Raw genomic sequence first — 53,989 nt, forward strand, 5'->3', positions numbered from 1 at the left:
TGACGGCACACCGCGCGAACGCTCACCCCGGCGCTGCCCTGGGTGCCCAGCAGGTCGAGCCCCGCCTCGACGAGCTGTTCCCGCCGCGCGGCCTTGCGGTCGTCCAGGGTCGTGCCTGCCCAGCTGCGGCCGGCCATGATCGGCTCCTCTTGTTGACTACGGCTGTTGTCAACTTTAACCTGACAACAGTTGTGGTCAATTTAACCAGCTCATTGAGGAGACCGGGGATGACACAGCCGCGGCCGCTGGGACCGGATTCGCTGACCTGGAAGTACTTCGGCGATTGGCGAGGGCTGCTCATCGCCCTCTGGGCCGGATCCATGCAGAACATGCACCCCGAGCTGGGCGCGGGCGTCGAGGAGCACTCGCGCTTCTTCGAGGAGCGCTGGCAGCGGCTGTTCCGTTCGCTGTACCCGATCGGGGGAGTCATCTACGACGGCCCGCGCGCGCAGGCGACCGCGCTGGAGGTGCGCGGCTACCACGATCGGATCAAGGGCGTCGACAAACACGGGCGGCGCTATCACGCGCTCAACCCGGACACCTTCTACTGGGCGCACTCGACGTTCTTCATGAGCGCCATCCTCATCGCCGACAACTTCGTCGGCGGCATCGGCGAGGCCGAGAAGCGGAAGCTGTTCGACGAGCACGTGCAGTGGTACGAGATGTACGGCATGAGCATGCGCCCGGTGCCGGAGTCGTGGGAGGACTTCCAGCTGTACTGGAAGCGCATGTGCGAGGACGTCCTGGAGGACAACAAGGCCACGCGCGACGTCCTGGAGATCAAGGACATCGCGAAGCCGCATTTCCTGCCGTGGCTGCCGGACTTCGCGTGGAACCTCGTGCGCGGGCAGGTGGCGCGGAACTTCGTCTGGCTGACCGTCGGGTTGTACGACCCGCCGATCCGCGAACGGCTCGGCTACACCTGGACCGAACGCGACGAACGACGGCACCGGCGGGCCGGAAAGCTGATCAACGCGGCTTTCAAGCTGGTCCCGCGAGACCGTCGTTATCACCCCCGCGCCAGGGCGGGCTGGCGTCGCGAGCGTGGCGAACTGGCCCCGGACGCGCCGTTGGTCGAGACTCCCGCGAGGAACCTTCCGCCGCTTTCGGAGCGGGGCAAACCGGAGCACTACTCACCGAACGTCTGATCAGGAGTGTCGATGAAGCTTGGTTACCACCTCGGTTACTGGTCCTCCGCCCCGCCCGAAGGCGCGCTGGACGCGGTGCTGCGCGCCGAAGAACTCGGCTTCGACTCCGTGTGGACCGCCGAGGGCTACGGTTCGGACGCGTTCACCCCGCTCGCCTGGTGGGGCGCGTCGACGAGCCGGATCAAGCTCGGCACCAACATCGTCCAGATGTCGGCGCGCACCCCGACCGCGACGGGTATGCACGCGCTGACCCTGGACCACCTGTCCGGTGGCCGGTTCGTGCTCGGGCTCGGCGCGTCCGGGCCGCAGGTGGTCGAGGGCTGGTACGGGCAGCCGTATCCGAAACCGCTGGCGCGCACCCGCGAGTACGTCGACATCGTGCGTCAGGTCGTCGCGCGTGAGGCGCCGGTGACCCACGACGGGCAGCACTTCCAGCTGCCGCTGCGGGGCGGGACGGGGCTGGGCAAGGCGCTGAAGTCCACAGTGCACCCGTTCCGCAAGGAGATCCCGATCTTCCTCGCCGCCGAGGGGCCGAAGAACGTGGCGCTGTCGGCGGAGATCTGCGACGGCTGGCTCCCGCTGTTCTTCTCGCCCAAGAGCGACGCGTTCTACCGGACGGCGTTGCAGGAGGGCTTCTCGCGTCCCGGTGCCCGGCACGGTTTCGGCGACTTCGAGGTCGCCGCGTCGGTCCCGGTGCTCGTCCACGACGACGTCGAAGAGGCCGCGAGCTGGATCAAGCCGTCGCTGGCGCTCTACATCGGCGGTATGGGCGCGAAATCGGTGAACTTCCACCACGACGTCTTCGCTCGCATGGGCTACGAGGACGTCGCCGACAAGGTCCAGGAGCTCTACCTGGCCGGCCGCAAGGACGAGGCGACCGCCGCGATCCCGACGTCGCTGGTCGAGGACACCTCGCTGATCGGACCTCCGGAAAAGATCCGTGACGAGCTGGGCAAGTGGGAGGAGACCGTGGTGACGACGCTGCTTCTGCGAGGCGACGCGGCGACGCTCACGAAGGTCGCCGAGACCCTCTCGTAGAAACTCCGCATTTAGTCCTCTGAATGCGTTCGTAGGTTGCGAGGGTGAGGCCCATCACGTAGCGTCCCGGCCACGAACATGAAGTCGGTTCATGTTCGTGGCCGGGAGGTGCGACTCATGACGGTGAGCCGGAGGCGGGTTCTCGCGGGTGCGGCGGCCTTGCCCGTCGCGGCGGGTGTGCTCGGCGCCCAGCAAGCGCAAGCGGCGCCCGTGAAGGGTTTCCGCGTCGGCGCCGGCCTCTCCGACGTCACCGGCCCGGCCGCCGAGAACGGCATGATGGGCTACTCGATGCCGCAGCAGCAGACCGCCGGCATCCACCTCCGCACCCGGGCGCGGGCCTTCGTGGTCGACGACGGCGCCAAGCGGATCGCCTTCGTCACCGCCGACCTCGGCGCGCTGTTCCAGTCCGTCCACCAGGGCGTCATGCGCAAGCTCCAAGCCGCGTACGGCGATCTCTACACCGAGCAGAACGTGCTCCTCAACGCCACGCACACCCACTCCGCGTGCGGCGGCGACTCCCACTACGCCGCCTACGACCTGGCGATCCTCGGCTTCCAGCAGGAGGTCTACGACGCCGTCGTCGACGGGATCTTCGAAGCCATCAGCCGGGCGCACGCGAACCTCGCGCCCGGGTCGATCCGGCTCGGCCGCGCGGAACTCACCAAAGCGAGCGTCAACCGCTCCCGCAAGGCCTTCGAGCTGAACCCGCAGGCCGACAAGGACCACTTCCCGCAGGCGATCGACCCGGCCGTCACGGTGCTGCGGTTCAGCCAGAACGGTGTCGACGTCGGCGCGATCAGCTGGTTCGCCACGCACGGCACGTCCATGAGCAACGGCAACCACCTGATCAGCGGCGACAACAAGGGGTACGCCGCCTACGAGTGGGAACACGACCACGCCGGTGTGCGCTACCTCGACGGGAACCCGCGGTTCGTCGCCGCGTTCCCGCAGACCAACACCGGCGACATGAGCCCGAACCTGAACCTTTCGCCGGGGACACCGGAGACGGAGTTCGAGAACACCCGCACCATCGGCGATCTCCAGTTCCGCGCGGCGAAGAGCGCCTTCGACGCCGCGGCCGAAGCCGTGACAGGCGGCGTCGACCACCGCATGTGCTACGTGGACATGTCCGATGTGGCCGTCGACGCGAAGTACACCCCGAACGGGCGGCCGCAGCGCACCTGCACGGCCGCGATCGGGGTGTCGATGCTGGCGGGCAGCCGCGAGGACGGACCCGGCCTGCCGCTCCCGGAAGGCGTGAAGAACCCGTTCATCGACTGGCTCGGCGGCATCGACGCGCCGATCCCGCAGGCACTCGCCGACGCGCACGCGCCGAAGGTGATCGCGGTGCCGTTCGGCGCGATGAAGCCGTACCCGTGGACGCCGGAGGTCTTGCCCCTGCAGATCGTCCGGATCGGACAGCTGCACCTGGTGGCCGTGCCCGCCGAGCTGACCATCGTCTCCGGGCTGCGGCTGCGCCGGACCGTCGCGGGCGAACTCGGTGTCCCGCTGGAGAACGTGCTCGTCCAGGGCTACTCCAACGCCTACAGCCAGTACGTCACCACGCCCGAGGAGTACGACTCGCAGCAGTACGAAGGCGCGTCGACCCTTTACGGCCGCTACACGCTTCCGGCGTATCAGCAGGAGTTCGCGAAGCTCGCGGCCGCGATGAAGGCCGGGAAGACCGTCCCGCACGGGCCCACGCCGCGGGATCTGCGCGGCAAGCTGATCAACTTCCAGCCCGGGGTGGTCTTCGACAGCGCGCCCGCGTTCAAGAACTTCGGTGACGTCACGGTCGACGCGAAGAGCACCTACGCGCGCGGCGAGCAGGTCGCGGTCGAGTTCGTCACCGGGCATCCGAAGAACGACCTCCGGCGCGGCGGCACGTTCCTGGAGATCCAGCGGCTGGTGGACGGCAAGTGGGTCCGGCACGCCGACGACGGAGACTGGGACACCAAGTACCACTGGGCGCGGACCTTCGTCGCCGAATCGAAAGCCGTCGTCCACTGGAAGATCCCCGCGAACGCCCCGATCGGCAAATATCGCGTGGTCCACTTCGGCAACTGGAAGAACGGCTGGAACGGGGCGATCTCCGCGTTCAGCGGAACCTCGCGGACGTTCGTCGTCTCCTGACACCGGAAAGGTCTTTCGTGCGGAAGCTCGCCGTGGTCGCCATCGCCGCCGCCCTGTTCGCCGGAACCGCCGTCCCCGCCCAAGCGGCGGTCTCGGTGAAGGTCATGGCGTTCAACATCTGGCAGCTGCCTTGGATCGCCAGCCCGAACACCTCGGACAAGCAGGCCAGGGCCCGCGCCGCCGAGGACGTCATCCGCGCGAACGACGCGGACGTCGTCGTCCTCGACGAGGCGTTCAGCGCCCAGGCCGAGGAGATGCGGAACCGGCTGAAGGACGTCTGGCCGTACCAGACTCCGCTCGTCGGCCAGTACTGCAAGACGTCGCCGGGCTGGACGACGGTGAACGGGAACTGCTCGAATTCGCCCGTCGTGGTCAACGGCGGTGTCACCGTGCTGAGCAAGGCACCGGTGACCGAACAGCACCAGCTGGTCTTCCGCAATTCCTACTCGGGCACCGCGGACTACCTGTCCAACAAGGGTGCCGCGCTCGCCCGGCTGGTCGTGAACGGCAAGCCGCTCTGGATCGCGGGCACCCACATGCAGGCCGACGAGGGACCGGAGACGCTGCCGAAGGCGCACGACGTCCGGATGGCGCAACTCGGCGAGATCCGGGACCTGGTCACGAAATACGCGCCCGCGGCCGAGCCGGTCGTCATCGCCGGCGACCTGAACATCGAGTACTGGGCGGGGCAGGGGCGCAAGGATTCCCTCGGCCGGACCCAGGTCCAGCAGGGTGAAGCCTTCCTCGGCGGCGTCCTCCGCACGACCGGCGAGGGCGCCTACACCTTCGACGCGGCGACGAACCCGAATGCCGCGAAGTCCGTTCCGGCGACCTATCGCGACTCGCTGGACTACGTCGGCGCGGTGCGCGCGGGCGGCCGTCCACTCGCCGCTGTCGGCCCGGTACAGCTCGTGCATCACGACGGTGGCACGATTCCCTCCGACCACTACCCGGTGGTGGCCAAGATCCAATACTGAGGCCTTCATCGGGAGAATCGCCTCGAGGAGGATCATGGCAGCCCTGCCAGCACGGACGAGGTACCGCTACTCGCTCGGCTCGTTCGTCACCGGCCCCTTCGGCACGGTTCCCGGCCTGCTCCTCCTGAAGTACCTCACCGACACGATGGGCGTCGCGGCGGGCGTCGCCGGGGTGATCGTGTTCGTGCCCAAGGCCTGGGACGTGCTGTTCAACCCGATCGCGGGCAGGCTGTCGGACGCGGACATGGTCCGCACCGGCAGCCGCCGCCGGTTCCTGCTCTTCGGCGGCATCGGTGTCTCGATCCTCTTCGCGGCCCTGTTCGCGCACCCGGGCTTCGGCGGCCCGGTTCCCGACGCGATCTACGTCGTCGTCGTGTTCCTGTTGTGCGCCACCGCGTACGCGTTCTTCCAGGTGCCGTTCAACGCGCTGCCCGCCGAACTGACCGACTCGGCGGACGAACGCACGAAACTGACCAGTATCCGGATCGGCTTCCTCGCGGTCGCCATCCTGATCTGCGGCGGCGGCGCGCCCGCGATCACCGAGGCCGTCGGCGGCATCGCGGGCTACCGCGTCATGGGCGTGTTCATCGCCGTGATCATCCTGCTGGCCACCCTCGGCGTGTACTTCGGACTGAAGGACGCCCCGGTCGGCGCGCTGCGGCCGAACACGGTGAGCCCGCGCGAACTGCTGCGGACGCTCGCGCAGTGGCGGCCGTTCCGCTGGCTGCTCGGGGTCTACTTCGTCCAGGCGCTCGGCATCGGCACGGTACTGGCCGCGATCCCGTACTTCGCCGAGCGGATCCTCGGCAGCTCCGGCTACTCGACGCTGCTGTTCGTCGGCTTCGTCGGCCCGGCGCTGCTGACCATGCCGCTATGGCCGAAACTCGGTGCCAGTGTGGGGAAGCTGGTCGGGTTCCGGCTCGCCACCGCCGCGTTCGGCATCGGTCTTCTCGGCCTGCTGGGCGCCAAACTGTTCGGGCTCCCCGTCACGATGGTGTTCGTCGCCTTCTGCGGTGTCGGCTACGCGGGGATCTCGGTGTTCCCGCTGGCGATCCTGCCGGACCTGATCAGTGACGAGGAGGAGCGGACCGGCGAGACCAGGGCCGGTGTGGCGGCCGGGGTCTGGACGGCGTCGGAGACCCTGGGGCTCGCGCTCGGCCCGGGTATCTGGGGCCTGGTCCTGCAGTTCGGCGACTACCAGTCGAGCCTCGCCCCGGGCGCGGCGCAACCGGACAGCGCCCTGACGGCGATCCTGCTCGGCGCGTCGATCCTCCCGGCGGTGCTGATCCTGTTCGGCATTCCGCTGCTGCGGAAGTCCGTGCTGGAGCGCCGGTCGTGACCGCCGAGGACGTCCTGGCGGAGTTGCGGGACCTGCGCGCGGGCGACCTGCCGACGCACGGTGGCCGGACGCTCGCGTACGTCTACGACAGCGGTCTGTCCGAAGTGGACGAACTCGGGGCGGCGGCGCACGCGCTGGCGTCGTCGGCCAACGGTCTCGACCCGACGGCGTTCCCCAGCCTGCTGCGGATGGAGAACGACCTCGTCGGCACCGCCGCGCGCCTGCTGGGCGGTACGGCGGAGACGGTCGGTTCGGTGACCTCGGGCGGCACGGAATCGTGCATGCTCGCGGTCCTCGCCGCCCGCGACGCGCGTCCCGACGTGTCTTCGCCGAACATCGTGCTGCCCACGACAGCGCACGCCGCTTTCCACAAGGCAGCGCATTTCTTCGGTGTCCGCGCGGTGCCGGTGCCGGTCGATCCGGTCACCTTCCGCGCCGTGCCCGAGGCGATGGCCTCGGCGGTCGACGACAGCACGGTCCTCGTCGTGGCCAGCGCGCCGTCGTACGCCCACGGCGTCCTCGACCCGATCGCGGAGATCGCGGCGCTGCTGGACGGCGTCCGGTTCCACGTCGACGCCTGCATCGGCGGCTGGGTGCTGCCGTACCTGGAGCCCGGCCCGTTCGGCTTCGATGTCCCCGGTGTCACCAGCGTCTCGGTGGACCTGCACAAATACGCGTACTGCCCGAAAGGCGTGTCGGTTCTCCTGCACGCCGACGCCGCGCTGCGCCGGCCACAGTACTTCGCCAGCGCGGACTGGCCCGGCTACACGATGCTGAACACCACGCTCCAGAGCACCCGATCCGGTGGTCCGCTCGCCGCGGCGTGGGCGGTCGTGCGTCATGTCGGCGACGAGGGCTACGCGAAGCTGGCCGCGGCCGCGCGCGAGGCGGCGGTGGAGATCCGCGCCGGGATCGAAGCGCTGGACGGCCTCCGCGTCCTCGGTGATCCGGTGTCGACCCTGCTCGCGTTCACCGTGGACCACGGTGCCGGCTTCGACCTGTTCACGGTGGCGGACGAGATGCGGGAACGGGGCTGGTACGTGCAGCCGCAGTTCGCGCACGAGACGTCGCCCGCCAACCTGCACCTGACCGTGACGGCCGCGAACCGGGGAAGTGAGCAGGAGTTCCTGGTCGATCTCGCCGCGTCGGTCGAGGCCGCACGGAAATCCGGACCTGTCGTCGTCGACCCGCAGGTGGCCGAATTCGTCGCCGCGCTGGACCCAGCGACGTTGACGCCGGAGCAGTTCGCCGGATTGCTGGCGGCTGCGGGCCTCGGCGGTGACGCGGGCCTGCCCACCCGGATGGCGGAGATCAACGCCCTGCTGGCCACGGCTCCCGGTCCGTTGCGGGAGCGGCTGTTGCTGGAATTCCTCGGCGCGCTGTACACGGCTTCCTGAACCGGCCTTGACGCAATCAGTCGGTTGCTATACAAAGTTATGGCAACCGATTGATTGCTACTTGAGGAGGCTGTCATGGGATTCCCCGACCGGATCGAACGCACCGTCGAGATCGCCCACCCGCCCGCCAAGGTGTGGGCCGCGCTGACCACGGCCGAGGGCCTGGGCACCTGGTTCGGGAACCAGGCGAGCATCGACCTGCGGCCCGGCGGCGACGCCGAGATGAAATGGGACGAGGGGCACCAGGCGAACATGCGCGTCGAACGCGTAGAGGAGCCGGAGATCTTCGGCTTCACCTGGAACATCTACGGCTTGCCCGACGAGGACCCCCGTCGCACCTACGTCGAGTTCACCCTCGAACCGGCAGGCGCGGGCACCCGGCTCACCGTCGTCGAGACCGGCTTCTCCCAGCTTCCGGACGACCTCCACCGCGTCGCGTTCGAAGGGAACACGAAGGGGTGGGCGGCCGAGCTGGGCGAACTGATCGAATACCTCGATGCCGTCTGACATCGAAGCGATCGCCGAACAGGTCTTCGTCGCACTGGCCGACCCGAGCAGGCGGAGCATCCTCGCCACCCTCGCCTCGGGCGGCCCGGCCACGGCGACCGACCTGGCCGACCGGCTGCCCATCACGCGGCAGGCCATCGCCAAACATCTCACGTTGCTCACCGACGCCGGACTGGTCACCCCGGAGCAGGGGGAGCGGCGTCGCGTCCGTTACCGGCTGCAATCGGCCCCGATGCAGGTCGCCCAGCAGTTCCTCGCCGCGCTCGCCCGCGATTGGGACGGGCCGCTCGCGGCTCTGAAAGACCATCTGGAGGGATGATGAACGTCAAGACGGTCTCCCCGGCCGAATGGGAAGAAGCCCGGCTTCGCTTGCTTGTCAAGGAAAAAGAGCTGACCCGCGCCCGTGACGCGCTCGCCGCCGAGCGACGGCGGATGCCGTGGGTCGCGGTCGAGAAGCCGTACGGGTTCGAAGGCCCGTCCGGAACGGTGAACCTGCTCGACCTGTTCGAGGGCCGCCGTCAGCTGATCGTCTACCGGGCCTTCTTCGATCCCGGCGTCGAGGGATTCCCCGACCACGCCTGCAAAGGCTGCTCACTGGTGGCCGACCAGGTCGCCCACGTCTCGCACCTGAACGCCCGTAACACCACCCTGGCCTTCGCCTCGCGGGGCACGCAACCGGACATCGCGCGCATGAAGGCGCGGATGGGCTGGACGATGCCGTGGTACACGATCACCAGTGATTTCGACGTCGACTTCGGAGTCGGCGAATGGCACGGCACCAACGCCTTCATCCGCGAAGGCGACCAGGTGTTCCGGACGTACTTCGTCAACGATCGCGGTGACGAGACGATGGGGAGCACGTGGAGCTACCTCGACATCACCGCGCTGGGGCGGCAGGAGGAGTGGGAGGACTCGCCCGAGGGCTATCCGCAGAGCGCGCCGTACGAGTGGTGGAACTGGCACGACGCCTACGACGGCACCGAGAAGCCTGGCGGCTCTTGCTGCTCGGGCTGAAGCGTGCCTCCCGAGGAGGTCAGGAAAGGGTCGTTCAGGACAAGAAACGTCCTGAACGACCCTTTCCTGACATTTCAGTGGACGTGTACCGAGGAACCCGGACAGCACCGTGACCGGCGTCGTCACTCCCCACCTTGGTGGAAGTGCTTCATCAGCTTGCGCGGCACGAGTTTCGTCTCGCCGTTCACCTTGATCGGCACCAGATCCGGCACGGCCGCCTTCCACTGCGACCGCCGGGACCGGGTGTTGCTGCGCGACATCTTCCGCTTCGGGACGGCCATTACTTCGAGCCTCCCCGGCGGCCGTAGCGGCGGTGGAACTTCTCGACCTGGCCGGCGCTGTCCATGATCCGCTGGTTACCGGTCCAGAACGGATGCGACCACGAGCTGATCTCGACGTTCACCAGCGGATAGGTGTGGCCGTCGCTCCATTCGATGGTCTGCTCCGACGTCGCGGTGGACCGCGTCAGGAAGGCGTCCCCGGTGGAGAGGTCCTTGAACACCACAGGGTGGTAGTCAGGGTGGATTCCCGGTTTCACTGGCTTTCGTCCTTTCGGTTCGACACGTTCGCGTCGTGCTTGTCGGGGTCGGTTTCCGTGTCCTCACACGGCTCTTCGTGCCACTCGCCGAACGGATCCGGGTAGCGGACCCATTCCTGTTCACCGGCGGCGAGTTCGTCCTCGGTCAGCAGCGCCCCGTTCAGGGCGGCTTCGATCTCTTCGGGCGTGGCCTGATCGGTGACGACGACCAGTTCCTGCGCGCGATCGCCGAACGTCGGGTCCCAGCGCAGGGACGCGAGCGTGCGGCGCTCGGGGGAGACGGCTGCCCAGTCCGGCCCGTCGGGGGCGGCGAGCCACGCCCCGGCGTGCCCGACGCCGAGACCGCCGCCCGCGGACTCGATCCACAGCGCCATGTCCGGCTGGCTCGCCACCCACAGCCGTCCCCGGGTGCGGACGACACCGTCGAGCAGGACGTCGATCGCGTCGTGGAGCCGCTCCGGGTGGAACGGGCGCTGCGAGGTGAAGGTGAGCAGCCCGATCCCGCAGTCGGTGTGCAGCGGCGGTTCCCCGCGGAGCAGCGGTCCGTGCATGTCGGTGACCTCGCCGCGTCGCGCGTCGGCCGGGACGGCGTCGAGCACGGTCTTCCCGTCTACCTTGGACAGTTCGACGCGGGGGATCGAGGGCGCGACCCGGTCGAGCACGGCCGACGCCTTCGCCGCGGACCAGGCGTCGGTCGCGGCACCGGCGAGGACGAGCAAGTCGGCGAACTCGACCTGCGACAGCGCGACCTGGGCGACCGTGCGCTCGTCCTCGGGGCTGGCGCGCAGGTTCCGTTCGGCCAGGGTGTCGTCGCCGGTGCTGTCGGCCAGCCAGCCGGCGCAGTCGACGACGGCCAGCACGGCCCGGAGATCGACGTCCTCGATCACCGGCCGCTCGCCGACGAGGACGTGGTGCAGCGCCCAGCTGACCGGCTCGGGCTCCATGGCCTCGTCGAGCCGCACCACGATCCGCCGCACCTGCGGCATTCGCGAAAGCTTGCGCAGCAACGGCAAGAGGTCTTCGCGCAGCGTGCACGAAACGCAGCCGTGCGCGAGTTCGAGCACCGTCAACTGGTCGCGGTCGCCGAGCCGGATCCGCCGCCTGACCACACCGGAGTGGATCTGCCTCAGGTCGTGGTGCACGACGGCGGTGCCGGGTTCGGCCACGCGCAGCCGCTCGGCGAGGTCGGCGTTCGGTCCCGGTGCGAGGCCACTGATCAGGACGAGGGGCACGCGGGGGTTGTCGGTCACTGAAGCTCCGGGGCGTCGAGGGCGTTCTGGTTCGGCTGTGTAGAGTAAATGAAAACGACAACCGATATCAACTCGGGAGGGTGTATGTCCGCCGTGTGCCAGGTCACCGGCCGCAAACCGGGCTACGGGAAGCAGGTGTCGCATTCGCATCGGCGCACGTCCCGGCGCTGGGAGCCGAACCTGCAGGCCAAGCGGTACTTCGTGCCGAGCGAAGGACGTTGGGTCCGGCTGCGGGTCTCGGTGAAGGGCATGAAGACCATCGACAAGCGGGGGATCGAGGCCGTCGTGGCCGAACTCCGCGCGAAAGGGGTGAAGCTCTGATGGCCAAGAGCACCGACATCAGGCCGATCATCAAGCTCCGCTCGACGGCGGGCACCGGCTACACCTACGTCACGAAGAAGAACCGCCGGAACGACCCGGACCGCATGGTGCTGCGCAAGTACGACCCGGTCGCGCGCAAGCACGTCGAGTTCAAGGAGGAGCGCTGATGGCCAAGAAGTCCAAGATCGCCAAGAACGACAAGCGCAAGGTGATCGCCGCCCGCTATGTCGAACGGCGCCGCGAGCTGAAGGCCGTCATCGCCTCGCCGTCCGCGTCGCCCGAGGAGAAGGCGGCCGCGGTGTCGGCGCTGCAGGCGATGCCGCGCGACGCGAGCGCGACCCGGATCCGCAACCGCGACACCGCCGACGGCCGCCCGCGCGGCTACCTGCGGAAATTCGGGCTCTCGCGGGTCCGGATGCGGCAGATGGCGCACAACGGCGAGCTGCCCGGCGTCACGAAGTCGAGCTGGTGAGCGCGATGGCCAAACCGAACCGGGACCGCCCCGCCAAGCGCAAGACGAACCTGTTGCACGCCAACAAGATCACCGAGGTCGACTGGAAGGACGCGGATCTGCTGCGGAAGTTCATCTCCGATCGCGGCAAGATCCGCGCCCGCCGGGTCACCGGGCTGACGCCCCAGCAGCAGAAGCAGGTCGCCACCGCGATCAAGAACGCCCGCGAGATGGCGTTGCTGCCCTACCCCAACGCGGGCCGCTGACACCGCCGGTCCGGGCGGTGCGACACGCCGCCCGGACCCCGGTTCCTGTGGAAGAATCGGCCGCATGACGGAGAACCCCGGACAGGCCGAGGAAATCGATCCCGAACTGCTGGAGCTGTGGGCGAAGGTGTTCGCCTTCGCCCGCTCGGGTGCGACGGCGGAGATCATCGCCTACGTCGACGCGGGCATTTCGGCGAACCTGACCAACGACCGGGGCGACACGCTGGTCATGCTCGCGGCCTACCACGGGCACGCGGACACGGTCGCGGCGCTGCTCGAACGTGGCGCCGACGCGAACCGCGAGAACGACCGGGGCCAGAGCCCGCTCGCCGGGGCGGTCTTCAAGAACGAGCCCGAGGTCGTGAAGGCGCTCCTCAAGGGCGGCGCGGACGCGACGGCGGGGGAGCCGTCGGCGATCGACGCGGCCAAGATGTTCGGCAACACCGAACTGCTGGCTGTGCTCGAAGGCTGAGGCGGTTCTCACTCGGATCGCGGTCCGGGCCTCTGAATCCTTACACTGCCCCGCATGGATGACCCGCATTACCTCTCCGGCCTCGACCTGGCAGGCCGTCGTGTCGTGATGATCGGCGGCGGGACGGTCGCCCAGCGCCGCCTGCCCCGGCTGATCGGCGCGGGCGCGCGGGTAGAACTGGTCTCGCCGCACACGACGCCGTCGGTGAGCGCCATGGCCGACGCCGGGGAGATCGTCTGGCACGAGCGCCACTACACCGAGGGCGACCTCACCGACGCCTGGTACGCGCTGGCCTGCACGAACGATCCCGAGGTCAACGCCGCCGTCTGCGCCGAGGCCGAACGCGCGCGGGTCTTCTGCGTCCGCGCCGACGACGGGGACCTCGGCAGCGCGGTCACCCCGGCTTCGGGCAGGCACGGCGGACTGCTGGTCGGCGTCCTCTCCGGCGGCGAGCCTCTGCGGTCGGCGTCGGTCCGGGACAGCATCCTCGACGGCCTCCGCGCCGGCACCGTCGCCGACGGCCGCGGGCCGGACGCGCGCGACGACCTTCCCGGCGTCGCGCTGGTGGGCGGTGGCCCCGGCGACCCGGAACTGATCACCGTCCGCGGCCGCCGTCTCCTCGCCAGGGCCGACGTCGTCGTCGCCGACAGGCTGGCTCCGCGCGAACTGCTCGACGAACTCTCGCCCGACGTCGAGATCGTCGACGCGGCGAAGATCCCCTACGGCCGCGCCGCCAGCCAGGACGTGATCAACTCCACGCTGATCGACCGGGCCAAGGCGGGCAAGTTCGTCGTGCGGCTCAAGGGCGGCGACCCGTACCTCTTCGGCCGCGGTTTCGAGGAAGTCCTCGCCTGCGCCGAAGCGGGCATCCCGGTGACGATGGTCCCCGGCATCACGAGCGCGTTCTCCGTGCCCGCCGCCGCGGACGTCCCGGTCACCCATCGCGGGGTCGCCCACGAGGTCGTGGTGGTGTCCGGCCACGTCGCGCCGGACGACGAGAAGTCGCTGGTGGACTGGGAACTACTGGCGAAGATGCGCGGCACGATCGTGCTGATGATGGGCGTCGAGCGGCTGCCGCTGTTCACCAAGGCGCTGCTGGAGGGGCGGCCCGGGGACACGCCGGTGGCGATCGTCGAGGACGGCACGATGCGCACCCAGCGGGTTCTCCGCTCCACTTTGGACAGCGTGGTCGAGGACGCCGCGGCGGCGGGTGTGCGGCCGCCCGCGGTGATCGTCTTCGGTCCGGTGGCGGGGCTGGCTCAGCCCTCGTGGTCGTTGCCGGAGACGTAGAGCCAGTCGATCCCGTCCTCGCCGGAGGTGTCGAGGTGCGGGGCGCGGACCAGGCCCGCCCGCAGCGCCACCCGCTGCGAGGCGACGTTGTCCGGCCGGACCCGGGCGATCACGAGGTCGTCCGGCCGGTGTGCGCGCGCCCAGCCCACCGCCGCGGTGGCGGCCTCGCCGGCGTACCCGGAACCCCAGGAAGACGGGAAGAACCGGTAGAACAGGTTCAGGACCGGACTGCGCCGGAAGCCGACGATCTTCACCCCGCAGACGCCCAGTGTCTCCGCCGAGTCGTGTCGCCGGACCGTCCAGTACCCGAATCCGTACCGGTTCCACTGGTGCGACCAGCGGAGCAGCAGGAGTTCGGCGTCCTTGCGCGTTTCCAGCAGGTCCGAGGGGTTGTGCGCGCAGGCTTCCGCGTCGGTGTGGAGGGCGAAGATCGCGTCGAGGTCTTCGGGCCCGGGACGGCGCAGGACCAGGCGTCCGGTCCGCAGCTCCTCGGCGCCCGCGTCCCGGGTCGGTGCCGGATCAGCGGTCATGGCACCGCGCCGAGAAATCGGTGATGGCGTCGGTCAGGCGAGTCGGGTCGAAGCGCAGCTCGACCGGGCTGCGGGCCTGGACGAATTCGGCCGTCGGCATGTCCGCGGCCAGCGTGTCCGCGTCACCGAAGGGGTGGATCGGATCGCGCTCGTGCCCGATGACCAGTGCCGGGGTTTCGATGGTCCGCCGGACCGACTTGGGCGGCGCGATCCGACCGAACAGCACGCCGTGCAGGAGCGCGGCCATCGGCGCGGGCTGCTGGGACAGCGTGTCGGTCACGACGTCGACCCACTGGTTGCCGTGGGGGACGAGCTTCGCCGCGAGCGCCACCCCCTGCACGGTCACCGGAAGGAACCGGGCTGCCATGAGCAGCGGCGCGAAGGTGATCAGCCCGGCGACGATCGCGTTGTCCAGCACCGGCATCTCGACGACCAGGCCGAGCGCGCGTTCCGGTGCGCTGACCCCCACTTCGAGTGCGACGTTGGCGCCGAGTGACGTCCCGCCGATGACGGCGGCGTCGATGTCCAGATGGTCGAGCAGCGCGACGGTCTGCTCCGCGAACGCGGGCATGGAGTACAGCCACGAGTCGGTGGGCCGGTCCGAATCGCCGTGCCCGAGCAGGTCGAGGGTCACGGTCCGGAAGCCGGCCCGCGCCAGCCTGCGGGCGAGCGGCGCGTGCATCCGCCTGGTCAGCATGATGCCGTGGGTGAGCACGACGACCCGGTCGCCGGAGCCGAACTCGGTGTAGGCGAGCCGGTGACCCTCATGGGTGAAGGATCCCGACAGCTCGATCGGCCGGGAGGATCGTTCCCGTCGTCGCCCCGGGATGAGTGCGGGCAGGTCGGCGACCGCGGTGGCGCTGCTGGCCGGGCTCATATCCCACCGTCCTTCGTCGATCGTCGGTACTCACCGGTACTACTCGCTGGTACCAGGAAAGCATCTCGTGACCACCGTGGCACAGTGGCCGTTGGCAGCCTGTCAATCACATGAGTCAAGATGACCCCATGACCGCTACAGCTGACAGTCTTCCCGATCTCGTTTCGCTCAAGGTGGAGATCGACGGGCACGTCGCCGAAGTGACGCTGCTCGGTCCGTCCAAGGGCAACGCGATGGGCCCCGATTTCTGGCGGGAGCTGCCGATCGTCTTCCGTGCGCTCGACGCGGACCCGCAGGTCAGGGCGGTCGTGCTGACCGGGAGCGGCAAGCACTTCTCCTACGGGCTCGACCTGCCCGCGATGATGCCCAGCTGGGGCGAGATGCTCGGCGGCGACGCGCTCGCGGGCCCGCGGACGAAGTTCCTCGACGAGGTCAAGACCCTTCAGGCGAGCGTGTCCTCGATCGCGGAATGCCGCAAACCGGTCATCGCGGCCATTTCCGGCTGGTGCATCGGTGGTGGCGTCGACGTGATCGCGGCCGCGGACATCCGGCTGGCGAGCGCGGACGCGAAGTTCAGCGTGCGCGAGGTCAAGGTCGCGATCGTGGCCGACCTCGGCAGCCTGCAGCGGCTCGCGCCGATCATCGGCGAAGGGCACCTGCGGGAGCTCGCGTACACCGGCAAGGACATCGACGCCGCCCGCGCGGAGAAGATCGGCCTGGTCAACGACGTGTACGCCGACCAGGACACCGTGCTAGCCGAGGCGCGCAAGATGGCGGCGGAGATCGCCACCAACCCGCCGCTGGTCGTCCACGGCACCAAGAACGTCCTTTCGGCCAACACCGAACGCCAGGTCGCGGAAGGCCTGCGCTACGTCTCGGCCTGGAACGCGGCGTTCCTGCCCAGCAAGGACCTCGGCGAAGCCGTGCAGGCGTTCCTCGAGCGGCGCGCGCCCGAGTTCAAGGGAGAGTAGAAAGAACCGGCGGCCACCCAGGGACCAGGAGGACGATCGTGAGCGCTTCGGAGGCATACCGCACGTTCCGCGAGGCACGGGACTATCTGCAGGCCCACCGCGAGGACTACGACACCGCCTACCGTGACTTCACCTGGCCCCGGCCCGCCGAGTTCAACTGGGCGCTGGACTGGTTCGACGTCATCGCCGCCGATCCGGCCAACCAGGACCGGTACGCGCTCTGGATCGTCGAAGAGGACGGCATCGAAAACCGCTGGACCTATCCGGAAATGGCGCGCCGGTCCAACCAGGTCGCGAACTGGCTTCGCTCGCTCGGAGTCTCCCGGGGCGACCGGCTGATCCTGATGCTGGGCAACCAGGGCGAGCTGTGGCAGACCATCCTCGCCGCGATCAAACTGGGCGCCGTCATCATCCCGGCCTCGACCCTGCTCGGCCCGGCGGACCTCACCGACCGGGTCGAGCGGGGCGCCGCGAAACACGTGGTGATCCGCTCGGCCGACGCGCACAAGTTCGAGAACGTCGAGGGTGACTACACGCGGATCGTCGTCGGCGAACCGGTCGAGGGCTGGCGGTCCTTCGTGGACGCTTACGAAGAAGCGGACACCTTCACGCCCGACGGCCCGACAGCGGCGGAAGACCCGCTCCTGCTGTACTTCACCTCGGGGACGACCGCGAAGCCGAAACTGGTGCAGCACACGCAGGTCTCGTATCCCGTCGGACATCTGTCCACCATGTACTGGATCGGCCTCGAACCGGGCGACGTCCACCTCAACATCTCCTCGCCGGGCTGGGCGAAACACGCGTGGAGCAACGTTTTCGCGCCGTGGAACGCCGAGGCGACGGTGTTCCTCTACAACTACGCGCGTTTCGACGCGGTCGCCCTGATGGCGCAGATGCAGCGGTGCGGCATCACCAGTTTCTGCGCCCCGCCGACGGTGTGGCGGATGCTCATCCAAGCGGACCTGACCGTGCTGAAGACCCCGCCGGTCAAGGTGGTGGGCGCGGGCGAACCGCTCAATCCCGAAGTGATCGACCAGGTCGAAAAGGCTTGGGGCGTCACGATTCGCGACGGTTTCGGGCAGACCGAGAGCAGCGTCCAGATCGCCAACACCCCCGGACAGGACGTCGTCCCGGGCTCGATGGGCCGCCCGCTGCCCGGCTTCACCGTCGCGCTCGTCGACCCCGTCACCGGAGAGCGCGCGCAGGAGGGCGAGATCTGCCTCGACCTCGACAAGCGGCCGGTCGGCTTGATGACCGGCTACGCGGACGACGACGAGCGGTCCGCCGCCGCCTTCGCGAACGGGTTTTACCACACCGGGGACGTCGGCTCGATCGACGAACGCGGCTACATCACCTACGTGGGCCGCACGGACGACGTCTTCAAGGCGTCGGACTACCGGATCTCGCCGTTCGAACTGGAAAGTGTCCTGCTGGAACACGACGCCGTCGCCGAAGCGGCCGTGGTCCCCGCGCCCGACCCGATCCGGCTCGCGGTGCCCAAGGCCTACGTCGTCCTCGCGAACGGGCACGAGCCCACGGCCGACACCGCGGTGTCCATCCTGGCCTTCGCCCGCGAGCATTTGGCTCCGTACAAGCGGATCCGGCGGCTGGAGTTCACAGAGCTGCCGAAGACGATTTCCGGCAAGATCCGGCGCGTCGAACTGCGCGGACGCGAGAACGACGCCGACGGCCGGCCAGCGGGGGAGTTCCGCGAAGAGGACTTCCCGCAACTTAAGGGCTGACGGCAGGCTCCCGAACTCCGAACTCGCGTGATCGGAGCCGGAACTCGCGTGATTGAGGGCGGAACTCGCATGATCCGGCGCGTTCCGCCTCCGATCACGCGAGTCGCGGCTCCAATCACGCGAGTTCCGGGTTCGGGCGTGTGGGTCGAACGACCCACAGCATGGTGCCAGGAACCGCGTTAGCATCCCGGGCAGTGAATCGTTGACAACCCGTGGGGGTCACGGGTCTCACCTTCCCTGCCTTGAAAGGTGTTCCTGTCATGCGCATTCGTTTCCTCCTGCCGATGCTCGCCCTCGTGGCCGGCCTCGGTACCGCGGTGGCCACCCCGGCCGCCGCCGATCCCGGCCCGCTGACGGCGGGCGACGTGTCCGCCGCCGACGCCTGCTACAGCTGGGGACGCACGTTGTCCGAGGGCGCGTCCGGTGAGGACGTCCGGCAGTTGCAGATCCGGGTCGCCGGATATCCCGGTTACGGTGGCGTGCTCGCCATCGACGGCCAGTTCGGCGCGGGCACCAAGGCCGCGGTCACCCGCTTCCAGCAGGCGTACGGGCTGGGGGCGGACGGCATCGCCGGATCGGCCACGTTCTCGAAGATCTACGCCTTGCAGGACAACGACTGCTCGCCGGTCAACTTCACCTTCGCCGAACTGAACCGGTGCAACTCCGACTGGTCGGGCGGCAACGTCTCGGCCGCGACGGCGAAGGCAAACGCGCTGGTGTCGATGTGGAAGCTGCAGGCGATGCGGCACGCCATGGGTGACCGGCCGATCACCGTGAACGGCGGCTTCCGCAGCGTCTCCTGCAACAACGCCGTCGGCGGAGCGACCAACAGCAGGCATCTCTACGGCGACGCGGTCGACCTCGGGGCGGGCTCGCAGGGCTTCTGCGGGCTGGCCAAGCAGGCCCGCAACCACGGGTTCAGTGAGATCCTCGGACCGGGCTACCCGGGCCACAGCGATCACACGCACGTCGCCCACCGGTCCAGCCGGTTCTGGTCGGCTTCGGCCTGCGGGATCTGAGCGGGGTCACTCCCAGCGCCACAAGGACGGCGGCCGTCCTCCCTTGGGGAGGGCGGCCGCGTGTTCTGTCGTACGCCGCAATCCGGGGACCCGCTCCATGGTCCGGCCCAGATTCGCCGGATAGGGGCGGTCCCCGGTCAGCGCCTCGGTCGCGTCCAGCGCCTGCGCCGTGGTGAAGATCGGGCCCAGCAGCCCGGCGGTGAAGGCGACGTCCCGCCACAGCTTGTCGGCGAGCAGCGGACGGCAGTCCGCCACGATCCGGTCGTGGTCGAACGCCAGCGGCGGCACCTCGGCCAGCGGCGTCCACGTCACGTTCCCCGGGTCGTCGAGCGCCGGGGAAGTGGTGGCCCACAAGGCGACCGACAGGGTCGGGCCCCGGGGATCACGGTTCGGCTCGTCGAAGGTGGCGAGCTGTCCCGTGGCCGAGAGTGCGTCCGGTGGCAGCCCGAGTTTGGTGACGGCGGCCCGGCCCGCCGCCTCCCGCAGCCGTTCCCCGAGCCCGAGCAGCACCCCGGGCAGGGCGAGTTCCCCCGCGAACGGCTCGGCGGCTCGCGGCGCTGTTCCCAGCAGCACGGTCCGGGTGCCGGGGTCGAACCGCACCACGAGCACGTCCACGGACACCGGCGTCGACTCGATCACGCGTTGATTGTCGACCTCGCCTCCGAGACCCGGTAACCCGCCCTGTCCGGGCCGTACCCGGCGACCGCCACCGGCAGCCGCGTGCCGAACCACGCCAGCGGATCCGGCAGGTCGACGGCGGGGGAGCCGTCACCGGGCACGACCCGCAGACCGGTCGCGTCGAGATGGGTCACCGCGAGCGCGTCCACGCCGTCGCAGGCCGCGATCGCGTAGTCCAGCAGCGCCTCGTCGAGATGGCCCGCCCGCCACGCGCCCTGGAACTCCCCGGTTTCGTTGTGTGCTTCGGGAAACCGTGCCAGCACGGCGGCGGACTCGGTGGGCAGCGGACCTGCGCCGTGCCGGGTGAGATAGGTCCGCATGACCCCCAGAACGGCATGCGGACGCCTACCCAGCAGGGCGCGGGCGTTGTGCGGGGTGGTGGTCGACCAGGTCGTATGCGGATGGAACCCGTGATGCTGGTCGAGGAGAACCCCCTGCGCTCCCTCGAAAACCAGCCGTCCGGCGTCCGCGAGCCGTCCTGTCTCGTCCCCGTCGGTGATCCGCACCGCGCCCGCGAAATCGCGGTACAGCGCCACCAGGTCGTCCACGCTGTGCGACGGCGTGGCGAGCGGCGCGTAGAACCGCGCGAGCGCGTCCAGCTTGCGCCGCAGCACCGACGGCCGCGCGCAGTCGGCGACCGTGGGCGCTTCCCCCGGCGTCCCGACCACCTCCTGGTTCTCCACCACCTCGCCCGGCTCGGCCCCGGGCAGCAGCGAGTACCAGACGGTCTCGCCGATGCCCTTCCCGCACGAGCCATGCCGCTTCTCGCCGCGGGCCTCCTCCCTCGCCCGGTTGGCGTGGATGTGGAACGGCGTCGTGAGCAGAGCCCGGCCGTCCACGCTCAGCAGCGAAAGCGGGTTCCGGACGCCGACGCTTTCGAGCTGCCGGGCCTCCGCCGCCAACGCGAACGGTTCGACCAGCACGAACCGGGACAGGTGGGTGGGCACGCCGGCGAACGTGCCCGCCCCGAACTGGCTGAAGGTGTGGTGCCGCCCGTCCACGACGACGTTGTGCGCCGCCTGCGCGCCCCCGTTGAAGCGGACGACGGCGGTGGTGGGCCGGGCGGCGCAGAGCGCGTCGACCACGGCCCCCTTGCCCTCGTCGCCGAACCCGAGCCCGACCACCACCACGTGCCCGTCCAGGAGGCTCACCGCAGCACCACGTCGCTCGGGCCGCCGGCCTCGGGTACCGCCGAGGTGACGACCGACTTGGTGCCCAGCTTCGCCAGCGCCTTGCCGACAGCCTTGCTCTCGGCGACCGAGCCGATGTCCGCGAGGTCGGCGAGCGCCCGGTCGACGTCGACGACCCGTTCCTCCAGCCCGATCGTGGCCGCGATCAGTTCGCACACCGCCCCGGGGTCGTCGAGCTTGAGGAAGTTCTGGCCGAGCAGGCCGCTCCAGTGCTCGCCGATCTGCGGGTCGTTGTAGTACGACGACTGGTTCGGCAGGACGAAGTAGACGTGCCACTTGCGGGCCAGCTCCCGGTACACCGACGCGGGGTCGATGTCCTCCCGCACGTCGTCGCCGATCACCCGGCGGATGTGGCGGGCCTCCAGCGCCGGCTTGTTCAGCTCGTCGCCGATGAGGAACAGGTAGCCCTTGCGGCCGCGGTTCTGCCACGCGTCGGTGACCACGTGGCGGGCCATGAAGTAGGCGGCCAGTTCGTAGGACTCGCTCTTCTGCCCGCCGCCACCGCCTTCGAGGAAGATCGTGCGCAGCTGCTCGTCCATCCGGTTGTCCGATTCGAACTGCCCGATCTGCAACGGGACCCGGTCGCTGTCGGCGTCGCCGATCGCGCCGAACAGCACCTGCGGGTCGGCCAGGTAACCCCGGCGCTTCAGCAGGCCGTGCAGTTTGCCGAGCTTGCCCTGCATGATCCGCGGTACCCGGCGCATCGAGCCGGTGACGTCGAACAGCACCGCGATCGGCGTCGAGTCGCTGTGGTCGGCCGAATCCCGGCATTCCCGGACGGCGTTCTTCGGGTCGAGCGCGGCCGCGGCCTTCCAGTCTTTCGCGGGTTTGGCGCGGAGATCGGCGCTGTAGCCGAAGTCGTCCTCGCCCTTGGCCGCGCGGAAGGTCTTCGCGGCGGCGTAGGCGTTGTCGTCCCAGTGTCCGTGTCCCATGGTCAGGCTCCTGTCTCGGGGATGGTGAAAGGGCGGAAGGTGCGGGGGCCGTACAGCTCGCCGAGCAGGTCGTCGTACTCGTCGAGCAGATCGACGGTGTCGGGTCGCTGTGCCGGGTCTTCCTGCGTGCACCACGTGGCGAACTCGCGTTGGCGGGTTTCCGTAGGCGCCAGCAGGGAAAGCATCAGGCGATGGAGCATGTGGACGTCGGTGGCCGCGGTCATCGGAAGTCCTTTGTGGACCTCCGGTGGATACTCGGCGGAGTTGTCCACCGCCAGCGGGAGAGTGCCGGTCTCGACGGCGAACGACCAGCCGGCCAGGACGATCCCGTGCTGTCCGGGATGGACGAGCACGTTGTCCGCGGTGAGATGCCCGTGGACGAGACCCGCGCGGTGCGCGCCCGCCACGGCGCGCAGCAGGCGCCGGTGCATCCAGGCGTAATCGCGGCCGTCGAGCCCGTCCGGGAACGCCTTGCCGATGTCGGCGAGCGTGACGAACCCGTCGACGAGCGGATCGAGGACGCTGAACGCCCGGTCGCCCCGCGCCACCGGGCCGGAGGTGTCGAGCAGCCTCGGGTAGTAGGGCCGCAGCCACCGGTGCCGTTCGGTGAAGCCGTCGAGCGTGCGCAACGCCGCCCACTCGGCGTGGATCAGCGGGTTGAGCGCCGGGTCCCGGACGAGTTTGACCAGATGCAGCCCGGTGGTCCGGTAGGTCGTCGCGACACTGCCCACCGCGTGCGGAGCGGTGAGGGTGTAGCTCGACGTCGCCGTGGTGACGGTCTGGCGCCGGGCGCGTTTCCAGTCGTCGTAGCGGCGATTGAGGGTCGCGGCCGCCTGATGTGCCCGGGCGTCGCCGGGGTTGCGGTCGGGGTGGAGCGCGGCCGCGAGTTCGCGGTACCGCCGGTGTGCGAGTTCGGGATCGGAGTCGAACAGAACCGCCGCGTCCTCGATCGTCTTCACGGCGTCGTCCCTGGTGAGCATAGTTTGAGTCTATATGACTCTTACCTCGGATCGCAAGGGCGAGGTGGGCGCCGGTACAAATCCCGTGCCGTTCCACGGCTTCGGAAAATAGCCTGAAAAGACCGAACGGAGAGGAGATTCGTGCCGGGAAAACCGCGGATTCCCAGGGTGCTATTGGTGGTGCCCGCCGGGATCTCGTTCGTCGTCCTGTTGGTGGCCCTCGGGGGATTCCTCGGTGACCGCGTGGACAAGCTGAACACCGGCGAAGAGGTCACGGTCGTCGAAATCTCGGAATGCTTCGATGAGAGGCCTCCGGTGACCGGTAGGGGTACCTACTGCGAGGGTGGCTGGCGATTCGACGACGGGCGCACCGCACAAGGGCGGATCGAGGGCGAGAAGGCCGCGGTGGGTGACAGGGTCTTCGCCGGCGATGGATTCGCCTATCGGTCGAAGACCATGGTGATCCTGAGCCTGTCGGTGACCGTGGCGATCGGCCTGGCCCTGCTGGGCATGCCGATCGGGCTCGGCCTCCAGTACCGGAAGTACCGGAAGTACGAGGCCCGACGGCGCCGCGAGGAGTGACGCTGCCGGGCGTGCTCAGCTCCGGGTGGCTTCGATCTGCCGCTCGTCCTCGGTCGAGCAGCTGGTCACCGGATCGTTCGGCCCGCTCCCGCACGTCCAGGCGCCGATCACCACCGGTCCGGGCCCCTGCGGCGACGCGGCTTCGGCGGGTGTCAGCTTCGCGAAGTAGTCCGTGAGCACCTGGGTCGCTTCGGCGCAGTCTGTCTTCCCGCGCGCGACGACCTTGTTCTTGGCTCCCTGGAGCCCGGCGACCTCCCCACAGGGTGTCCCGGCGGGGACCTGCGCGGCGGCGGGGGAGGACGGCTGCGGAGCGGCCGCGGGGGCGGGATCGGCGCCGCAACCGCTCAACAGGACGACGGCGAGCGCGGCGGGAAGCGCGGAGAGGCTCTTCATGGGCCCTTCTTCTCGGGGGTGGTTCATTCGACGGGGACGACTGCGGCGAACACGTTCTGCTCGCCCTTGCTGCAACTGGTGCCGCCTTGCGCGGCGGGGGCGCCGGAAACGCACAACCAGCCGTCGACGGTCTCGCTGACCGGCTCGTCCGAGCCCGCGGACTGGCGTCCGGCGATCCTCTGGTGGAACGCGCCGACGATCCCGGTCGCGTCCGCGCAGGAGACCCCGGGCCCGTTGATCACCTGCAGGGTCAGCCCGCTCGCCGCGGTGAGGGTGCCGCATGAGCCCTGTACCGGTTCAGCGGGCTTCGGCTTGGGAGCGGGTTTCGGTGCGGTGGACGGATTCGGCGCGGTCTGCGACGGGATCGGGGGCAGCGACGCGCTGGTCGTGGCAGAGGGAGGCGCGGGTGTCAAGACCGAAGTCGAGGTGACTGGCGGTGGCGGATCTTCGCCCGAACAGGCGGCGAGCGTTCCGGCGAACGCGCAGACCGCGAACAGGCGCCGGCGCGTTCCCGTGGTCTTCGAGACGGGCAAGGCGATCCTTTCGTCGGCCGGTCGTGGCCGGCCCATTCTGACCCGGCCGGGCCCGTTGCCGTGGCATTGAGCCACGTTCGGTTCGCGGGAGGCTATCGCGACGGCCGCGCGGTGATACGCGAGGACCGCCCAATCACTGTCCATTGTGGACAATTAACATGCCGTTCACGGCGCGACAACACCCCGTTGTCGTGGCGAACCGATCGGACGAATCCGGCGCCGAACCGTTAACACGCGGCCCGGTTCTGCCGAAAACAAAGGTAGCGCTCCGGCGTGTCCCAGTCCCCGTCACCGAAACCGTGAGAGCGATGAAGACCGACGAACAGACCGACCCCGCGTCACCCCAGGCCACCGCACCGGCGAACACGGAGCTGCCACCGACGGCACCGTGCACCGTCGTCTGGTGTGGCGGCCGCCCGTACGTCCTCGAGAGCTCCGCCGGCCACACGCGCTGGATGGGCACCGACCACCGAGGCAGGCCCGTGGCGCTGACCAGCGCGGACCTGCAACGCCGCGGCTGGACCCACACCCGGGCGAGCTGACGCGGGAGGACCTGCCGCTGCTGGATAGGCTGAGCGGGTGAGTACGCCCCCCGAACCGAGCGTGACCAGCGAAGAGCCTTCTCTGCTGCGGCAGGCCCTGAACGTTCCCAACATGCTTTCGATCCTCCGGCTCGCCGGGGTGCCGGTCTTCCTGTGGCTGCTGCTCGGCCCGAAGGAAGACGGCTGGGCGCTCGCGCTGCTCGTGTTCAGCGCCCTCACCGACTGGCTCGACGGCAAGCTCGCCCGCTGGCTCAACCAGATGTCGCGGCTCGGCCAGCTGCTCGACCCGGCCGCCGACCGGCTCTACATCCTCGCGACGCTCATCGCCTTCCTGATCCGCGACATCATCCCGTGGTGGCTGGTGGTCCCGCTGGTCGTGCGCGAGGCCGTGCTGGGCGTCTGCGTGCTGTTGCTCCGGCGCGGCGGGTTCGCCCCGCCGGAGGTCACCTACATCGGCAAGGGCGCCACCTTCGTGCTGATGTACGCCTTCCCGTTCTTGCTGCTCACCCAGGGCGGCTCCGACATCGCCGCCGTCGCCCGGCCGATCGGGTACGCCTTCACGGCGTGGGGCGCGGTCCTGTACGTCTATTCGGGCGTGCTGTACGTCATCCAGACCGTCCAGGCACTGCGGACGGCCGATCCGGCGGGCTTGCGGGAGGCGCCGGGCGCGTGACCCGGCGGGATGCGAAACTGCGCGCGTCGGTTTCATGCGAGGGCATCAGAAAGGGGAGCGGCGTTGTCCACTCCAGAAGAACTGCGGTACACCGAGGAACACGAGTGGGTCTCCGTGCGCGACGGAGGGCTCGTGCGCGTGGGCATCACTGAGTACGCCCAGGACCAGCTCGGTGACGTGGTGTTCGTCGAACTGCCCGAGGTCGGCAAGCAGGTCGGCTCCGGCGACGCGTTCGGCGAGGTCGAGTCGACCAAGAGCGTTTCGGAGCTGTTCGCCCCGCTGGACGGCGAGGTGGTCGCGGTCAACGACGCGGTGACCGAGTCGCCCGAGCTGATCAACAGCGACCCCTACGGCGAGGGCTGGCTGATCGAACTCCGTCTCGACGACGCGAGCTCGGTCGAATCACTGCTCGAAGCCGAGGCCTACCAGGCCCTGATCAAGGAATAGCCGCAGGCCGTGGCCCTTCGGGAAGAGTAGGGGGAGCCGCGGGCCGGAGTTTCGATCAGGCACGGTACGTTTGTCCTCCACACGTTCTTGAGTAGTGGCAACACACATGCGTTAGGAGAGCTCAGGTGAGCACGAACGACGGGCCCGGCGTTCCCCCGGAGCAGTCTCCGGAGCGGACTTCTGTCTTCCGGGCCGACTTCCTGGCCGACGTCGAAGGCACTGAGGCTCCTCCGGCTGCCGAGGCCCCCGTCCAGGGTGTGGACGCGCTGCCCGCGGGTTCCGCGCTGCTGGTCGTCAAGCGGGGTCCGAACGCCGGATCGCGCTTCCTGCTGGACCGCGACACCACCAGCGCGGGACGGCACCCGGACAGCGACATCTTCCTCGACGACGTCACGGTTTCCCGGCGGCACGCCGAGTTCCGCCGTGAGGGCGGCGAGTTCGTCGTCATCGACGTCGGCAGCCTCAACGGCACCTACGTCAACCGCGAGCCGGTCGACCAGGCCGTCCTCGCCGGTGGCGACGAGGTGCAGATCGGCAAGTTCCGCCTGGTCTTCCTGACCGGCCCGGGTCACGGGGGCCAGGGGGCGCGGTGACGGCGGCCGGGCGGCCTGATCGGGATGCGTCGCAGCGCGATGGGTTGAGCATCGGGGCCGTGCTGGCACAGCTGCGCGGCGATTTCCCCGATGTCACCATCTCCAAGATCCGGTTCCTCGAGGCGGAGGGTCTGGTCCAGCCGGGCCGGACCCCGTCGGGGTACCGGCAGTTCGCCCCGGCGGACGTGGAGCGGTTGCGGTTCGTCCTGTCCGCCCAGCGGGATCACTACCTTCCGCTGAAGGTCATCAAGGAACAGCTGGACGCGGCGGATCAGGGTGCCGCGCCCGCCGCGGTGCTGCCCAAGCCGCCGCGGAAACTCGTTTCGCTCGACGCCCCCGGGGAAAACGGCGGATTGCCGTCCCCCGGGGATTTCGAGACCGATCGCGAGATCAGGCTGACCGAGGAAGATCTGCTCCGCCAGGCCGGCATCGACGCCGCCACCCTGGCTGAGCTGCGGCAATACGGTCTGGTCCGGCCCGGGGCGGCCGGGTTCTTCGACCCCGACGCGGTCCTCGTGGCGAAGACCGTGAAAGCGATGACCGAATTCGGTATAGAGCCGAGACATCTGCGTGCCTTCCGGGCCGCCGCCGATCGTGAGGTCGGCCTGGTGGAGCAGATCGTGACCCCGGTGTATCGGCATCGTGACGAGGACGCCCGGGCGAGGGGCGACGAGGTCGTCCGAGAGCTCGCGGCACTGACCGTGGCGTTACATACGCTCTTGGTGAAGGCCGGAATACGGGCTGTCACGGGCGGTTGAACGGCTCCAGGAGCCGCGAACCCCTGTGAGGCCACTTGTCAATGACTGAATGTTCGGCATCCGATGCCGTACCGTGGAGTTGGGTTTGCCACGGGCGAACCGGGAATGTCGGAGACAGCGAGCACAGCGCGCGGAAGACGGGTAGCGTCGGGACTGCCGTCGCTTGGTCGTCGAGACAAGCGTTGCAGCCCGTGCGCACGAGAGGGAGGCGAAGCCCGATGAGCGAGATGCGCGTCGTCGGCGTGCGGGTGGAGCTGCCCGCGAATCAGCCGATCTTGTTGCTACGGGAGACCGAAGGCGAGCGGTACCTGCCGATCTGGATCGGCTCGGTGGAGGCCACCGCCATCGCCTTGGAGCAGCAGGGAGTCCGCCCGGCCCGTCCGCTCACCCATGACCTGCTCAAAGAGGTCATCGGGGCTTTGGGTCGCGAGCTGGAACAGGTCGTCATCACGGATCTGAAGGAAGGCACGTTCTTCGCGGAACTGGTCTTCGACGGGGACATCAGGGTTTCCGCGCGGCCGAGCGATTCGGTGGCGCTGGCACTGCGGGTGGGGGTGCCGATCCACGCCGTCGACGCGGTGCTGGAGGAAGCGGGCCTCATCATCCCCGACGAACAGGAGGACGAGGTCGAGAAGTTCCGCGAGTTCCTCGACTCGGTCTCGCCGGAGGACTTCCGCGGCGCGGACACCTGATCACATACTGGGATCTTGAACGAAGGGGCGGTGCCGGATGGCGCCGCCCCTTCTTCCTGTGCGCGTTCAGTCCTCTGAATGCGGTTCGCGAGCCTCAGGCCGCGGTCGCCTTGACGAACAGGTCCGCGAGTTCGCGCCCGTAGCGCTCCAGGTCCAGCTTCGGGTCCGCGGCGAACTTCGCGGCCACGCCGTCGATGGCCTGCGCGATCGACAGCGCCATCACGTCCGCCGCGAAGTCGCCGAAAGCGCCTTCCGCCTGTCCCTGCTTCAGCTGGCGTTCGAGCCGCCCGGTCCGGAACTCCTCGACCAGCGGCACCGACATGAACCAGCCCTCGGCGTCCGAACCGCTCGACGCCATCTCGACCATGACCCGCACCAGCTCCGGGTACGAACCGAGGAACGCGATCTCCGACTCGATGTAACCGCGCAGGAGCCCGGCCCGGTCGGTCGTGCCCTGGATGCGCTCCTCCAGGAACTTGTCCTTCATCCCGGTCGCGGTGGTGACCACGGCCTGCATCAGGCCGGCCTTGTTGGTGAAGTGGTAGGAGATGATCCGGGTGCTGGACAGCCCGGCCCGCTCCTTGATCTTCGCGAACGACGTCTTGTGGTAACCGAGGTCGGAGATCGTCGCGATCGTGGCCCCGACGATCTGGGCCCGTCGCGCGGCTTCGGTGACCGACAGCCCCAGCTCCGCCTGGACCTCTTGCATGGCACTCTGGGTAGAGGGATTTACTTGCATGAGTAAAAATTAACACGACTGAGTAAAAACGGCAAGCGTGCGGCCGAATGGGGGAGTGCCCTCGGCAAGCCTCAAGAAGAGCTTGAGGTCGACCGCGCGTCGCGTTGACCGCTTTGCCGGACGCGCTTACCGTCAATGAAGGTGAATCGCCAAGGTGTGATTCGGATGTCTGGGGCATTCGTCTTGACGGTTCACTCCGGTGCGGACTCACGTGGGTCCGCGCGGCTTTGTTCGCCGGCCGCCAGGTCGGGCGAGGGGAGGCATGGCGTGGTCGAGGCTGGTAGCCCTCAAGAGCCGCTCGTTCCGGTCGCTGATGGCGAGCAGGGCGAGCTGTTCCCCGACTCTTCCCTCCCGGACGAACTCGTCGGCTACCGCGGTCCCGCCGCCTGTCAGATCGCCGGGATCACATACCGGCAGCTCGACTACTGGGCCCGTACGAAGCTGGTCGCGCCGAGCATCCGCACGGCGCACGGTTCCGGTTCGCAGCGGCTCTACTCGTTCAAGGACATCCTCGTCCTGAAGGTCGTCAAGCGTCTGCTGGACACCGGCGTCTCCCTGCAGAACATCCGCGTCGCCGTCGACCACCTGCGCCTGCGCGGCGTCCGCGACCTCGCCAAGGTCACCCTGTTCTCCGACGGCACCACCGTCTACGAGTGCACCTCGCCCGAAGAGATCGTCGATTTACTCCAGGGCGGGCAGGGCGTTTTCGGCATCGCCGTCAGCGGGGCGATGCAGGAGATCAGCGGCACCATCCACGAGTTCCCCGCCGAGCGGGCCGACGGCGGCGTGATCGAAACCGTCACGCCGGACGAGCTCACGCAGCGCCGTAACGCACGTCGCACCGGCTGATCATGAAGCCGCGCGAGCGGCAGGGTAGGCTCACTCACGCGGTCGACGAATCCGCGCGGGAGAGACCGAGCCGATAACGGCTCGGCGCCGAAGGAGCAAGTCCTCCCCGGAACCTCTCAGGCACCCTGGACCGCGCGGACTAGACGCCTCTGGAAAGTGAATCGTCAGGTCACCACCTGGCGGCTCCGCCGACGGTGCAAGCCCGACTCAACCCACGGGCGAAACTCTCAGGCGCCCCTCCGGGGGTACGGACAGAGTGGGGAGGGCCAGGACAATCGTCCCGGCCCCACCCCCGCGTCTTGGGAGGTCCCCGATGGAGCCCGTTTCACTGGCCGCTCTCGAATCCGGAACCCCCTTCGCAGACCGGCACATCGGCCCCGGTGCCGGAGAACTCGCGCGCATCCTCGACGTCGTCGGCGTCGCCTCCCTCGACGAGCTCGTCGAGCGGGCCGTTCCCGCGTCGCTGCGGGAGTCCGTGACACCGCCGGAGCTGCCGTCGCCCGCCACTGAGACCGTCGCGCTCGCCGAACTCCGTGCCCTGGCCGCGCGCAACCGGCCGATGGTCCAGATGATCGGCCTCGGCTACCACGACACCGTGACCCCGCCGGTGATCCGCCGCAACGTGCTGGAGAGCCCGGCCTGGTACACCGCGTACACGCCGTACCAGCCGGAGATCTCGCAGGGCCGTCTCGAAGCGCTGCTCAACTTCCAGACCATGGTCGCCGATCTGACCGGCCTGCCGGTCGCCAACGCGTCGATGCTGGACGAGGCGACCGCGGCGGCGGAGGCGATGACGCTGGTCCGCCGCGCGGGCAAGGCGAAGTCGAACCGGTTCGTGGTCGACGAGGACACCCTGCCCCAGACGATCGAGGTGCTGCGCACCCGCGCCGAACCGCTCGGCATCGAACTGGTGACCGCGGACCTGTCCCAAGGCATCACCGGACTCGGTCTCGGCGGCGACTTCTTCGGGGTACTGCTGTCGTATCCGGGCGCCTCGGGCGTCGTCCGCGAATGGGACCACACCATCGCCGAGGCCAAGGCGCTGGGCGCGGCCGTGGTGATGGCCGCGGATCCGCTGGCGCTGACCCTGCTGCGGTCGCCGGGTGAGCTCGGTGCCGACGTCGCTCTCGGGTCGACGCAGCGGTTCGGCGTCCCGATGGGTTTCGGCGGCCCGCACGCGGCGTACCTCGCCGTCCGGCAGGGCCTCGAACGCCAGCTGCCGGGCCGCCTGGTCGGGGTGTCGAAGGACGCCGGCGGCGCGCCCGCGTACCGGCTCGCGCTGCAGACCCGCGAACAGCACATCCGCCGGGAGAAGGCGACGAGCAACATCTGCACCGCCCAGGTGCTCTTGGCGGTGATCGCGTCGATGTACGCGGTCTATCACGGTCCCGAAGGCCTGCGCGCCATCGCTAACCGTGCTCACCGGATGGCCACGGTGCTGGCGGCGGGACTCGCCGAAAGCGGCGTCGACGTCGTGCACTGCGAGTTCTTCGACACCGTCATGGTTTCCGTCCCCGGCCGCGCGGCGAGGATCGTCGGCACGGCCCGGGAACTCGGGGTCAACCTGCGGCTCGCGGACGCGGACCACGTCGCCGTCGCCTGCGACGAGACGACGACCCGCGAGCATCTTTCGTTGGTGTGGAAGGCGTTCGGCGTCGCGGTGTCCGATGTGGACTCACTCGACGCGGACACCGCCGACGGCTTCCCGCCGGATCTGCGCCGCACGAGCGACTACCTGACCCATCCCGTCTTCCACGCGCACCGCTCGGAGACGGCGCTGTTGCGGTACCTGAGGGCGTTGTCCGACAAGGACGTCGCGCTCGACCGGAGCATGATCCCGCTCGGCTCCTGCACGATGAAGCTCAACGCCACGGCGGAGATGGAGCCGATCACCTGGCCCGAGTTCGCCGGTCTGCACCCGTTCGCGCCCGCCGAGGACGCGGCCGGGCTGCTGACCGTCGTGAAGGACCTGGAGCGGTGGCTCGCCGGCATCACCGGCTACGACGCGGTTTCCCTGCAGCCCAACGCCGGGAGCCAAGGCGAGTTCGCCGGGCTGCTGGCGATCCGCGCCTATCACCGGGAGCGCGGGAACGCGGCACGCGACGTCTGCCTGATCCCGTCGAGCGCGCACGGGACGAACGCGGCCAGCGCGGTCATGGCGGGGATGCGGGTGGTCGTCGTGAAATGCGACGACGAGGGCAACATCGACCTCGGTCATCTGAAGTCCACTGTGGACGAGCACGCCGAGGACCTCGCCGCGATCATGATCACCTACCCGTCGACGCACGGCGTCTACGAGGACACCGTCCGCGAGGTCTGCGCGCTCGTGCACGACGCGGGCGGCCAGGTGTACGTCGACGGGGCGAACCTCAATGCCTTGATCGGGGTGGCGCAGTACGGGAAGTTCGGCGCCGACGTCTCCCATCTCAACCTGCACAAGACCTTCTGCATCCCGCACGGCGGGGGCGGACCCGGCGTCGGGCCGATCGGCGTCCGCGCGCATCTGGCGCCCTACCTGCCGAACCACCCGCTGCAGCCGGACGCCGGACCGGCCACCGGCGTCGGCCCGATCAGCGCCGCGCCGTGGGGGAGCGCGTCGATCCTGCCGATCTCGTGGGCCTACGTCCGGATGATGGGCGCGGAAGGTCTTAAGCGCGCGACGCTGACCGCGGTCGCGAACGCCAACTATGTCGCCAAACGCCTCGCGGAGCACTTTCCGGTGCTGTACTCCGGGCACGACGGCCTGGTCGCGCACGAATGCATCCTCGACCTCCGCGCGCTCACCAAGCGGACCGGCGTCACCGTCGACGACGTCGCCAAGCGGCTGGCCGACTACGGCCTCCACGCGCCGACGATGTCCTTCCCGGTCGCCGGAACGCTGATGGTCGAGCCCACCGAGAGCGAGGACCTCGGCGAACTCGACCGGTTCTGCGACGCGATGATCGCGATCCGCGGCGAGATCGAGCAGGTCGCCGCGGGGGAGTGGCCGCTGGCGGAAAGCCCGCTGCGGAACGCCCCGCATACCGCGCGCTGCCTCGTGGGCGAGTGGGATCGCCCGTACAGCAGGGAGATCGCGGTGTTCCCGGCCGGCAACGGGACGGCGAAGATCTGGCCTCCGGTGCGGCGGATCGACGGGGCCGCGGGTGACCGCAACCTCGTCTGCTCCTGCCCGCCGCCGGAGGCCTTCGCCTGACCTGCGCTGATGGTCAGCCGGGCATCTTGTCGAGAAAGCCCAGCACCTGCTTGATCCGCCCGTCCTCGACGGTGATGACGTCGAAGCCGATCGCCAGCGGCTCCGCCGCGCCCTCCGGGCCGAGGTACCACTGGAACCGCGCGATGTCATGGTGCGCGTCGGGGACGGCGGGCAGGCTGAACCTCAGGCCCGCGAACTGGGCCTGCGCTCCGGCGATGAAGCCGTCGACACCGTCGTGGCCGGTGACGGCGCCGAGCGGGTCGGTGTAGACGGCGTCCTCAGTGAACACTTCGGCCACGAGCGCGCGGCGCTTGTCCGCGTCGGTCTCGTTCCACACGGCGATGTACTGCTCGGCGACGCGCTGGATGTCCGACATGGTGTCCTCTTTCGTTGGTGGGTAACCGATGCCGCAACTCTGTCGGCCGGAGATGGGTCTCGTCGATTACGCGGGAGGTAATGGCGGCCCGGCACCGGTGCCCGTAGGTTCGTGATCGTGACGACCACAATGACCGCGAGCCGCGCGGGCCGGCCCGTCGGTGAACTCCTGCGGGAATGGCGCGATCGCCGGCGGATCAGCCAGCTCGACCTCGCGATCTCCGCCGAGATCTCCACCCGGCACCTGAGCTTCGTGGAGACCGGCCGGTCCAAGCCCAGCCGCGACATGGTGCTGCGGCTCGGCGAACACCTGGAGGTGCCCTTGCGGGAACGCAATCAGCTGCTCCTGGCGGCGGGCTACGCGCCCGCGTACCCCGAAAGCGGCCTCGGCACCCCCGAGCTGGCGGCGGTCCGCCAGGCGGTCCGGCAGCTGATGACGAGCCACGAGCCCTACCCGGCCGCCGTCGTCGATCGCGGATGGAACCTGGTCGACGCCAACGCGAGCGTCTCGATCATGACCGATCTGGTCTCGCCCACGTTGATGACCCCGCCCGCCAACGTCCTGCGGCTGACGCTGCATCCCGAGGGAATGGCGCCGCACGTGCTCAATCTGGGGGAGTGGCGCGCCCATCTGCTCGGCAGGCTGCGGCGGCAGGTGACCCAGACGGCCGATCCCGGGCTGACCGAGCTCCTGGAGGAGCTGGTCACCTATCCGTGCGCGGACCCCGTCCCCGAGGTGGAGGTCCCCGGGCCGGGCGACATCTTCGTCCCGTTGCGGCTACGGCACGAAGGCGTCGATCTCACGTTCTTCAGCACGGTCTCCACGTTCGGGACACCGTTGGACATCACGGTCGCCGAGCTGGTGATCGAGTCGTTCTTCCCGGCCGACACGGCCACGGCCGAGTACTTGCGCGCGTACGCGGGGCGCGGGGTGGAATGATGCGGGGCAAGAAGCCCTGCCACAGAGCCCAGTGAGGATTCTTCATCCATGGCCGTGCCTTCCGTCGCCCTGAACAACGAGGTAGCCATCCCCCAACTCGGTTTCGGTGTCTGGCAGGTGCCCGCGGGCGATACGGCCAAGGTCGTCCGGACCGCCATCGAGGCCGGGTACCGCAGCATCGACACCGCCGCGTCGTACCGGAACGAAGCCGGTGTCGGCGAAGCGATTCGCTCGGCGGGCGTGCCTCGCGACGAACTGTTCATCACCACGAAGCTGCCGAACCCGGCCCACGGCTACGACGAGGCGCTCGTGGCGTTCGACGCGAGTCTCGCCGAACTCGGCCTCGACCGCGTCGATCTGTACCTGATCCACTGGCCGATGCCGACGCGCGGAAAGTACGTCGAAACCTGGCGAGCGCTGGAAAAGCTCTACGCGGACGGCCGGACGCGAGCCGTCGGGGTGTCGAACTTCCACGTCCCGCAGCTGCGGCGGCTGTTCGACGAAACCGGGATCGTGCCCGCGGTCAACCAGGTCGAACTGCATCCCCGGCTCCAGCAGAAGGCGCTGCGGGAGTTCCACGCCGAGCATGGCATCGTCACCGAGGCGTGGAGCCCGCTGGCGCAGGGATCGCTGCTCTCCGACCCGACGCTGACCGCGCTCGCTGCGAAATACGGCAAGAGCCCGGCACAGCTGGTGCTGCGCTGGCATCTGCAGCTCGGCACGGTGGCCATCCCGAAATCCGTGACCCCGTCCCGGATCCGCGAGAACCTCGACGTCTTCGACTTCGAACTGGCCGAAGACGATCTCGCGGCCCTCGCCGAGTTCGACGACGGGACCCGCACCGGCCCGGACCCGGAGACCTTCGACCTGATCTGAGCCTTCGGGCTCTGAAGTGTCATGAAAGGGCCGTTCCTGACGAAAAACGTCAGGAACGGCCCTTTCATGACACTTCCGGAACGAAAAAGGGTCCCTTCCCCACCATGGGAAGGGACCCTTTCCGGCGAAAGCTCAGGTGGCCTTGATGCCCGCGGCGGCGAAGTCGGCCTGCTGGGCCGGCTGCTGCAGGTACTGGCGGAACGTCTGCGAGGCGCGCATCTGGACCTCGTCGATGGTCTTGCCGGCGAGCCCGACGAGCGGGTAGTCGGCCGAGCGCGCCGTCGCGACCGACTGGGCGGGCGAACCGACCAGTTCGGGCTTCGCGGTGTTCAGCTCGGTCACCCAGTAGGACGACTCGGGGATCCAGGCGGCGGGGAGGCCGCCGATGGCGTCCAGGTTCGTCCGCCCGACGAGACCGTCGAGCACGGCCGCGGAGGGCAGGGCGTCGACCTGGATGATCACGCAATGGTCGCGGACCACGGTCGCGGCGTTGTTCCACCGCTCGGCCGCCGCCCGGACCGGCTTCTCGATGCTGGGGGTGACGACGACCCGCATCGGGGTGTCGCCGGCGCTGCAGGCCTTGGCCTGGGCCTCGGCGCGGGTGCTCAGCTCCCCGTCCGCCCAGTTCCAGCCGAACACGCCGATCGCGATCAGCGCCACCAGGACCACGGCGGCGATGGGCCACTTGGCGACCTTGCGCCGCGGTGCCTTCTTCCCGACGATCCGGTGCGAACCGGTCGCCTCACCGCGACCCTGAGGCCGCTTCGGCGGGTCGAGGGGATGCGGCACCGGCTCCTCGGCCACGCTGTGTCGCCCCATCGTTGTCCTTTCGAAACGTGCGCGCTCGCGCTGCGTATGCAATCAAACCGTTATCACTCTAACAGGGGAGGGTGTTACGGGGAATGCGACGACTCACAGTTGTTTTCCGCGTGTCGCGGGTGCCTTCTTTAACTCGGTCAGCAGCCGTTGGCAATGCGCTATCAGGTGCTCACGCAGCGGCGCGGCCCGGCGGGCGAACCCGGCCTGCGCGCGGGCGTACTCAGCCCTGCCTTCCGGGGTCTCGATCCGGACGGGAGAGTAGCCGAAGGCCGCGAGGTCGTAGGGACTGGCCCGCATGTCCAGCTCCCGGACGTCCGCCGCCAGCTCGAAGCAGTCCCCGACCAGCTCGGCGGGCACGAACGGGTCGAGTTTGTAGGCCCACTTGAAGAGGTCCATGTTGGCGTGCAGGCAGCCCGGCTGCTCGAAGTCGATCTGGTCCTCCCGCTCCGGCCGCAGCGTGTTGAGCGGCCGGGCGGGCTCGGTGAAGAACCGAAAAGCGTCGAAATGCCCGCACCGGATCTCCAGCGACTCGACGACGCCGTCCGTTCCGGCCGAACCCAGCCGGAGCGGAAGCTGTGAGTGACGCACCTCATTCGCCGATTCCCGGTAAACCATTGCCCATTCATGAAGCCCGAAACAACTGAGCCTCGGCGCGCGGGACGCGGTCGCGGAAAGCAACGCGACGACGAATTCCGCGGTCCTGGCCCGGCCCTCGGTGAAGCCCGCCGGATCCAGCATGACGCCGTCCGGCGTCTCGACGTAGCCCTTCCGCTCCAGGAACCGGCGCGCGGACGTGCCTTCGAGCACGACGCCGGGACCAGGCTGCCAGCGTTCGAGGTGCCCGGGGCGGTGCGAGTAGTAGGTGAAGAGGAAGTCGAGCACCGGATGCTTCTCGCCATGCGAGCGGCGGCGCTGGTGCGGTGTCGTCCAGCGCCGCATCCGCGTCACGTGGTCGTCCTCGTAAGCCCGCCAGACAGACTCGGGAAGGACGATCGGGCCGGTCATGACATGACGTGAGTGCCGTCGCGGACGGTTCCCACGTATTCCTCGACGAGGTCCTCCAGCGCGACGACGCCGACGGCGGCCCCCGCCGGGCTCAGCGCCCGCGCCAGGTGACTGCCTTCCTTGCGCATCGCCGAAAGCGCCTCGTCCAGCCGGGCGTCGGCGTGCAGTTCGGTCAGCGCGCGGGTCTTGTCCGAGGGCACCACGGTCGTCGGGTCCTCGCCCACGAGGTCGAGGATGTCCTTGACGTGGATGTAGCCGGTCAGCGTCCCGTCGTCGGTACACACCGGGAAGCGGGAGAAGCCGGTCGAGGACACCGCGCGCTCGACGTCGCCCAGCGTGGGGGAGCAGGGCAGCGTGGTCAGCTGCGCCGTCGGGACCAGCACGTCGGCCACCGTCTTCTCCACCGACGACAGCGTCTTGCTGAGCCGCTGGTGCTCGGAGTGCTCCAGCAGCCCCTCGCGCCGCGACTCGCTGAGCAGTTCGGCGAGTTCGTCGGAGGTATAGGCGGTTTCGAGCTCGTCCTTCGGCTCGACCTTGAACAGCCGCAGCAGCGAGTTCGCCACGAAGTTCAGCAGCCAGATGAACGGGTTGGCCACCTTCACCCAGGCCACGTGCACCGGGACCAGCCACAGCGCCAGCCGCTCCGGCTCGGCGATCGCGAGGTTCTTCGGCACCATCTCGCCGATGAGGACGTGCAAGATGGTGATGAACGCCAGCGCGATCGCGAACGAGATCGGGTGCAGCAGGAACTCGGGGATCCCGAACAGCTCGAAGAACCCGGCCAGCCGGTGCGCGACGGCGGGCTCACCCAGCCGGCCGAGCAGCAGCGAGCAGATGGTGATGCCGAGCTGTGCGCCCGCGAGCATCAGCGAGACGTTCCTGCTCGCGTTGATCACGATCTTGGCGCGGGTCTTTCCCTGCTCCAGCAAGGCTTCCAGCCGGTCGCGCCGCGACGAGATCAGCGCGAACTCGGCGCCGACGAAGAACGCGTTGGCCAGCAGCAGGACCACGACGAGGAAGATGTTGAACCAGTCGCTCATCGGGCGGGCTCCTGCTCGGCGGGCGCGGGGCTTTCACTGACCCGGCGTACTTCGACCTCGGAGATGCGCAGCCGGTCCATTTTGGTCACCGTGAGCCGCCAGCCGTCGAGATCGGTGGCGTCCCCGGGGGACGGGATCCGGCCGAGCCGTTCGAGGATCAGCCCGGCGATGGTCTCGTAGTCACCGTCGGGCATCCGGAACCCGGTCTCGTCGGTGACCTCGTCGGCGCGAAGCTGGCCGGACACGAGCCAGTTGTCGGCGCCGACCTGCTGAGAGGACGGCTCTTCCCGCTCGTCATGTTCGTCGCGGACGTCGCCGATGATCTCCTCGACGACGTCTTCCAGCGTCACCAGCCCCGCGGTGCCGCCGTACTCGTCGACGACGATCGCGAGCTGGAATCGGGAATCACGCAGGCGGTTGAGCAGCGAGTCGCCCGGCAGGGATTCGGGCACGGTCGGGATCGGCCGCATGACCGAGCCGATCCGCACCGTGGCGCGCTGCGCGGCCGGGACGGTGAACGCCTGCTTGATGTGCACCGCGCCCTGTACGTCGTCGAGATCCTCGGTGTAGACCGGGAAACGCGAGAAGCCGGTGCGGCGCGAGATCTCGATGAGGTCGTAGATCGTGTCGTCCACGGTCAGGGATTCGAGCTGGACGCGCGGCGTCATCAGCTCCTCGGCCGTCCGCTCGCCGAAGCGCAGCGACTTGTCCAGCAACTCGGCCGTCGAGGTGTCGAGCGTGCCGCTTTCGGCGCTGGAGCGGACGATCGAGCCGAGCTCCTGCGGTGAACGGGCCGACCGCAGTTCCTCCTGCGGTTCGACGCCGAACTTGCGGACCAGGAAGTTGGCGCTGTTGTTCATCAGGGTGATGAGCCAGCGGAAGAGCGAAGAGAACCGTGAGTGGTACCCCGCGACGGCACGCGCGGTCTGCAGCGGCCGGGCGATCGCGAGGTTCTTCGGCATCATCTCGCCGAGGATCATCGAAAGCGACGTCGCCAGGATCAGCGCGACCGCCAGCGACACGCCGTTCGCGACGCCTTCGGAGAACCCGACGGCGGTGAACAGCGGGTGCAGCAGGTCGCCGATCACCGGCTCCGCGAGATAACCGGTGATCAGGGTGGTGATGGTGATCGCCACCTGCGCGCCGGAGAGCTGGAACGAGAGGGTGCGGTGCGCCTTCTGCACGGTGTGCGCGCGCCGGTCGCCGACCTGGCGGACGTTCGCGTCGACCGTGCTGCGCTCAAGCGCGGTGAGGGAGAACTCAGCGGCGACGGCGAGGCCGGTGCCGATGGTCAGCAGAAGGAACAGAAGGATGCCGAGGACGGCGAACAGGATTTCCATCACTTCCTGCCGGCGGGGACGGGGTCGGCAAGAAGGTCCGCGGAACAGCCGGGTGTGCCACCCGGCTCGATACTGTCACCAGGTGACTGCGCGTCGCGCACGAAAAGAGTCACTCCTTGATCGGGATGAACGGACACCACCGCTGTACTGCGGCGATAGGACAATCTTAACGCGTTCCCCCGGCCGCGTGGGCGCGGTGCCGCCGCACGCTCTCCTCGACCAGGTCGAGGACGGGACCGAGATCGTCACCGGGCTGGCCCATCGCGAGGTGCGAGACGAGCCCTTCGAGGACGAGTTCGAGGTACGCGGTCAGCACGTCGACGTCGACGTCGTCGCGCAGGATCCCGGCGTCGCGCTGGCGCAGCAGACGGCGGCGGGTCGCGGCGGTCAGCTGATGGGACCGCTCGGCCCAGCGGGCGCGGAACTCGGGGTCGGTGCGCAGCCTCCTGGAGACCTCCAGCCGCGTACCGAGCCAGTCGGCGGGATGCTCGCTGCGATTCGACAGCAGTTCGCGCATCACCTGCACGAGGCCCTGTTCGGCGACGATGTCCGCCATGCGAACCGCGTCGTCCTCGGCCAGGGCCAGGAAGAGGGACTCCTTGTCCCGGAAATGGTGGAAGATCGCGCCGCGGGACAGGCCGGTCGCTTCCTCCAGACGCCTGACGGTGGCACCCTCGTAGCCGTAGCGTGCGAAGCACACGCGGGAGCCGTCGAGGATCTGGCGCCGGCGTGCGTCGAGGTGATCCTGGCTGACCCGTGGCATCCTGGAATCCTGTCACCGGGAACCCGGTTATTGCAATCCGTACGTACGTACTGTGACCAGTTCGCGGGATGATTGGTCCGTCCGGGAACCGGGCGGCCGCGAAACACGTCCGATCACTCGGCCGGATCGGCTGACACGCCGTCGGCCGCTTGGCTACTCTTTGTCCATCACGGTGAGTGAGTGCTGAGGGGAAGGTGCGGGCGTGGACATCATCGGCGACGCCGCGAGCGCGATCAAGGCCGTCTGGGGCGACCTGACCACGCCGAAGGAACCGACCGTTTACGGCGGTGGCGGCGGCGGGGGCGGCGGGTTCGAGATGAGCCCGGAGGAGCTGAAGACCGTCATTGGGCTCTGGGAAGACGAGCTGAAGAAGGTCGTAGACGACGGCGACAAGATCGACATGATCGTCGGTGACCTGATGCCGCCGGGTCAGGACGAGGCCAGCTCAAGTTACGTCGACTCGGGTATCGAATCCCTGCTCGGCTTGCAGAAGCAGAACGAGTCGATGAGGGCCTACATCGAGGGCTACATCGCGAAGCTCGAAGTCGCCCGTTCGAAGACCATGGCCACCGATCAGGCCAACACCATGCGCACTACCTGAGGATGCCGAACGTGTTGAGGAATCGCGCCGCGGTGGCGGCGCTAGTGCTCGTTTCCGTCGCGGTCGCCGGCTGCACGGGGGAGACCCCGGGCACGCCGACGCCGACCCCGGGAACGGCTGCGTCGTCGGGTTCGTCCGCAGCGCCGGAGGATCCGAACGTCCCCAAGGTGAAGGTTCCGCTGGACGCCTCTGCGTACGTCGGTGACGTGTGCAAGCTGCTTCCCGCCGACGCGGCCGCGGAACTGGGGTTCACCGCGCCCGGCGAGGCGAAGAGCGAGGGCAGCAATCCAGGTTGCAGCTGGCAGATTCGCGGCAAGGCCGACAGTCTGCTGATCATCCTCGGCAGCGGGAACCGCGAAAAGGGCATGGGTGGTCTGGCAGGTCTGCACAAGGCCAAGGAGGCCGGGCAACTGAGGTTCCTGGAGCCCGGCCCCGAGGTCGACGGCTATCCGACTGTCTACTACGGAATCCAGGACAGGCGAGCGAGTGGCAACTGCGACCTCGCGGTGGGCGTCGCCGACGATCTGGCGATCAACACCCTCGCCAAGGGCTACGACAACGAACAGGATTCGTGCGGGAAGGCGCAGAAACTCGCGTCGGCCGTGATCAAGACACTCAGGGGGGCATGAGGGTGGACGGCAAACAGATCTACGAGAACTTCAAGCAGGGCGACACCCGCAACCTGCGCAGCGCGGCCGACCGTGTCGCGGAACTCTCGGACGCCTATGTCGAGCGCGGTATGGCCATCAAGGGGCTGCAGTCGCGGATGGCGTCGTCCTGGACGGGGTCCGCGGCCGACGCGGCGAACGCCGGTGCGGGCCCGCTCGAGCAGGCCTTCAAGGAGACCGCGGATCCGCTGTTCACCACGAAGGCCTCGGTCATGGCGCAGGCCGACAGCTTCGACGACTCCGGATCGTCCGTCGTCCCGGTGCCGCCGAAGCCGGACAAGCCCAACCCCTGGACCACCGGCCTCAAGGGCGCGATCCCGATCGCCGGGCCGTTCATGGTCAACAACGACATCAAGAACTACCAAGAGGGCGTCGCCAAGCACGAGGCGGCGAACCAGAACAACGTCCGCGTGATGGACCAGTACGACTCGGTCACCAGCAGCACGCGCTCCAGCCTGCCGACCGACTACGGCGTTCTGAAGAGCGACGGCGCGAACGTCAGTGTCAAGGTCGGCGGGGATCTGCCCCCGATCGTGCCGCCGCCGATCGTCCCGCCGGTCAAGCGGGTCCGCAACGGTGGCGGGGACGACAACGACGGCACCGACACCAGCGGCACGGACAGCAACGGGACCAACCAGAACAAGCCGGGCGGCGACCACAACCAGACCAAGCCCGGCTCGACCGACGATCGCCCGGTGCCCCCGAAGGACCGGCCTGATCCGGGCATCACCAACCCCACGAGGAAGCCGGGGCCGGGGGACACGACGCTCCCATCCGGCGGTGGCCGCGGCAGGCCTGGTGGCGGGACCACGGAGATCCCGGGCCGGAACACCGGACGCGGTAACGGCAACGGTGACCTGGAAGACGTCGTCGGCCTCACCAATGGGCTCAACCAGAACTACGGTCCTGGTGGCGGCGGGCCCAACCAGCCCGGTGGCACCAGCGGCCGCAACGTGCCCGGACCCAACAGCGCCGCGGGCAGGCTTCTCGGCGGCGAAGGCGGCACCGGCGGCCGCGCGGGCGGTCCCGGTGGACCCGGTTCCGGCGGTCTCGGTGGTGGCCGGGGCTCCGGTATGGGCGGCCTCGGTGGCGGCATGGGTGGCGCAGACCACCTGGCCGGTGGTCGTGGCGCGGCGGGCCGCGGTGGCGGTCAGATGGGCCCGATGGGGGCAGGCGGCAGGCGTGCCGACGGCGAAGAGGACGACGAGCACCAGCGTCCCGACTACCTGATCGAGGCCGACCCCGACGCGATCTTCGGCACCGACCAGCGCACCAGCCCGCCGGTCATCGGCGAGTAGCGGATGACCGTCAGAACAGGCCGGGTGGACGTCCCGGTCGAAGCCTTGGCTGTGCTCGCCGAACGCGAACGCGTCGGCGACCTGCACATCACGCTGCGTCCCGAACCGCGCTGGCTGTCCAGGACGGCCCGCGCGGAGGCGGACAAGCGAGTGGAAGCCGCGCTGGCGCAAGCCGGGCTGCTGGACTCGAGAGGCCGCGCGTCGGTCGACTTCCTGGACTGGCTCCCGGTGCTCACCAAACCGGCCATCGAGTACTACGGCTGGGTGAACACCGGAGGGGAGACGTACGGCCTCCTCGCCGCCTCGCTGGGATTGCAGGCGGTGCTGGCGGTGTCGTCCGGCGACTGGGTCGGGCTCCAGGAGATCGACCGGCGGCTGCTGCCCGAGACGCTGATCGAGCAGCTGCCGCCCGTTCCCGCGGGCGGCGGCAGGCTGCGCACGATCCGCACCTACGAGCTCGAAGAGGCGGCCCGGCGCGGTCCGGACACGCATTCGCTGCCACCGGTGATCGCCGACATCGTCAGCCTCGTGCAGCGGCCGGTCGAGGGGAGCGGTGAGCTCTACGTCGGCAAACGGGACGAGGTCGGCAGGCACGTCGCCGTCGAGGATCCGCTCCACTTCGCCGACACCGACTGGGGCCGGTACCTCAGTTACACGACCGGGCAAGGCAACGACGCGGTGGTCCACATCGGACCCGCCGGACCGGCGGAGCTCGCGGACGCGCTCCGCCACATAACCGGGACCTTGGGAAGCTAGACCGTCACCACTGGAACTCCGCCTGGACGGCGGTCGAGATCGGCTCGAGGTCGCTGACCAGACGGCCGAACTCGTCCGCGTCCAGCGCGTTGTACGGCGCCTCCGCGAGCCGGTCGGTCATGGCCTCGACGCGTTCTTTCGCGGCCCGGCCGGCGGAGGTGAGCCAGCCGTCGGTCCCGATGAGACCGCGGTCGCGCATACCGTCGACGATCGCGGTCAACCGCGCGGCCGGGAGATGGCTGACCCGGCCGAACTCGTGTGCGGGGATGTCGATGGACAGGGCATGGAGGACGTGGGCCTCGGTGCCGCCGATGCCCTCGGCCACCAGAGCGACGATGTGGCCGTCGCCGCGGTGCTCTCGCACCAGCGTGGCCGCGTGCCACAGCCGGGCGAGAGGTTCCTGCGGCACCGGGACCGTGCGGAGGGCGGCGTAGAGGACGCGTCCCTCCACAGGCGCGCTGGTGGCGGCTTTCAGCAGAAGGTCGGCGGCGCGCTCGACACCCGGGCCGTCGGCGAGGTCACCGAGGATCCGCCGCAGCCCCGCGACACATCCCCGCTCGCGGGCGGCCAGCGCAGCCTCCGGCGTGGTCAGCTCCCAGACCTTCGGGAGGTGACGCGCCACCTCGCCCGGCGCGAAGTTGTAGAACACCGCGTGGACCACCTCGGCGGGCACCGACCGGCCGAACGGCGCGGCGCGTCCCGCGAAGTAGGCGTCCCACTGGTTGCGCAGGCCGAGTGAGATCAGGGCCTGGTCCGATTCGTCGGCGAGGTAGGGCACCAGACCCAGCGGCTCGATCAGGTCGTACATGCGGCGGGCTACGGGTTCCTGGTGCGACATCTCATCCCCTGTGGCTCGTGGCGGCGCCTTGTGGTGCCGGCTCACCTCCTCCACGAACGGCTCGTGCCGGATCCGACACTCGCTCTTCGAAAAACTTTCGCGCGCCGGAGGACCTTCCAGCGCTATTGTGACAGCGCTGTTGTATATCTGGCGGGTCTGGGAGGACGAGACGTGACACGGCTCTATCCGGAAATCGAACCGTACGACCACGGGATGCTCGACGTCGGCGACGGACACCTCGTGTACTGGGAGGTTTGCGGGAACCCCGACGGCAAGCCCGCCGTCACGCTGCACGGCGGTCCGGGCACCGGGTGCAGCACCGGGCTGCGCCGCTATTTCGACCCGGCCAAGTACCGTGTCGTGCTGTTCGACCAGCGAGGCTGTGGCCGGAGCACGCCGCACGCGGGGGAGCCCGAGGCCGACCTCTCGGCCAACACCACCGACCATCTGATCGCCGACATGGAGCGGCTGCGTGAGCATCTCGGCATCGAGAAGTGGCTGCTCTTCGGTGGTTCCTGGGGCTCGGTGCTCGCGCTGGTCTACGCCGAGCGGCATCCGGACCGCGTCTCGGAGATGGTCTTGATGGGCTTGGCGACCGGACGCCGGAGCGAGACCGACCTGCTCACCCGGGGCCTCGGTGGTGTCTTCCCCGAGGCTTGGGCCAAGTTCCGCGACGGTGTTCCCGAAGAGGACCGCGACGGCGACCTGGCGGCGGCGTACCTCAAACTGCTGATGGATCCGGACCCGGCGGTGCACGAGAAGGCGGCGGCGAACTGGTGCGCCTGGGAGGACGCGATCATCCCGACTTCGCCGCCGTACAAGAGCTTCGAGACAGCGAAGTTCCGGCTCGCCTTCGCCCGGCTGGTCACGCACTACTGGAGCCAAGGGTCCTTTTTGGACGAAGGCGTGGTCCTGCGGGAGGCCAAGACGCTGGCCCACATCCCGGCTGTGCTCGCCGAAGGCTGCCTGGATCTGGGTAATCTCATCGGCACCCCCTGGGAACTGGCGCACGCTTGGCCGGGCAGCGAACTGGTGGTCATCGACGAGGTCGGCCACAGCACCCAGGACGAGCCGATGCGCGAAGTCCTCATCGGCGCCACCGACCGCTTCGCCTCCTGAACCACTCACGACCACCCCGGCCCACTCGGTACCGGCGCTTACCCAGCTGCTGTACATGAAGGCCCCCTTCCTTGCGCCAGGCGCAAGGAAGGGGGCCTTCATGTACTTGGGCTGGAGTGAAGGGGGCCTTCACGCGAATCGTCAGGGAATGACCAGGGCGGGTGCCGTCTCCGGGGCGGTGGCGGCGTCCGAACGGGTGGTTTCGGCGAGCCGCAGGCCGGTGGTGCGCGGGGCGATCCGGTCGAGGTTCCACGAGCTCAGCAGTAGCGCCACCTTCGCCCGCATCTCCGTCCGCAGCCGCTGGAACGAGTCGGCGGGATCGGCGCCGACCTCGCCGAGCAGGAGCCACCAGGCCCACGCGGCCGCGCCGGCGTTGGCGACGAAGTCCGGGATCACCGGGATGCCGCGGGCGGCGAGGCCCGCTTCGGCGTCGGGGGTGGTCGCCGCGTTGGCCGCCTCGATGACGACCTTCGCCTTGACCAGGCCCTGGTTCCCGGCACGCAGCGCGTAGGAGATCGCCGCCGGGACGAAGATGTCGGCGTCCGTCGCCACGATCTCGTCGCGGGGGAGCAGCCTGACGTCGGCGGGGAGTCTGCTCCGGTCGATCTCGCCGTACTCGTCACGCAGGTCCAGCAGCGCGGGGATGTCGAGGCCTTCCGGCCGGTACAGCGTCCCGGCGGCGTCGGCGACCGCGACGACCTTCATCCCGGCTTCGTGCAGGTACCAGGCCGCGCCGCCGCCCATCGTGCCGATGCCTTGGATGGCGACCGTGGTCTCCCCGGCGGGCCATTCCCACGCGTCCGCGACCCCGAGGCAGGCCTGCGCGACGCCGTAGCCGCCGATGACGTCGCCGAGCAGCAACCCGCCGGGGACAGGAGTGTTCAACCCGGCCTGTACGCGGCGGAGGGTGTGCGCCGGATCGGCCGAACGGCGGATGGCGGCGTGGTACGACTGGTCGAGGCCCAGTTTCGCGAACACCTCGTCGATCAGGTGCTGGGGCACGCCGAGATCCTCGGCGGTCACCCAGTGGTTGTCGATCCACGGCCGCAGGAACGCGCAGAACCGTTCCAGTACACCGAAAGCACGGTCGTCCTTCGGGTCGAAGTCGATACCGCCCTTGGCCCCGCCGACCGGCAGACCGAAGGTCGCGGTCTTGTTCGCCATCCCCCTCGCCAGGTCCTCGACCTCCGTCATCGTGCAGCCCGCGCGCATCCGGGTCCCGCCGGTCGCGATACCGGAAACCAGGCTGTGCACTACGAGAAAGCCGGTGGCACCGGTGACGGGGTCGGTCCAGATGAGCCTCATCAGCGGTTCGGCGTTCCTCGCGGCCATGCGGCCACCTCCTTCGGGATTTCGGTTCGTCCTGCGCCACTTCCGAGGGTGCTCCCGGGCGGGTGCGGCCGTCCATTTACCGAATCTGAACGATGATGTGCAGGAAAACTGGTGTAACACCGCTCGACGCGTCATCCGGCACCCGTCACCGGGCCCGATTACGTTGGGCATATGGAGCTTTCGTTGCACCGCTTGCGGATGCTTCGCGAACTGAGCCGGCGCGGCACCGTCACGGCGGCCGCAGCTTCGCTGCATTACACCGCTTCGGCGGTTTCGCAGCAGCTGGCGCAGCTGGAGCGGGACGTGGGCGCGAAGCTGTTCGAGCGATTCGGCAGGCGGGTGCAGCTGACCGAACTGGGGCTGTTGCTCACCGAACACGCCGAGGAGATCCTGGGGTCGGTCGAGCGGGCGACGCTCGCGCTGGAGGAGGCACAGGAGACCGTTTCGGTCCGGCTCATGGCCGGGGTGTGGGCGTCGGTCGCTTCGGGACTGCTGCCGCACGCGCTGGCCGCGCTGGCGGGCGAGCATCCCGGGATCCAGGTCCGGACCCGCGAGCTGGCGCCCGAGGACACCGCCGACGCCGTCCGCGACGGCGAACTGGACCTGTCGTTCGTGATCGACTATTCCGACGCGCCGATGCCGTGGGACGCCGGACTGGAGCGCGCGGTGATCGCGGTCGAACGGCTGCACGCCGCGGTGCCCGCCGGTGCCGTACCCGCCGGCAGCGCGTCCCTGACCGAACTGGCCGAGCATCCGTGGATCCTCGCCAGCCCGAAGAGTCACTTCGGTCGAGCGGTGCGCACAGCGTGTCACCGTCACGGCTTCGAACCCAAGATCAACCACGAGGTGGAGGAGCAGTCGACGGCGATGGCGATGGTCGGCGCCGGGCTCGGGGTGACCCTCGTGTCGGATCTCGGGCTCGGTCTCCGTCCGCCCGGGATCGACGTCGTCGCGTTGACCACACCGTTGCTCCGAACGGTTTCGATCGCCTACCGGACGACCACGTCGCGGCGGCCCGCTCTGCAGCTGGTGATCGGGGCGGTCCGCGACGCGGCGGTGGCGCTGGGCCTGGGGACCGAGGCCGCTTTGCCCTGATTCGTCCGGTCCTAAAAGGTGGTCGGCCGATCCTGCCCGGCAAGAACGCACCTGAATTTGTCGGACCCCGCGTGTAGCGTCCGAAGTCAAGGTTTCTCAGTTATCGGACAACCGACTGGACGGCGGAAAGATGACTACTGTTCATGATTTCCCCGAGAAGTCCGGGAGCGCGTCGAACGCGACGGCGAAGGTCCTCTCGGACCGCGCCGAGGGTGAGGCGTATGTGGCTTCCGTGTGCTTCAAGCACGGGCCACCGAAACTCCTCGGCGTAGAGCTGGAATTCACCGTGCACTACGCCGACGAGCCCGCCCGGCCTCTCGATCCCGACGATCTCGCCACCGCGCTCGGCCCGCACACCCCGCGGACCCTGCGCCCCGACAGCCCCGCCCTCCCCCTCCCGGCAGGTTCACCGCTGAGCCTCGAGCCCGGATGCCAGGTGGAGATCTCCGCTCAACCACAGACCACGCTGCGTCACCTGGACGCCGTCGTCTCGGCCGATCTGGCCCACCTCGAAACCCTCCTCGCCACCCGAGGCCTGTACCTGGGAGACACCGGGATAGACAGGCATCGCCCTCCCGCCCGCAAACTGGGCACCCCCCGCTACGCCGCCATGGAACGCCGCTTCGCCCCGATGGGCGACGGGGGCGCGACGATGATGTGCAGCACCGCCGGCCTGCAGGTCTGCGTGGACACCGGCGAGGCGGGCGATCTCGCCGACCGCTGGGCCGCCGTCCACGCGCTCGGCCCGCCGCTGCTCGCCACCTTCGCCAACTCCCGGATCCACGCCGGACGCGACACCGGCCACGCGTCCGCGCGCTGGCTGGCCGTGATGGACACCGAAAAGGTCCGCACCCGGTCGGCGGAATTGACCAGGGATCCGGCCGGGGAGTGGGCACGCAGGATCCTGGACACCCCGCTGATGGTCCTTCCCGGCGGCGACGGCCGCTGGGACGCGCCCGATTCCCTGACCTTCGCCGACTGGATCGACGGGCAGGGCGAAGGCGCCGGACTCGGCAAGCCGACCGAGGACGATCTGGCCTATCACCTGACGACCTTCTTCACACCGGTCCGTCCACAGGGGTACCTGGAGATCCGTTACCTGGACGCCCAGCCCGCCGCCCGGTGGCTGCACCCGGTGGCCCTGCTGGCCGCGCTGCTCGCGCGCCCGTCCACAGTGGACAAGGTGCTCGACCTGTGCGAACCCGTCCTGGGCAGGTGGGAGTGCGCGGCCCGGTTCGGCCTGGCCGACAGGGCGATCGCCTCCGTCGCGAGGGAGGTGGTGGACCTCGGCTGCGCCGAACTCGGCATGACCGGTCTGCCGCCGGAGACCATCACCGAGATCAGCGAGGGTGTGCAGTCCCTCGTGCACGGTTCGAGGAGCCACCAGTCATGAGCGTGGAAAGCACCGAGACCAACCCGCTTCGCGCGCTGAGCCCGCAAGACCTGCGGGCTCACGCGGCCGAGGCGCTCACCAGGGCCCGCGAACGCAGTGTCGCGCTGACCGATGTCGACGACGAAGACCTGGTCCGTCAGCATTCGAAACTGATGTCGCCGTTGGTCTGGGACCTCGCGCACATCGGCAGCCAGGAAGAGCTCTGGCTGGTCCGCGACGTCGGCGGCCGCGAGGCGCTCCGGCCGGACATCGACGACATCTACGACGCGTTCCAGCACGCCCGCGCCGACCGTCCGGAACTGCCGCTGCTGGGCCCGGAAGAGGCACGCAAGTACGTCCGGGAGGTCCGGGAGAAATCCTTCGACATCCTGGAAAAGGTTCCGCTGCAAGGCAGGCGGCTCACCGAGGACGCCTTCGCCTTCGGCATGATCACCCAGCACGAGCAGCAGCACGACGAGACGATGCTGGCCACCCACCAGCTCCGCAAGGGCGATCCGGTGCTGCACGCGCCCGCACCGCCGCCGTCGCGGTCAGGGCGACTGCCCGCCGAGGTGTTCGTGCCCGGTGGCGCGTTCACCATGGGCACCTCCGCCGAACCGTGGGCGCTGGACAACGAGCGCCCGGCGCACGAGGTCGCGGTCGAGGCGTTCTTCATCGACACGACGCCGGTCACCTGCGGGGCGTACGCGGAGTTCCTCGACTCCGGAGGCTATGAAGACCCGAAGTGGTGGAGTGAACGAGGCTGGGCGTACCGCAGCGAGCACGGCATCCACGCGCCGCGTTTCTGGAGCCGGGAGCAGGACGGCTGGTGGCGGACGCGGTTCGGCGTCCACGAGAAGGTGCCCGCCGCCGAACCCGTCGTCCACGTGTCCTTCCACGAGGCCGAGGCGTACGCCGCCTGGGCGGGCAGGCGCCTGCCGACGGAACCGGAATGGGAGAAGGCCGCCCGGTTCGATCCGGCGACCGGCCGTTCGCGCCGGTTCCCCTGGGGCGACGAGGGACCCACGCCCGAGCACGCCAACCTCGGGCAGCGGCACCTGCGGCCGGCCGAGGTCGGCGCGTACCCGGCCGGTGTCTCGCCACTGGGCGTGCACCAGCTGATCGGCGACGTCTGGGAGTGGACCAGCAGCGGATTCGAGGCGTACCCGGGATTCGCCGCGTTCCCGTACAAGGAGTACTCGGAGGTGTTCTTCGGCGGCGATTACCGGATCCTGCGTGGCGGCTCGTTCGGCACGGACGCGGCGGCCATCCGCGGCACGTTCCGCAACTGGGACCATCCGATCCGGCGGCAGATCTTCTCCGGGTTCCGCTGTGCCCGGGACGCGCGACCCGGTGAGGTGGCTTAAGCGGCATGTGCCGTCATCTCGCGTATCTCGGCGAGCCGCGTTCGCCCGCCGAGACGCTCTTTCACGCCCCTCACTCGCTGCTCGTGCAGTCCTACGCTCCGGCCGACATGCGCGGTGGCGGCTCGGTCAACGCGGACGGGTACGGCCTCGGCTGGTACGCCGGGGCCGCCGATCCGTTGCGGCTTCGCCGGTCCGCTCCCTTGTGGACGGACGGGGATCTGCCCGCGCTGGCCGGGTCGGTGCGGTCGCACGCCTTCATGGCGGCGGTCCGCAACGGCACGACAGGGATGCCGGTGGTCGAGGCGGCGAACGCCCCGTTCACCGGCGGCGGCTATCTGTTCAGCCACAACGGAATGGTGAAGGGCTGGCCGGACTCGATGGCCGAACTCGCCGCGAAACTGCCGATCACCCGTCTCCTGACCCTGGAGGCGACCACGGACTCGGTGCTGCTGTGGGCTTTGCTGCGCGAGCGGCTCGAAGCGGGCGAAGACCCGCTCGCGGCCGTCGCGTGGCTGAGCGGAGTGGCCGAGGAGGCGGGGCCGGGTTCGCGGCTCAACTTCCTGCTGACCGACGGCCGGACGCTCATCGGTACGGCGTGGACGCATTCCCTGTCCTATCGGGACCTCGGCGGGGGTGTGCTCGTCGCGTCGGAACCGTGTGACGACCACCCTGGCTGGATCCCCGTTCCCGACCACCACGCCGTCCGGGTCACCGGTGAAGGCGTGCGAATCCTTCCCCTCGAAGCCGATCGGAGCCCTGAGGCACGATGACCGAAGTGGACCTCGACGTACACCACAGCGAGTCGGACATCACCGAACAGCTGCGCGCGGACGTCCGCGCCGGCCTGGAAGCGGACCAGAAGTGGTTGCCGCCCAAGTGGTTCTACGACGCGCGCGGCAGCGAACTGTTCGAGAAGATCACCGCGCTTCCCGAGTACTACCCGACCCGCAGCGAACGGGAGGTGCTCGCCGCGCGCGGCGGCGAGATAGCGGAGAGCTCCGGCGCGCACACCCTGGTCGAGCTCGGTTCCGGGTCCAGCGAGAAGACCCGGCTCCTGCTCGACGCGCTCACGAGCCACGGCACGTTGAAGGAGTTCGTGCCGCTCGACGTCTCCGAAACCGCGCTCGCCGAAGCCGCGGAAGCCATCACGGCCGACTACCCGTCCCTCGAAGTCCGAGGCGTGGTCGGCGACTTCACCCAGCACCTCGACCTGTTGCCGGGGGACCGGCCGCGGCTGGTGGTCTTCCTCGGCGGCACGATCGGCAACTTCCTTCCCACCGATCGCGCGGTCTTCCTGCGCTCGGTCCGTGACGTGCTCGACGAAGGGGAGTGGCTCCTTCTCGGGACCGACCTGGTGAAGGACCGGGAGACGCTGGAAAGCGCCTATGACGACGCCGCCGGGGTCACCGCCGAGTTCAACCGCAACATGCTCCACGTGATCAACAACGGCCTGGGCGCGAACTTCGATCCGGCCGCCTTCGACCACGTCTCGTATTGGGACGAGGAGAACGAATGGATCGAAATGCGTCTGCGCGCCCGGGAGGCTTTGACCGTCGACATCCCGGGTGCGGATCTGCAGGTCAAGTTCGACGAGGGCGAATACGTGCGCACCGAGATCTCCGCCAAGTTCCGGCGGGAGGGAATCGCCGCGGAACTGGCCGAAGCGGGATTCGCGGTCGAGAAATGGTGGACGGACTCCGCGTCGCGGTTCGGGGTGAGCCTGGCAAGATCTGTCCGTGACTAACCCTCTCACCTCGCTCGCACGCGTGCTCGGCACGAAACCGTGGCTGATGGGGCTCGCGGGCGGGATCATCTGGGTGGACAAGAGACTCCACCGGCTGTTCAAGGGGAAGGTGAGCCTGGTCGCGCTGGCCGGGCTCCCTTCCCTGCGGCTGACCACGACGGGCCGCAAGAGTGGTCTGCCCCGTAGTACCAACCTTTTGTACTTCCCGCACGACGAGGGTTTCGTGCTCGTCGGCTCCAATTGGGGGAGGCCGAACGATCCCGCGTGGACACACAACCTCCGCTCGGAACCCGAGGCGGTCGTCGCCCTGGCCGGCAAGGAAATCCCGGTCAGGGCCAGGGAACTGCTCGGCGACGAGTACGCGGCGATGTGGAAGCTCCTGCTGGAGTTCTGGCCCGGCTACTCCATGGAGGAGCGCGCCGCTCGCCGTGTGTTACCGATTTTCGAGTTAAAGACAACCACTCGATAGGTTCGTACCATCCTTTCGGCCGGTGACTGGGTTACCGGCTTGTGCGAGGCTCGCTTGGTGTTACGCGCCGTGACGTCGGCGGCGCGCCGCGCGACGTGGACTCTCACGTCGCCAGCCGAGGGAGGAGTCGTTTTGCCGAGATCCACAAGGAGGCCGGTGCGCGGTTTCGCACTGGTAGGGGCACTCGTGGCCGGCGCCGCGTTGACCGGTGCCTCCGGGACGGCGGTCGCCGCACCGGACGCCGGGACGTCCGCCGCCCAGGTCGGCGCGACCGCGCCGGTGACCTGGGGTGCCTGCACGGCGGACCAGCTCCGCGGTGTTCCCGCCGACCAGGTCAAGTTCTACAGCTGCGCGCGGTATCGCGTGCCGATCGACCACGACAACGCGGCGCTCGGCACCATCGACATCGCGATGCTGAAGCGGGCGGCGAAGACGCCCGACAAGAAGGTCGGTTCGCTGTTCCTCAACCCGGGTGGTCCCGGCGGCTCCGGATTCCGGATGCCGATCGGCGGGGCGAACTACTTCCAGCCGCAGGTGCTCGACCGGTTCGACCTGATCGGGTTCGACCCGCGCGGGGTCGGGGCCAGCAACCCGCTCAAATGCTTCACCACGCAGGAGGACGCGAACGACGTCTTCGCCGCGCAGATCCCCGTACCGCTGTCGCGGCAGGAGATCTCCGGCACGCTGGCGTCTTACCGGGACTACGGCCAGTTCTGCAAGAACAACGCGGGCGCGCTGCTGAACCACATGTCCACCAAGGACGTCGTGCGTGACCTCGACAAGATGCGGGCCGCGGTCGGCGACCAGAAGCTGACCTTCGTCGGCTTCTCGTACGGGACCCTGATCGGGTCGACGTACACGTCGATGTTCCCGAAGCAGAGCCGGGCGATCGTCATCGACGGCAACGTCGACCCGGCGCTGCGCACCAGCGACGGTGTGCAGTACGACCGTGAGCGGGCTCGCGGTTTCGAGATCGCACTGGACGGGTTCCTGCGCAAGTGCGCGCAGGTCGGCCCGAAGTGCTCGTTCAGCTCGGGCACGCCGCGGGAGAAGTTCGACGAGATCCGCGATTACCTGCGCCAGCAGCCGATCAAGCTGCCGGACGGGAGCAGCTACGACATCAACGCGTTCACCAGCAC

62 protein-coding genes and 1 riboswitch (2 of these 63 running past the window's edge) are annotated in these 53,989 nt (G+C 69.1%); of the genes, 41 read left to right on the forward strand and 21 right to left on the reverse strand.

Features of this window, described 5'->3' with window-relative positions; translation table 11 throughout:
* A protein-coding gene (locus IE302_RS02650; RefSeq protein WP_191251367.1) for a TetR/AcrR family transcriptional regulator crosses the window boundary here: on the reverse strand, window positions 1–137 show its 5' end (the start). The gene continues 457 nt to the left of window position 1, outside the view; 137 of the gene's 594 nt are visible here — the first part of the coding sequence; its start codon is at window positions 135–137; the stop codon falls past the left edge of the window.
* 90 nt (window positions 138–227) lie between these two features.
* On the opposite strand from IE302_RS02650, the gene IE302_RS02655 reads away from it, so the two are divergent.
* From IE302_RS02655 to IE302_RS02695, 9 genes are all read left to right on the forward strand, one after another.
* Window positions 228–1,148, forward strand: a complete 921-nt coding sequence (locus tag IE302_RS02655; RefSeq protein ID WP_191251369.1) for an oxygenase MpaB family protein — start codon at window positions 228–230, stop codon at window positions 1,146–1,148.
* A gap of 12 nt (window positions 1,149–1,160) precedes the next feature.
* Complete coding sequence (locus IE302_RS02660) at window positions 1,161–2,186, forward strand: LLM class F420-dependent oxidoreductase (protein ID WP_191251371.1); 1,026 nt, start codon at window positions 1,161–1,163, stop codon at window positions 2,184–2,186.
* 117 nt (window positions 2,187–2,303) lie between these two features.
* Window positions 2,304–4,319 (forward strand): neutral/alkaline ceramidase, encoded by a 2,016-nt coding sequence (locus tag IE302_RS02665; RefSeq protein WP_191251373.1) that lies wholly within the window; start codon window positions 2,304–2,306, stop codon window positions 4,317–4,319.
* 17 nt (window positions 4,320–4,336) lie between these two features.
* Complete coding sequence (locus IE302_RS02670; protein ID WP_191251375.1) at window positions 4,337–5,296, forward strand: sphingomyelin phosphodiesterase; 960 nt, start codon at window positions 4,337–4,339, stop codon at window positions 5,294–5,296.
* Between the two features lie 34 nt (window positions 5,297–5,330).
* On the forward strand, window positions 5,331–6,635 hold the full coding sequence (locus tag IE302_RS02675) for an MFS transporter (RefSeq protein ID WP_191251377.1): 1,305 nt from the start codon (window positions 5,331–5,333) through the stop codon (window positions 6,633–6,635).
* Entirely contained in the window at window positions 6,632–8,032 is a 1,401-nt protein-coding gene (locus IE302_RS02680) for a pyridoxal phosphate-dependent decarboxylase family protein (RefSeq protein WP_191251379.1), read from the forward strand. The genes IE302_RS02675 and IE302_RS02680 overlap by 4 nt, the downstream gene beginning before the upstream one ends.
* A gap of 75 nt (window positions 8,033–8,107) precedes the next feature.
* Complete coding sequence (locus IE302_RS02685; protein WP_191251380.1) at window positions 8,108–8,539, forward strand: SRPBCC domain-containing protein; 432 nt, start codon at window positions 8,108–8,110, stop codon at window positions 8,537–8,539.
* A complete protein-coding gene (locus IE302_RS02690; protein ID WP_191251382.1) occupies window positions 8,529–8,858 on the forward strand; it encodes an ArsR/SmtB family transcription factor in 330 nt (109 codons plus the stop codon). Before IE302_RS02685 ends, IE302_RS02690 begins: the two co-directional genes overlap by 11 nt.
* Window positions 8,855–9,553 carry a DUF899 domain-containing protein gene (locus IE302_RS02695; protein WP_229907560.1) on the forward strand — a complete coding sequence of 233 codons (699 nt, stop codon included), beginning with the start codon at window positions 8,855–8,857 and terminating at the stop codon, window positions 9,551–9,553. Before IE302_RS02690 ends, IE302_RS02695 begins: the two co-directional genes overlap by 4 nt.
* A gap of 122 nt (window positions 9,554–9,675) precedes the next feature.
* On the opposite strand, the gene rpmF is transcribed toward IE302_RS02695, so the two are convergent.
* From rpmF to mrf, 3 genes are read right to left on the reverse strand one after another with little or no spacing between them, the layout of a single operon-like run.
* On the reverse strand, window positions 9,676–9,834 hold the full coding sequence (gene rpmF, locus IE302_RS02700) for a 50S ribosomal protein L32 (RefSeq protein WP_005149940.1): 159 nt from the start codon (window positions 9,832–9,834) through the stop codon (window positions 9,676–9,678).
* Complete coding sequence (locus IE302_RS02705; RefSeq protein ID WP_191251386.1) at window positions 9,834–10,091, reverse strand: type B 50S ribosomal protein L31; 258 nt, start codon at window positions 10,089–10,091, stop codon at window positions 9,834–9,836. Before IE302_RS02705 ends, rpmF begins: the two co-directional genes overlap by 1 nt.
* Window positions 10,088–11,341 (reverse strand): ribosome hibernation factor-recruiting GTPase MRF, encoded by a 1,254-nt coding sequence (mrf, locus tag IE302_RS02710; protein ID WP_191251388.1) that lies wholly within the window; start codon window positions 11,339–11,341, stop codon window positions 10,088–10,090. The genes IE302_RS02705 and mrf overlap by 4 nt, the downstream gene beginning before the upstream one ends.
* Window positions 11,342–11,425: 84 nt before the next feature.
* Here mrf and rpmB point away from each other — a divergent pair, with 84 nt between their 5' ends.
* From rpmB to cobA, 6 genes are all read left to right on the forward strand, one after another.
* Window positions 11,426–11,662, forward strand: a complete 237-nt coding sequence (gene rpmB, locus IE302_RS02715; RefSeq protein WP_005149951.1) for a 50S ribosomal protein L28 — start codon at window positions 11,426–11,428, stop codon at window positions 11,660–11,662.
* Window positions 11,662–11,829 carry a 50S ribosomal protein L33 gene (rpmG, locus tag IE302_RS02720; protein ID WP_005149953.1) on the forward strand — a complete coding sequence of 56 codons (168 nt, stop codon included), beginning with the start codon at window positions 11,662–11,664 and terminating at the stop codon, window positions 11,827–11,829. Before rpmB ends, rpmG begins: the two co-directional genes overlap by 1 nt.
* Window positions 11,829–12,134, forward strand: a complete 306-nt coding sequence (gene rpsN / locus IE302_RS02725; RefSeq protein WP_191251390.1) for a 30S ribosomal protein S14 — start codon at window positions 11,829–11,831, stop codon at window positions 12,132–12,134. Before rpmG ends, rpsN begins: the two co-directional genes overlap by 1 nt.
* A complete protein-coding gene (gene rpsR / locus IE302_RS02730; RefSeq protein ID WP_191251392.1) occupies window positions 12,131–12,379 on the forward strand; it encodes a 30S ribosomal protein S18 in 249 nt (82 codons plus the stop codon). Before rpsN ends, rpsR begins: the two co-directional genes overlap by 4 nt.
* 64 nt (window positions 12,380–12,443) lie before the next feature.
* Window positions 12,444–12,851, forward strand: coding sequence for an ankyrin repeat domain-containing protein (locus tag IE302_RS02735; protein WP_191251394.1), 408 nt, complete (start codon window positions 12,444–12,446; stop codon window positions 12,849–12,851).
* A gap of 54 nt (window positions 12,852–12,905) precedes the next feature.
* Entirely contained in the window at window positions 12,906–14,141 is a 1,236-nt protein-coding gene (gene cobA / locus IE302_RS02740; protein WP_191251396.1) for a uroporphyrinogen-III C-methyltransferase, read from the forward strand.
* On the opposite strand, the gene IE302_RS02745 is transcribed toward cobA, so the two are convergent.
* Both IE302_RS02745 and IE302_RS02750 read right to left on the reverse strand, forming a co-directional pair.
* Window positions 14,111–14,671 (reverse strand): GNAT family N-acetyltransferase, encoded by a 561-nt coding sequence (locus IE302_RS02745; protein WP_191251398.1) that lies wholly within the window; start codon window positions 14,669–14,671, stop codon window positions 14,111–14,113. The genes cobA and IE302_RS02745 overlap by 31 nt on opposite strands.
* Window positions 14,661–15,548: an alpha/beta fold hydrolase gene (locus tag IE302_RS02750; RefSeq protein ID WP_191251400.1), complete on the reverse strand. Its 888-nt coding sequence runs from the start codon at window positions 15,546–15,548 to the stop codon at window positions 14,661–14,663. The genes IE302_RS02745 and IE302_RS02750 overlap by 11 nt, the downstream gene beginning before the upstream one ends.
* 128 nt (window positions 15,549–15,676) lie before the next feature.
* Here IE302_RS02750 and IE302_RS02755 point away from each other — a divergent pair, with 128 nt between their 5' ends.
* The 3 genes from IE302_RS02755 to IE302_RS02765 all read left to right on the forward strand — a co-directional run bounded on the left by IE302_RS02755 (window position 15,677) and on the right by IE302_RS02765 (window position 19,280).
* Window positions 15,677–16,519 (forward strand): crotonase/enoyl-CoA hydratase family protein, encoded by an 843-nt coding sequence (locus IE302_RS02755; RefSeq protein ID WP_191251402.1) that lies wholly within the window; start codon window positions 15,677–15,679, stop codon window positions 16,517–16,519.
* A gap of 38 nt (window positions 16,520–16,557) precedes the next feature.
* Window positions 16,558–18,261, forward strand: coding sequence for an AMP-binding protein (locus tag IE302_RS02760; protein WP_308436835.1), 1,704 nt, complete (start codon window positions 16,558–16,560; stop codon window positions 18,259–18,261).
* Window positions 18,262–18,521: 260 nt separating this feature from the next.
* Window positions 18,522–19,280: a D-Ala-D-Ala carboxypeptidase family metallohydrolase gene (locus tag IE302_RS02765; RefSeq protein WP_191251404.1), complete on the forward strand. Its 759-nt coding sequence runs from the start codon at window positions 18,522–18,524 to the stop codon at window positions 19,278–19,280.
* Window positions 19,281–19,286: 6 nt separating this feature from the next.
* On the opposite strand, the gene IE302_RS02770 is transcribed toward IE302_RS02765, so the two are convergent.
* From IE302_RS02770 to IE302_RS02785, 4 genes are read right to left on the reverse strand one after another with little or no spacing between them, the layout of a single operon-like run.
* Window positions 19,287–19,919: an NUDIX domain-containing protein gene (locus IE302_RS02770; protein WP_191251406.1), complete on the reverse strand. Its 633-nt coding sequence runs from the start codon at window positions 19,917–19,919 to the stop codon at window positions 19,287–19,289.
* Window positions 19,916–21,109, reverse strand: coding sequence for an adenylosuccinate synthetase (locus IE302_RS02775; RefSeq protein WP_191251408.1), 1,194 nt, complete (start codon window positions 21,107–21,109; stop codon window positions 19,916–19,918). Before IE302_RS02775 ends, IE302_RS02770 begins: the two co-directional genes overlap by 4 nt.
* Window positions 21,106–22,080, reverse strand: a complete 975-nt coding sequence (locus tag IE302_RS02780) for a hypothetical protein (RefSeq protein WP_191251410.1) — start codon at window positions 22,078–22,080, stop codon at window positions 21,106–21,108. Before IE302_RS02780 ends, IE302_RS02775 begins: the two co-directional genes overlap by 4 nt.
* A gap of 2 nt (window positions 22,081–22,082) precedes the next feature.
* Window positions 22,083–23,060, reverse strand: a complete 978-nt coding sequence (locus tag IE302_RS02785; protein ID WP_191251411.1) for an adenylate cyclase — start codon at window positions 23,058–23,060, stop codon at window positions 22,083–22,085.
* Window positions 23,061–23,180: 120 nt separating this feature from the next.
* Here IE302_RS02785 and IE302_RS02790 point away from each other — a divergent pair, with 120 nt between their 5' ends.
* Complete coding sequence (locus tag IE302_RS02790) at window positions 23,181–23,621, forward strand: hypothetical protein (protein WP_229907561.1); 441 nt, start codon at window positions 23,181–23,183, stop codon at window positions 23,619–23,621.
* A gap of 15 nt (window positions 23,622–23,636) precedes the next feature.
* Here IE302_RS02790 and IE302_RS02795 read toward each other — a convergent pair whose 3' ends face one another.
* Window positions 23,637–24,014, reverse strand: a complete 378-nt coding sequence (locus IE302_RS02795) for a hypothetical protein (RefSeq protein WP_191251413.1) — start codon at window positions 24,012–24,014, stop codon at window positions 23,637–23,639.
* Between the two features lie 23 nt (window positions 24,015–24,037).
* A complete protein-coding gene (locus IE302_RS42630) occupies window positions 24,038–24,691 on the reverse strand; it encodes a hypothetical protein (protein ID WP_229907562.1) in 654 nt (217 codons plus the stop codon).
* A gap of 164 nt (window positions 24,692–24,855) precedes the next feature.
* Between IE302_RS42630 and IE302_RS02805 the strand changes: the two genes are divergently transcribed.
* From IE302_RS02805 to IE302_RS02830, 6 genes are all read left to right on the forward strand, one after another.
* Window positions 24,856–25,089, forward strand: a complete 234-nt coding sequence (locus IE302_RS02805) for a hypothetical protein (RefSeq protein WP_005150017.1) — start codon at window positions 24,856–24,858, stop codon at window positions 25,087–25,089.
* 37 nt (window positions 25,090–25,126) lie between these two features.
* Window positions 25,127–25,762 (forward strand): cardiolipin synthase ClsA, encoded by a 636-nt coding sequence (gene clsA, locus IE302_RS02810; RefSeq protein WP_373307884.1) that lies wholly within the window; start codon window positions 25,127–25,129, stop codon window positions 25,760–25,762.
* A 63-nt stretch (window positions 25,763–25,825) separates the two neighbouring features.
* The gene (gene gcvH / locus IE302_RS02815; protein ID WP_005150021.1) at window positions 25,826–26,209 is read left to right on the forward strand and encodes a glycine cleavage system protein GcvH; all 384 of its coding nucleotides are present in this window, start codon (window positions 25,826–25,828) and stop codon (window positions 26,207–26,209) included.
* A 125-nt stretch (window positions 26,210–26,334) separates the two neighbouring features.
* Window positions 26,335–26,802 carry a glycogen accumulation regulator GarA gene (gene garA / locus IE302_RS02820; protein WP_005150023.1) on the forward strand — a complete coding sequence of 156 codons (468 nt, stop codon included), beginning with the start codon at window positions 26,335–26,337 and terminating at the stop codon, window positions 26,800–26,802.
* Window positions 26,799–27,560, forward strand: a complete 762-nt coding sequence (ftsR, locus tag IE302_RS02825; protein ID WP_191251415.1) for a transcriptional regulator FtsR — start codon at window positions 26,799–26,801, stop codon at window positions 27,558–27,560. Before garA ends, ftsR begins: the two co-directional genes overlap by 4 nt.
* Window positions 27,561–27,778: 218 nt before the next feature.
* Window positions 27,779–28,252, forward strand: a complete 474-nt coding sequence (locus tag IE302_RS02830; RefSeq protein WP_005150031.1) for a bifunctional nuclease family protein — start codon at window positions 27,779–27,781, stop codon at window positions 28,250–28,252.
* Between the two features lie 94 nt (window positions 28,253–28,346).
* Here IE302_RS02830 and IE302_RS02835 read toward each other — a convergent pair whose 3' ends face one another.
* Window positions 28,347–28,961 carry a TetR/AcrR family transcriptional regulator gene (locus IE302_RS02835; protein ID WP_191251417.1) on the reverse strand — a complete coding sequence of 205 codons (615 nt, stop codon included), beginning with the start codon at window positions 28,959–28,961 and terminating at the stop codon, window positions 28,347–28,349.
* Window positions 28,962–29,258: 297 nt separating this feature from the next.
* On the opposite strand from IE302_RS02835, the gene IE302_RS02840 reads away from it, so the two are divergent.
* Entirely contained in the window at window positions 29,259–29,840 is a 582-nt protein-coding gene (locus tag IE302_RS02840) for a MerR family transcriptional regulator (protein WP_005150040.1), read from the forward strand.
* A 46-nt stretch (window positions 29,841–29,886) separates the two neighbouring features.
* Window positions 29,887–29,983, forward strand: a riboswitch (glycine riboswitch).
* Between the two features lie 170 nt (window positions 29,984–30,153).
* Window positions 30,154–33,033 (forward strand): aminomethyl-transferring glycine dehydrogenase, encoded by a 2,880-nt coding sequence (gcvP, locus tag IE302_RS02845; RefSeq protein ID WP_191251419.1) that lies wholly within the window; start codon window positions 30,154–30,156, stop codon window positions 33,031–33,033.
* A 13-nt stretch (window positions 33,034–33,046) separates the two neighbouring features.
* On the opposite strand, the gene IE302_RS02850 is transcribed toward gcvP, so the two are convergent.
* Window positions 33,047–33,409 (reverse strand): nuclear transport factor 2 family protein, encoded by a 363-nt coding sequence (locus IE302_RS02850; RefSeq protein ID WP_191251421.1) that lies wholly within the window; start codon window positions 33,407–33,409, stop codon window positions 33,047–33,049.
* Between the two features lie 129 nt (window positions 33,410–33,538).
* Here IE302_RS02850 and IE302_RS02855 point away from each other — a divergent pair, with 129 nt between their 5' ends.
* Complete coding sequence (locus IE302_RS02855; protein WP_191253058.1) at window positions 33,539–34,348, forward strand: helix-turn-helix domain-containing protein; 810 nt, start codon at window positions 33,539–33,541, stop codon at window positions 34,346–34,348.
* Between the two features lie 48 nt (window positions 34,349–34,396).
* Window positions 34,397–35,224 (forward strand): aldo/keto reductase, encoded by an 828-nt coding sequence (locus IE302_RS02860; RefSeq protein ID WP_191251423.1) that lies wholly within the window; start codon window positions 34,397–34,399, stop codon window positions 35,222–35,224.
* A gap of 132 nt (window positions 35,225–35,356) precedes the next feature.
* On the opposite strand, the gene IE302_RS02865 is transcribed toward IE302_RS02860, so the two are convergent.
* The 5 genes from IE302_RS02865 to IE302_RS02885 all read right to left on the reverse strand — a co-directional run bounded on the left by IE302_RS02865 (window position 35,357) and on the right by IE302_RS02885 (window position 40,191).
* Window positions 35,357–36,043: a hypothetical protein gene (locus IE302_RS02865; RefSeq protein ID WP_229907563.1), complete on the reverse strand. Its 687-nt coding sequence runs from the start codon at window positions 36,041–36,043 to the stop codon at window positions 35,357–35,359.
* Between the two features lie 93 nt (window positions 36,044–36,136).
* Entirely contained in the window at window positions 36,137–37,048 is a 912-nt protein-coding gene (locus IE302_RS02870; RefSeq protein ID WP_191251425.1) for a PH domain-containing protein, read from the reverse strand.
* Window positions 37,045–38,088, reverse strand: coding sequence for a hemolysin family protein (locus tag IE302_RS02875; RefSeq protein ID WP_191251427.1), 1,044 nt, complete (start codon window positions 38,086–38,088; stop codon window positions 37,045–37,047). The genes IE302_RS02870 and IE302_RS02875 overlap by 4 nt, the downstream gene beginning before the upstream one ends.
* Window positions 38,085–39,428, reverse strand: a complete 1,344-nt coding sequence (locus IE302_RS02880; RefSeq protein ID WP_191251429.1) for a hemolysin family protein — start codon at window positions 39,426–39,428, stop codon at window positions 38,085–38,087. Before IE302_RS02880 ends, IE302_RS02875 begins: the two co-directional genes overlap by 4 nt.
* Window positions 39,429–39,594: 166 nt before the next feature.
* On the reverse strand, window positions 39,595–40,191 hold the full coding sequence (locus tag IE302_RS02885) for a TetR/AcrR family transcriptional regulator (protein ID WP_005150059.1): 597 nt from the start codon (window positions 40,189–40,191) through the stop codon (window positions 39,595–39,597).
* 202 nt (window positions 40,192–40,393) lie between these two features.
* Between IE302_RS02885 and IE302_RS02890 the strand changes: the two genes are divergently transcribed.
* From IE302_RS02890 to IE302_RS02905, 4 genes are read left to right on the forward strand one after another with little or no spacing between them, the layout of a single operon-like run.
* Window positions 40,394–40,792: a hypothetical protein gene (locus IE302_RS02890; RefSeq protein ID WP_191251437.1), complete on the forward strand. Its 399-nt coding sequence runs from the start codon at window positions 40,394–40,396 to the stop codon at window positions 40,790–40,792.
* A gap of 2 nt (window positions 40,793–40,794) precedes the next feature.
* On the forward strand, window positions 40,795–41,421 hold the full coding sequence (locus tag IE302_RS02895; protein WP_191251439.1) for a DUF3558 domain-containing protein: 627 nt from the start codon (window positions 40,795–40,797) through the stop codon (window positions 41,419–41,421).
* A complete protein-coding gene (locus IE302_RS02900) occupies window positions 41,418–42,758 on the forward strand; it encodes a hypothetical protein (RefSeq protein WP_191251440.1) in 1,341 nt (446 codons plus the stop codon). The genes IE302_RS02895 and IE302_RS02900 overlap by 4 nt, the downstream gene beginning before the upstream one ends.
* Window positions 42,759–42,782: 24 nt before the next feature.
* Window positions 42,783–43,514 carry an ESX secretion-associated protein EspG gene (locus tag IE302_RS02905; RefSeq protein ID WP_191253062.1) on the forward strand — a complete coding sequence of 244 codons (732 nt, stop codon included), beginning with the start codon at window positions 42,783–42,785 and terminating at the stop codon, window positions 43,512–43,514.
* Between the two features lie 4 nt (window positions 43,515–43,518).
* Here IE302_RS02905 and IE302_RS02910 read toward each other — a convergent pair whose 3' ends face one another.
* On the reverse strand, window positions 43,519–44,352 hold the full coding sequence (locus IE302_RS02910; RefSeq protein WP_191251442.1) for an SCO6745 family protein: 834 nt from the start codon (window positions 44,350–44,352) through the stop codon (window positions 43,519–43,521).
* Window positions 44,353–44,523: 171 nt separating this feature from the next.
* Here IE302_RS02910 and pip point away from each other — a divergent pair, with 171 nt between their 5' ends.
* A complete protein-coding gene (pip, locus tag IE302_RS02915; protein WP_191251444.1) occupies window positions 44,524–45,471 on the forward strand; it encodes a prolyl aminopeptidase in 948 nt (315 codons plus the stop codon).
* Between the two features lie 141 nt (window positions 45,472–45,612).
* Here pip and IE302_RS02920 read toward each other — a convergent pair whose 3' ends face one another.
* Window positions 45,613–46,803 (reverse strand): Glu/Leu/Phe/Val dehydrogenase dimerization domain-containing protein, encoded by a 1,191-nt coding sequence (locus IE302_RS02920; RefSeq protein WP_191251446.1) that lies wholly within the window; start codon window positions 46,801–46,803, stop codon window positions 45,613–45,615.
* 171 nt (window positions 46,804–46,974) lie between these two features.
* Here IE302_RS02920 and IE302_RS02925 point away from each other — a divergent pair, with 171 nt between their 5' ends.
* The 7 genes from IE302_RS02925 to IE302_RS02955 form a co-directional block, all read left to right on the forward strand.
* On the forward strand, window positions 46,975–47,898 hold the full coding sequence (locus IE302_RS02925) for a LysR family transcriptional regulator (protein ID WP_191251448.1): 924 nt from the start codon (window positions 46,975–46,977) through the stop codon (window positions 47,896–47,898).
* Window positions 47,899–48,028: 130 nt separating this feature from the next.
* On the forward strand, window positions 48,029–49,291 hold the full coding sequence (locus IE302_RS02930; protein ID WP_191251450.1) for a glutamate-cysteine ligase family protein: 1,263 nt from the start codon (window positions 48,029–48,031) through the stop codon (window positions 49,289–49,291).
* Entirely contained in the window at window positions 49,288–50,637 is a 1,350-nt protein-coding gene (gene egtB, locus IE302_RS02935) for an ergothioneine biosynthesis protein EgtB (RefSeq protein WP_191251452.1), read from the forward strand. The genes IE302_RS02930 and egtB overlap by 4 nt, the downstream gene beginning before the upstream one ends.
* 5 nt (window positions 50,638–50,642) lie before the next feature.
* Window positions 50,643–51,407, forward strand: a complete 765-nt coding sequence (egtC, locus tag IE302_RS02940; protein ID WP_191251454.1) for an ergothioneine biosynthesis protein EgtC — start codon at window positions 50,643–50,645, stop codon at window positions 51,405–51,407.
* Window positions 51,404–52,381 carry an L-histidine N(alpha)-methyltransferase gene (egtD, locus tag IE302_RS02945; protein WP_191251456.1) on the forward strand — a complete coding sequence of 326 codons (978 nt, stop codon included), beginning with the start codon at window positions 51,404–51,406 and terminating at the stop codon, window positions 52,379–52,381. The genes egtC and egtD overlap by 4 nt, the downstream gene beginning before the upstream one ends.
* Before the next feature lie 46 nt (window positions 52,382–52,427).
* Window positions 52,428–52,850, forward strand: a complete 423-nt coding sequence (locus IE302_RS02950; protein ID WP_191253064.1) for a nitroreductase family deazaflavin-dependent oxidoreductase — start codon at window positions 52,428–52,430, stop codon at window positions 52,848–52,850.
* Window positions 52,851–53,006: 156 nt separating this feature from the next.
* Window positions 53,007–53,989, forward strand: partial view of an alpha/beta hydrolase gene (locus IE302_RS02955; protein WP_191251458.1) — the 5' portion only. Its footprint extends 625 nt past the window's final position; only the first 983 of its 1,608 coding nucleotides appear in the window; its start codon is at window positions 53,007–53,009; its stop codon lies beyond the right edge, outside the window.

The sequence above is a fragment of the Amycolatopsis oliviviridis genome (genome assembly GCF_014654365.1).
In the GTDB taxonomy this organism is placed as follows: Bacteria; Actinomycetota; Actinomycetes; order Mycobacteriales; family Pseudonocardiaceae; genus Amycolatopsis; species Amycolatopsis oliviviridis.

What these genes read in the sequence shown, in the direction of transcription:
- IE302_RS02655 (WP_191251369.1), top strand. Translation starts at nt 228, where the DNA reads ATGACACAGCCGCGGCCGCTGGGACCGGATTCGCTGACCTGGAAGTAC.
- IE302_RS02660 (WP_191251371.1), top strand. Translation starts at nt 1,161, where the DNA reads ATGAAGCTTGGTTACCACCTCGGTTACTGGTCCTCCGCCCCGCCCGAA.
- IE302_RS02665 (WP_191251373.1), top strand. Translation starts at nt 2,304, where the DNA reads ATGACGGTGAGCCGGAGGCGGGTTCTCGCGGGTGCGGCGGCCTTGCCC.
- IE302_RS02675 (WP_191251377.1), top strand. Translation starts at nt 5,331, where the DNA reads ATGGCAGCCCTGCCAGCACGGACGAGGTACCGCTACTCGCTCGGCTCG.
- IE302_RS02685 (WP_191251380.1), top strand. Translation starts at nt 8,108, where the DNA reads ATGGGATTCCCCGACCGGATCGAACGCACCGTCGAGATCGCCCACCCG.
- IE302_RS02690 (WP_191251382.1), top strand. Translation starts at nt 8,529, where the DNA reads ATGCCGTCTGACATCGAAGCGATCGCCGAACAGGTCTTCGTCGCACTG.
- IE302_RS02695 (WP_229907560.1), top strand. Translation starts at nt 8,855, where the DNA reads ATGATGAACGTCAAGACGGTCTCCCCGGCCGAATGGGAAGAAGCCCGG.
- rpmF (WP_005149940.1), bottom strand. Translation starts at nt 9,834, where the DNA reads ATGGCCGTCCCGAAGCGGAAGATGTCGCGCAGCAACACCCGGTCCCGG.
- rpmB (WP_005149951.1), top strand. Translation starts at nt 11,426, where the DNA reads ATGTCCGCCGTGTGCCAGGTCACCGGCCGCAAACCGGGCTACGGGAAG.
- rpmG (WP_005149953.1), top strand. Translation starts at nt 11,662, where the DNA reads ATGGCCAAGAGCACCGACATCAGGCCGATCATCAAGCTCCGCTCGACG.
- rpsN (WP_191251390.1), top strand. Translation starts at nt 11,829, where the DNA reads ATGGCCAAGAAGTCCAAGATCGCCAAGAACGACAAGCGCAAGGTGATC.
- IE302_RS02735 (WP_191251394.1), top strand. Translation starts at nt 12,444, where the DNA reads ATGACGGAGAACCCCGGACAGGCCGAGGAAATCGATCCCGAACTGCTG.
- cobA (WP_191251396.1), top strand. Translation starts at nt 12,906, where the DNA reads ATGGATGACCCGCATTACCTCTCCGGCCTCGACCTGGCAGGCCGTCGT.
- IE302_RS02745 (WP_191251398.1), bottom strand. Translation starts at nt 14,671, where the DNA reads ATGACCGCTGATCCGGCACCGACCCGGGACGCGGGCGCCGAGGAGCTG.
- IE302_RS02750 (WP_191251400.1), bottom strand. Translation starts at nt 15,548, where the DNA reads ATGAGCCCGGCCAGCAGCGCCACCGCGGTCGCCGACCTGCCCGCACTC.
- IE302_RS02755 (WP_191251402.1), top strand. Translation starts at nt 15,677, where the DNA reads ATGACCGCTACAGCTGACAGTCTTCCCGATCTCGTTTCGCTCAAGGTG.
- IE302_RS02765 (WP_191251404.1), top strand. Translation starts at nt 18,522, where the DNA reads ATGCGCATTCGTTTCCTCCTGCCGATGCTCGCCCTCGTGGCCGGCCTC.
- IE302_RS02780 (WP_191251410.1), bottom strand. Translation starts at nt 22,080, where the DNA reads ATGGGACACGGACACTGGGACGACAACGCCTACGCCGCCGCGAAGACC.
- IE302_RS02785 (WP_191251411.1), bottom strand. Translation starts at nt 23,060, where the DNA reads ATGCTCACCAGGGACGACGCCGTGAAGACGATCGAGGACGCGGCGGTT.
- IE302_RS02795 (WP_191251413.1), bottom strand. Translation starts at nt 24,014, where the DNA reads ATGAAGAGCCTCTCCGCGCTTCCCGCCGCGCTCGCCGTCGTCCTGTTG.
- IE302_RS42630 (WP_229907562.1), bottom strand. Translation starts at nt 24,691, where the DNA reads ATGGACAGTGATTGGGCGGTCCTCGCGTATCACCGCGCGGCCGTCGCG.
- IE302_RS02805 (WP_005150017.1), top strand. Translation starts at nt 24,856, where the DNA reads ATGAAGACCGACGAACAGACCGACCCCGCGTCACCCCAGGCCACCGCA.
- IE302_RS02830 (WP_005150031.1), top strand. Translation starts at nt 27,779, where the DNA reads ATGAGCGAGATGCGCGTCGTCGGCGTGCGGGTGGAGCTGCCCGCGAAT.
- IE302_RS02835 (WP_191251417.1), bottom strand. Translation starts at nt 28,961, where the DNA reads ATGCAAGAGGTCCAGGCGGAGCTGGGGCTGTCGGTCACCGAAGCCGCG.
- gcvP (WP_191251419.1), top strand. Translation starts at nt 30,154, where the DNA reads ATGGAGCCCGTTTCACTGGCCGCTCTCGAATCCGGAACCCCCTTCGCA.
- IE302_RS02850 (WP_191251421.1), bottom strand. Translation starts at nt 33,409, where the DNA reads ATGTCGGACATCCAGCGCGTCGCCGAGCAGTACATCGCCGTGTGGAAC.
- IE302_RS02855 (WP_191253058.1), top strand. Translation starts at nt 33,539, where the DNA reads ATGACCGCGAGCCGCGCGGGCCGGCCCGTCGGTGAACTCCTGCGGGAA.
- IE302_RS02860 (WP_191251423.1), top strand. Translation starts at nt 34,397, where the DNA reads ATGGCCGTGCCTTCCGTCGCCCTGAACAACGAGGTAGCCATCCCCCAA.
- IE302_RS02865 (WP_229907563.1), bottom strand. Translation starts at nt 36,043, where the DNA reads ATGGGGCGACACAGCGTGGCCGAGGAGCCGGTGCCGCATCCCCTCGAC.
- IE302_RS02870 (WP_191251425.1), bottom strand. Translation starts at nt 37,048, where the DNA reads ATGACCGGCCCGATCGTCCTTCCCGAGTCTGTCTGGCGGGCTTACGAG.
- IE302_RS02875 (WP_191251427.1), bottom strand. Translation starts at nt 38,088, where the DNA reads ATGAGCGACTGGTTCAACATCTTCCTCGTCGTGGTCCTGCTGCTGGCC.
- IE302_RS02880 (WP_191251429.1), bottom strand. Translation starts at nt 39,428, where the DNA reads ATGGAAATCCTGTTCGCCGTCCTCGGCATCCTTCTGTTCCTTCTGCTG.
- IE302_RS02885 (WP_005150059.1), bottom strand. Translation starts at nt 40,191, where the DNA reads ATGCCACGGGTCAGCCAGGATCACCTCGACGCACGCCGGCGCCAGATC.
- IE302_RS02895 (WP_191251439.1), top strand. Translation starts at nt 40,795, where the DNA reads ATGCCGAACGTGTTGAGGAATCGCGCCGCGGTGGCGGCGCTAGTGCTC.
- IE302_RS02900 (WP_191251440.1), top strand. Translation starts at nt 41,418, where the DNA reads ATGAGGGTGGACGGCAAACAGATCTACGAGAACTTCAAGCAGGGCGAC.
- IE302_RS02910 (WP_191251442.1), bottom strand. Translation starts at nt 44,352, where the DNA reads ATGTCGCACCAGGAACCCGTAGCCCGCCGCATGTACGACCTGATCGAG.
- IE302_RS02920 (WP_191251446.1), bottom strand. Translation starts at nt 46,803, where the DNA reads ATGGCCGCGAGGAACGCCGAACCGCTGATGAGGCTCATCTGGACCGAC.
- IE302_RS02925 (WP_191251448.1), top strand. Translation starts at nt 46,975, where the DNA reads ATGGAGCTTTCGTTGCACCGCTTGCGGATGCTTCGCGAACTGAGCCGG.
- IE302_RS02930 (WP_191251450.1), top strand. Translation starts at nt 48,029, where the DNA reads ATGACTACTGTTCATGATTTCCCCGAGAAGTCCGGGAGCGCGTCGAAC.
- egtB (WP_191251452.1), top strand. Translation starts at nt 49,288, where the DNA reads ATGAGCGTGGAAAGCACCGAGACCAACCCGCTTCGCGCGCTGAGCCCG.
- egtC (WP_191251454.1), top strand. Translation starts at nt 50,643, where the DNA reads ATGTGCCGTCATCTCGCGTATCTCGGCGAGCCGCGTTCGCCCGCCGAG.
- egtD (WP_191251456.1), top strand. Translation starts at nt 51,404, where the DNA reads ATGACCGAAGTGGACCTCGACGTACACCACAGCGAGTCGGACATCACC.
- IE302_RS02950 (WP_191253064.1), top strand. Translation starts at nt 52,428, where the DNA reads ATGGGGCTCGCGGGCGGGATCATCTGGGTGGACAAGAGACTCCACCGG.